Annotated in this window: 56 protein-coding genes and 2 tRNA genes (2 of these 58 cut by a window edge); 30 read left to right on the top strand and 28 right to left on the bottom strand. The window is 61.9% G+C overall.

The annotated features are described in order from the left end of the window. From CXQ81_RS08885 to dinG, 4 genes are all read right to left on the bottom strand, one after another. Nucleotides 1-993: the 5' portion of an OmpA family protein gene (locus tag CXQ81_RS08885; protein ID WP_101337022.1), read on the bottom strand. 186 nt of this gene lie to the left of the window's left edge; the window shows 993 of its 1179 coding nt (coding positions 1-993); the start codon lies at nt 991-993; the stop codon falls past the left edge of the window. A gap of 140 nt (nt 994-1133) precedes the next feature. Continuing rightward, nucleotides 1134-2279, bottom strand: coding sequence for an EstA family serine hydrolase (locus CXQ81_RS08880; protein WP_009042473.1), 1146 nt, complete (start codon nt 2277-2279; stop codon nt 1134-1136). Nucleotides 2280-2498: 219 nt separating this feature from the next. Further along, nucleotides 2499-4922, bottom strand: coding sequence for a beta-galactosidase (locus CXQ81_RS08875; RefSeq protein ID WP_101337021.1), 2424 nt, complete (start codon nt 4920-4922; stop codon nt 2499-2501). Between the two features lie 95 nt (nt 4923-5017). Then, nucleotides 5018-7162, bottom strand: coding sequence for an ATP-dependent DNA helicase DinG (dinG, locus tag CXQ81_RS08870; RefSeq protein ID WP_007923064.1), 2145 nt, complete (start codon nt 7160-7162; stop codon nt 5018-5020). Nucleotides 7163-7261: 99 nt separating this feature from the next. Here dinG and CXQ81_RS08865 point away from each other — a divergent pair, with 99 nt between their 5' ends. Continuing rightward, nucleotides 7262-7726: a CopD family protein gene (locus CXQ81_RS08865; RefSeq protein WP_007923061.1), complete on the top strand. Its 465-nt coding sequence runs from the start codon at nt 7262-7264 to the stop codon at nt 7724-7726. A 117-nt stretch (nt 7727-7843) separates the two neighbouring features. Here the strand turns inward: CXQ81_RS08865 and CXQ81_RS08860 are convergent, their stop codons facing one another. The 4 genes from CXQ81_RS08860 to CXQ81_RS08845 all read right to left on the bottom strand — a co-directional run bounded on the left by CXQ81_RS08860 (nt 7844) and on the right by CXQ81_RS08845 (nt 10506). After that, nucleotides 7844-8602, bottom strand: a complete 759-nt coding sequence (locus tag CXQ81_RS08860) for a hypothetical protein (RefSeq protein ID WP_101337020.1) — start codon at nt 8600-8602, stop codon at nt 7844-7846. Beyond that, nucleotides 8595-8873, bottom strand: a complete 279-nt coding sequence (locus CXQ81_RS08855; protein WP_101337019.1) for a DUF1145 domain-containing protein — start codon at nt 8871-8873, stop codon at nt 8595-8597. The genes CXQ81_RS08860 and CXQ81_RS08855 overlap by 8 nt, the downstream gene beginning before the upstream one ends. Before the next feature lie 118 nt (nt 8874-8991). Then, complete coding sequence (locus CXQ81_RS08850) at nt 8992-9711, bottom strand: OmpA family protein (RefSeq protein WP_101337018.1); 720 nt, start codon at nt 9709-9711, stop codon at nt 8992-8994. Between the two features lie 102 nt (nt 9712-9813). Next, nucleotides 9814-10506: an OmpA family protein gene (locus CXQ81_RS08845; RefSeq protein WP_101337017.1), complete on the bottom strand. Its 693-nt coding sequence runs from the start codon at nt 10504-10506 to the stop codon at nt 9814-9816. Nucleotides 10507-10701: 195 nt separating this feature from the next. Here CXQ81_RS08845 and CXQ81_RS08840 point away from each other — a divergent pair, with 195 nt between their 5' ends. From CXQ81_RS08840 to CXQ81_RS08825, 4 genes are all read left to right on the top strand, one after another. Further along, a complete protein-coding gene (locus CXQ81_RS08840) occupies nt 10702-11199 on the top strand; it encodes a DUF6231 family protein (RefSeq protein ID WP_007923053.1) in 498 nt (165 codons plus the stop codon). 4 nt (nt 11200-11203) lie between these two features. Next, a complete protein-coding gene (locus tag CXQ81_RS08835; RefSeq protein WP_101337016.1) occupies nt 11204-11680 on the top strand; it encodes a YchJ family protein in 477 nt (158 codons plus the stop codon). A gap of 72 nt (nt 11681-11752) precedes the next feature. After that, entirely contained in the window at nt 11753-12247 is a 495-nt protein-coding gene (locus CXQ81_RS08830; RefSeq protein ID WP_101337015.1) for an LEA type 2 family protein, read from the top strand. Further along, the gene (locus CXQ81_RS08825; RefSeq protein ID WP_007923047.1) at nt 12244-12444 is read left to right on the top strand and encodes an SEC-C metal-binding domain-containing protein; all 201 of its coding nucleotides are present in this window, start codon (nt 12244-12246) and stop codon (nt 12442-12444) included. The genes CXQ81_RS08830 and CXQ81_RS08825 overlap by 4 nt, the downstream gene beginning before the upstream one ends. A 107-nt stretch (nt 12445-12551) precedes the next feature. Here CXQ81_RS08825 and CXQ81_RS08820 read toward each other — a convergent pair whose 3' ends face one another. Beyond that, on the bottom strand, nt 12552-13112 hold the full coding sequence (locus tag CXQ81_RS08820; protein WP_101337014.1) for a cysteine hydrolase family protein: 561 nt from the start codon (nt 13110-13112) through the stop codon (nt 12552-12554). 147 nt (nt 13113-13259) lie between these two features. Between CXQ81_RS08820 and CXQ81_RS08815 the strand changes: the two genes are divergently transcribed. From CXQ81_RS08815 to CXQ81_RS08785, 7 genes are all read left to right on the top strand, one after another. Beyond that, the gene (locus CXQ81_RS08815) at nt 13260-13904 is read left to right on the top strand and encodes a glutathione binding-like protein (RefSeq protein WP_053259846.1); all 645 of its coding nucleotides are present in this window, start codon (nt 13260-13262) and stop codon (nt 13902-13904) included. A 184-nt stretch (nt 13905-14088) separates the two neighbouring features. After that, nucleotides 14089-16512 (top strand): penicillin acylase family protein, encoded by a 2424-nt coding sequence (locus CXQ81_RS08810; RefSeq protein ID WP_101337013.1) that lies wholly within the window; start codon nt 14089-14091, stop codon nt 16510-16512. A gap of 319 nt (nt 16513-16831) precedes the next feature. Next, nucleotides 16832-17614 carry a transporter substrate-binding domain-containing protein gene (locus tag CXQ81_RS08805; protein ID WP_007923900.1) on the top strand — a complete coding sequence of 261 codons (783 nt, stop codon included), beginning with the start codon at nt 16832-16834 and terminating at the stop codon, nt 17612-17614. A gap of 56 nt (nt 17615-17670) precedes the next feature. Beyond that, a complete protein-coding gene (locus tag CXQ81_RS08800; protein ID WP_009042461.1) occupies nt 17671-18399 on the top strand; it encodes an ABC transporter permease in 729 nt (242 codons plus the stop codon). After that, nucleotides 18396-19106 carry an ABC transporter permease gene (locus CXQ81_RS08795; protein ID WP_101337012.1) on the top strand — a complete coding sequence of 237 codons (711 nt, stop codon included), beginning with the start codon at nt 18396-18398 and terminating at the stop codon, nt 19104-19106. The genes CXQ81_RS08800 and CXQ81_RS08795 overlap by 4 nt, the downstream gene beginning before the upstream one ends. 20 nt (nt 19107-19126) lie before the next feature. After that, nucleotides 19127-20245 (top strand): succinylglutamate desuccinylase/aspartoacylase family protein, encoded by a 1119-nt coding sequence (locus tag CXQ81_RS08790; RefSeq protein WP_101337011.1) that lies wholly within the window; start codon nt 19127-19129, stop codon nt 20243-20245. A 13-nt stretch (nt 20246-20258) separates the two neighbouring features. Next, a complete protein-coding gene (locus CXQ81_RS08785; protein WP_101337010.1) occupies nt 20259-21023 on the top strand; it encodes an ABC transporter ATP-binding protein in 765 nt (254 codons plus the stop codon). A gap of 77 nt (nt 21024-21100) precedes the next feature. Here the strand turns inward: CXQ81_RS08785 and CXQ81_RS08780 are convergent, their stop codons facing one another. Both CXQ81_RS08780 and dcd read right to left on the bottom strand, forming a co-directional pair. Continuing rightward, nucleotides 21101-21307: a hypothetical protein gene (locus CXQ81_RS08780; RefSeq protein ID WP_007923905.1), complete on the bottom strand. Its 207-nt coding sequence runs from the start codon at nt 21305-21307 to the stop codon at nt 21101-21103. Between the two features lie 106 nt (nt 21308-21413). Beyond that, a complete protein-coding gene (gene dcd / locus CXQ81_RS08775; RefSeq protein WP_007923906.1) occupies nt 21414-21980 on the bottom strand; it encodes a dCTP deaminase in 567 nt (188 codons plus the stop codon). Nucleotides 21981-22332: 352 nt separating this feature from the next. Between dcd and CXQ81_RS08770 the strand changes: the two genes are divergently transcribed. Both CXQ81_RS08770 and CXQ81_RS08765 read left to right on the top strand, forming a co-directional pair. Next, nucleotides 22333-22542, top strand: a complete 210-nt coding sequence (locus tag CXQ81_RS08770; protein WP_002554837.1) for a cold-shock protein — start codon at nt 22333-22335, stop codon at nt 22540-22542. Nucleotides 22543-22702: 160 nt separating this feature from the next. Then, nucleotides 22703-24085 carry a toxin-antitoxin system YwqK family antitoxin gene (locus tag CXQ81_RS08765; protein ID WP_256593465.1) on the top strand — a complete coding sequence of 461 codons (1383 nt, stop codon included), beginning with the start codon at nt 22703-22705 and terminating at the stop codon, nt 24083-24085. A 104-nt stretch (nt 24086-24189) separates the two neighbouring features. Here CXQ81_RS08765 and CXQ81_RS08760 read toward each other — a convergent pair whose 3' ends face one another. Then, nucleotides 24190-25197, bottom strand: a complete 1008-nt coding sequence (locus CXQ81_RS08760) for a DUF481 domain-containing protein (protein WP_101337008.1) — start codon at nt 25195-25197, stop codon at nt 24190-24192. Nucleotides 25198-25361: 164 nt separating this feature from the next. On the opposite strand from CXQ81_RS08760, the gene CXQ81_RS08755 reads away from it, so the two are divergent. The 4 genes from CXQ81_RS08755 (at nt 25362) to CXQ81_RS08740 (ending at nt 30153) form a co-directional block, all read left to right on the top strand. Further along, nucleotides 25362-25715: an MGMT family protein gene (locus CXQ81_RS08755; protein WP_101337007.1), complete on the top strand. Its 354-nt coding sequence runs from the start codon at nt 25362-25364 to the stop codon at nt 25713-25715. Between the two features lie 44 nt (nt 25716-25759). Next, nucleotides 25760-27337 carry an AmpG family muropeptide MFS transporter gene (locus CXQ81_RS08750; RefSeq protein WP_007923912.1) on the top strand — a complete coding sequence of 526 codons (1578 nt, stop codon included), beginning with the start codon at nt 25760-25762 and terminating at the stop codon, nt 27335-27337. A 129-nt stretch (nt 27338-27466) separates the two neighbouring features. After that, the gene (locus CXQ81_RS08745) at nt 27467-29182 is read left to right on the top strand and encodes a proline--tRNA ligase (protein WP_007923915.1); all 1716 of its coding nucleotides are present in this window, start codon (nt 27467-27469) and stop codon (nt 29180-29182) included. A 17-nt stretch (nt 29183-29199) separates the two neighbouring features. Beyond that, complete coding sequence (locus CXQ81_RS08740; protein WP_007923917.1) at nt 29200-30153, top strand: hypothetical protein; 954 nt, start codon at nt 29200-29202, stop codon at nt 30151-30153. Between the two features lie 65 nt (nt 30154-30218). On the opposite strand, the gene dinB is transcribed toward CXQ81_RS08740, so the two are convergent. Beyond that, a complete protein-coding gene (gene dinB, locus CXQ81_RS08735; RefSeq protein WP_009042451.1) occupies nt 30219-31283 on the bottom strand; it encodes a DNA polymerase IV in 1065 nt (354 codons plus the stop codon). Between the two features lie 299 nt (nt 31284-31582). On the opposite strand from dinB, the gene CXQ81_RS08730 reads away from it, so the two are divergent. From CXQ81_RS08730 to CXQ81_RS08715, 4 genes are all read left to right on the top strand, one after another. Then, nucleotides 31583-31659 (top strand) — tRNA-Met (locus CXQ81_RS08730). Between the two features lie 187 nt (nt 31660-31846). Continuing rightward, nucleotides 31847-31923 (top strand) — tRNA-Met (locus CXQ81_RS08725). A 279-nt stretch (nt 31924-32202) separates the two neighbouring features. Then, a complete protein-coding gene (gene mprF, locus CXQ81_RS08720; RefSeq protein ID WP_101337006.1) occupies nt 32203-34851 on the top strand; it encodes a bifunctional lysylphosphatidylglycerol flippase/synthetase MprF in 2649 nt (882 codons plus the stop codon). Continuing rightward, entirely contained in the window at nt 34851-36146 is a 1296-nt protein-coding gene (locus CXQ81_RS08715) for a virulence factor family protein (protein WP_101337005.1), read from the top strand. The genes mprF and CXQ81_RS08715 overlap by 1 nt, the downstream gene beginning before the upstream one ends. Before the next feature lie 221 nt (nt 36147-36367). On the opposite strand, the gene CXQ81_RS08710 is transcribed toward CXQ81_RS08715, so the two are convergent. Beyond that, entirely contained in the window at nt 36368-38209 is a 1842-nt protein-coding gene (locus CXQ81_RS08710) for a potassium transporter Kup (RefSeq protein ID WP_371860898.1), read from the bottom strand. 392 nt (nt 38210-38601) lie between these two features. Between CXQ81_RS08710 and rimO the strand changes: the two genes are divergently transcribed. The 5 genes from rimO (at nt 38602) to tsaA (ending at nt 42618) form a co-directional block, all read left to right on the top strand. Beyond that, nucleotides 38602-39939 (top strand): 30S ribosomal protein S12 methylthiotransferase RimO, encoded by a 1338-nt coding sequence (rimO, locus tag CXQ81_RS08700; protein WP_007923924.1) that lies wholly within the window; start codon nt 38602-38604, stop codon nt 39937-39939. A gap of 106 nt (nt 39940-40045) precedes the next feature. After that, nucleotides 40046-40519 carry a GNAT family N-acetyltransferase gene (locus CXQ81_RS08695; RefSeq protein ID WP_085529982.1) on the top strand — a complete coding sequence of 158 codons (474 nt, stop codon included), beginning with the start codon at nt 40046-40048 and terminating at the stop codon, nt 40517-40519. A gap of 82 nt (nt 40520-40601) precedes the next feature. Then, the gene (locus CXQ81_RS08690; RefSeq protein WP_101337002.1) at nt 40602-41312 is read left to right on the top strand and encodes an rRNA pseudouridine synthase; all 711 of its coding nucleotides are present in this window, start codon (nt 40602-40604) and stop codon (nt 41310-41312) included. Between the two features lie 66 nt (nt 41313-41378). Further along, entirely contained in the window at nt 41379-41840 is a 462-nt protein-coding gene (locus CXQ81_RS08685) for a DUF1456 family protein (protein ID WP_007923927.1), read from the top strand. A gap of 82 nt (nt 41841-41922) precedes the next feature. Then, entirely contained in the window at nt 41923-42618 is a 696-nt protein-coding gene (gene tsaA, locus CXQ81_RS08680) for a tRNA (N6-threonylcarbamoyladenosine(37)-N6)-methyltransferase TrmO (protein ID WP_101337001.1), read from the top strand. Between the two features lie 73 nt (nt 42619-42691). On the opposite strand, the gene fpr is transcribed toward tsaA, so the two are convergent. Next, nucleotides 42692-43471 carry a ferredoxin-NADP reductase gene (fpr, locus tag CXQ81_RS08675; RefSeq protein WP_007923929.1) on the bottom strand — a complete coding sequence of 260 codons (780 nt, stop codon included), beginning with the start codon at nt 43469-43471 and terminating at the stop codon, nt 42692-42694. 135 nt (nt 43472-43606) lie between these two features. Here fpr and CXQ81_RS08670 point away from each other — a divergent pair, with 135 nt between their 5' ends. After that, entirely contained in the window at nt 43607-44533 is a 927-nt protein-coding gene (locus tag CXQ81_RS08670; protein ID WP_007923931.1) for a LysR family transcriptional regulator, read from the top strand. On the opposite strand, the gene CXQ81_RS08665 is transcribed toward CXQ81_RS08670, so the two are convergent. The 3 genes from CXQ81_RS08665 to CXQ81_RS08655 form a co-directional block, all read right to left on the bottom strand. Beyond that, nucleotides 44530-44892, bottom strand: a complete 363-nt coding sequence (locus CXQ81_RS08665; protein WP_007923932.1) for a diacylglycerol kinase — start codon at nt 44890-44892, stop codon at nt 44530-44532. The two genes, CXQ81_RS08670 and CXQ81_RS08665, sit on opposite strands and share 4 nt — an antisense overlap. A gap of 75 nt (nt 44893-44967) precedes the next feature. Beyond that, a complete protein-coding gene (gene erdR, locus CXQ81_RS08660; RefSeq protein ID WP_101337000.1) occupies nt 44968-45618 on the bottom strand; it encodes a response regulator transcription factor ErdR in 651 nt (216 codons plus the stop codon). Between the two features lie 333 nt (nt 45619-45951). Further along, the gene (locus tag CXQ81_RS08655; RefSeq protein WP_009042442.1) at nt 45952-46662 is read right to left on the bottom strand and encodes a tRNA-uridine aminocarboxypropyltransferase; all 711 of its coding nucleotides are present in this window, start codon (nt 46660-46662) and stop codon (nt 45952-45954) included. 189 nt (nt 46663-46851) lie between these two features. On the opposite strand from CXQ81_RS08655, the gene CXQ81_RS08650 reads away from it, so the two are divergent. Then, entirely contained in the window at nt 46852-47274 is a 423-nt protein-coding gene (locus CXQ81_RS08650) for a PA3611 family quorum-sensing-regulated virulence factor (RefSeq protein ID WP_009042441.1), read from the top strand. Between the two features lies 1 nt (nt 47275). Here CXQ81_RS08650 and CXQ81_RS08645 read toward each other — a convergent pair whose 3' ends face one another. After that, complete coding sequence (locus tag CXQ81_RS08645) at nt 47276-47470, bottom strand: hypothetical protein (RefSeq protein ID WP_007923939.1); 195 nt, start codon at nt 47468-47470, stop codon at nt 47276-47278. Nucleotides 47471-47952: 482 nt separating this feature from the next. On the opposite strand from CXQ81_RS08645, the gene CXQ81_RS08640 reads away from it, so the two are divergent. Beyond that, nucleotides 47953-49068, top strand: a complete 1116-nt coding sequence (locus CXQ81_RS08640) for a TIGR00730 family Rossman fold protein (protein ID WP_101336999.1) — start codon at nt 47953-47955, stop codon at nt 49066-49068. Between the two features lie 45 nt (nt 49069-49113). Here CXQ81_RS08640 and recX read toward each other — a convergent pair whose 3' ends face one another. The 9 genes from recX to CXQ81_RS08595 form a co-directional block, all read right to left on the bottom strand. Next, a complete protein-coding gene (gene recX, locus CXQ81_RS08635) occupies nt 49114-49581 on the bottom strand; it encodes a recombination regulator RecX (RefSeq protein ID WP_101336998.1) in 468 nt (155 codons plus the stop codon). Nucleotides 49582-49589: 8 nt separating this feature from the next. Beyond that, nucleotides 49590-50642 (bottom strand): recombinase RecA, encoded by a 1053-nt coding sequence (gene recA, locus CXQ81_RS08630; RefSeq protein WP_007923942.1) that lies wholly within the window; start codon nt 50640-50642, stop codon nt 49590-49592. Between the two features lie 83 nt (nt 50643-50725). Then, nucleotides 50726-51226: a CinA family protein gene (locus tag CXQ81_RS08625; RefSeq protein ID WP_101336997.1), complete on the bottom strand. Its 501-nt coding sequence runs from the start codon at nt 51224-51226 to the stop codon at nt 50726-50728. A gap of 82 nt (nt 51227-51308) precedes the next feature. After that, nucleotides 51309-51845 (bottom strand): lysis system i-spanin subunit Rz, encoded by a 537-nt coding sequence (locus tag CXQ81_RS08620; RefSeq protein ID WP_101336996.1) that lies wholly within the window; start codon nt 51843-51845, stop codon nt 51309-51311. Continuing rightward, entirely contained in the window at nt 51827-52390 is a 564-nt protein-coding gene (locus CXQ81_RS08615; protein WP_101336995.1) for a glycoside hydrolase family 19 protein, read from the bottom strand. Before CXQ81_RS08615 ends, CXQ81_RS08620 begins: the two co-directional genes overlap by 19 nt. A gap of 21 nt (nt 52391-52411) precedes the next feature. Further along, complete coding sequence (locus tag CXQ81_RS08610) at nt 52412-53014, bottom strand: tail fiber assembly protein (protein ID WP_101336994.1); 603 nt, start codon at nt 53012-53014, stop codon at nt 52412-52414. A gap of 6 nt (nt 53015-53020) precedes the next feature. Further along, entirely contained in the window at nt 53021-54085 is a 1065-nt protein-coding gene (locus CXQ81_RS08605; RefSeq protein ID WP_101336993.1) for a phage tail protein, read from the bottom strand. Between the two features lie 396 nt (nt 54086-54481). Next, a complete protein-coding gene (locus tag CXQ81_RS08600; protein ID WP_256593464.1) occupies nt 54482-54952 on the bottom strand; it encodes a tail fiber assembly protein in 471 nt (156 codons plus the stop codon). A gap of 336 nt (nt 54953-55288) precedes the next feature. Then, nucleotides 55289-55901, bottom strand: the 3' portion of a protein-coding gene (locus CXQ81_RS08595) for a phage tail protein (protein WP_256593463.1). 602 nt of this gene lie beyond the right edge of the window; 613 of the gene's 1215 nt are visible here — the last part of the coding sequence; its start codon lies beyond the right edge, outside the window; it ends in the stop codon at nt 55289-55291.

Here is a 55901-nt window from a genome sequence, read left to right as displayed (position 1 = left end):
CAGTTCAGCCTCGGATGGAGTCGGCTGGTTGTACTTGCTCAGCAGGGCCAGCATGGTGCTGCGCTGGGTGACGATGATTTCCACGCGACGGTTCAGCGCACGCCCTTCGGCGCTGTCGTTGGCCGCACGAGGCATCACCGAACCCATGCCACGCAGCATCAGGCGATCGCGCTTCAGGCCAGTGAGGCTGAAAATCGCGGCGACGGACTGCGCACGGTCACGACTCAGCTTCTGGTTGGCCGCCGCGGCACCGGTGGTGTCGGCATGGCCCAGTACCAGCACGGAAGTCTTGGCGTCGGTACCCACGGCCTTGGCCACGCGGGTGAACGGGCTCAGGGTGACCGGCAGCAACATGGCCGGGCGATCCGGGTTGAACGAACCGTCGACCGGGGCGGTCACCACCAGGGTGTTCTCGCGACGCTCCAGTTGCAGGCGGCTGTCCTTGATGGCTTCACGCAGGCGCGGCTCGTAGTCGTCCAGCCAGGCCTGGGTGATTTTTGGATCCGGCATCGGGATGTCTTTAACATCTGCCTTGGTCGGAGACGTGGGCTGCTGATTGAAAGGCCACCACCAGTTGCCGGTCTCGGTCTTGGCGACCTTCGGGGCCGCTGTCGCGGCGTCCGCCTTGGCCTTGGCGTCGGCTACTGGCTCTTTGACTGCTTCTTTGCTCGTGTCCTTGGAAGGGAACGGCCACCACCAGTTGGTGGTTTCGGCCTTGGCGGCCGGAGCAGCGGCGGAAGCGGTTGCGGTTGCGTTTTCGACCTTGGCCGCTGCAGGAGCGGTCGCGGACTTGGCGGTGGATGTGGCGGCGGACTTGGCCGCGGAAACTTCGTTGGCAGCTGCTTTTGCTACCGGTTGCACCGCTTCCTTGCTGGCGGCCTTATCGGAACCGAAAGACCACCAGTGCCCTCCTTCTGCGTCATTTTGTGGAGTTTGTGCACAACCGGTGACAGTGAGGCAAAGAGCCAAGGCTAAAGACTTGTTCGACGACATGGGATATCCACAAAATGAGATCAAAAATTACGGTCTCTACGAACCGTACAAACAGACGCTTTGAAAGTATAAAAGCCACAGGGTTCCTTGCTGATGCTTTTACTCATGTTTAGGCAAAAAAATTCCTGACAGCAACTTTTTTACAGACAATCCGACAGAACCCTCACCAACTTCTGCGCCCTTGGATCCATTAGCACGTACGGACCCAGGGTATTGGTGACAAAACCGAAGGCCACATCGTACTCAGGATCGGCAAAGCCGATGGAGCCACCCGCTCCCGGATGGCCGAAGGCGCGTGGGCCGAGACCGAAGGTCGCGTTGGCCACCTGCGGCTGGTCAAGCATGCAACCCAGGCCGAAACGGGTCTGGGTCAACAGGGTCTTGTCCATGCCGACGCTGTGTTCGCGCGTCAGCTCTTCGAGCATGTCCGCTTCCAGCAGGCTGCCATCGAGCAGACCGCTGTAGAACCCGGCCAGGCTGCGGGCATTGCCATGGCCATTGGCCGCTGGCTGTTGCATGCGCCGCCATTCCGGCTTGTTGGTACTGGTCATGATCGACGGCGGGTTGGTGAACGCCCGGGTGGTCATGGCCGTGGGTTCGCGCATGGTCACTTGCAGCAGGCGCTGCGCGGCCGCATCGCCGACATTGCCCTTGCCCCGGGCGATGTGTGCCACGCGGTAAAACTCCTCGTCCGCCAGGCCGACATGGAAATCCAGCCCCAGCGGCCTGGCGACCCGTGCCACGATGGACTCGCCGGGACCGCGCCCGTCAGCCCGACGCAGCAGCTCACCCACCAGCCAGCCGTAGGTAATGGCCGCATAACCATGACCTTCACCCGGTGTCCACCAAGGAGCCTCCGCCGCGAGGGCATCGACCATGGTTTGCCAGTCGTAGAGCGCCTCCGGCGCCAGCAGCTCACGCAAGGCCGGAAGCCCGGCCTGATGGCAGAGCAACTGCCGCAGGGTGATCGCTTCCTTGCCGGCCGCGGCGAACTCAGGCCAATACCGGGCAACTGGCGCGTCCAGCTGCAACTTGCCTTCGGCCACCAGTTGCAGGGCGGTGACCGCGGTAAAGGTCTTGGTGCAGGAAAACAGGTTGGCGATGGTATCGCTGTGCCAGGCCTCGCTGCCGTCCTTGTCGGCGGTGCCGGCCCAGAGGTCGAGCACGGTTTCCCCGCCGATCTGAATACACAACGCCGCGCCGCGCTCCTGGGGATCCTCGAAGAGTGCCGCGAAGGCTTCGCGCACCGCCTCGAACTTAAGCTCGTAATGACCCTGAATCTGCACCCGTGACTCCCCCAGACCATGCTCTACAAAGTGGTGCGCATTGTTCCAGCCCTTGAGGGTTTTGGGAACAGAAGCGAGCCCGGTGGCGATCCACCGGAAGAATTGTTCAGAAATCGACAGACATTGAACGCATCGCGGGCCGGTCAGCCCCTACGGGTGACAGCAGAGGCGGACCGGCCCGCGTGAGGGAAGCCGTACCCTAAAGGCCTGGCTCAGCGATCAATGGCCATTGCCCGAATGACCACCCGCATGGCCGCCGCCCTGCCCTGCGCCCTTGCCATCATGGCCCGGCTTGCCACCATCGGCATGACCAGCGGTCTTGTCGGCCTCTGCCTTGGCCTTCCCGGCTTCCTTGCCCAACTGCTCAAGGGCCTGCAGGTTGCTCTTGCGCACGCTGTCGACAAACCCCTGGAACGGCACATCGGTAATGCCCACCAGGCCGAAATGGCCGTTCTCGCCGTCCAGCAGACGGCCGGTGACCGGTTGATCAAGGTACTGGAACCAGTGCACACCGACAATCGACGGCTCGTTCAGCGCCTGCTTGAGGAATTGGGTATAGGCCGGGCCGCGATCCTCCTCCCGCACCAGCTCGGTCACACCACCCCAGAATGGGCCGCGATCCCGGGAGCCGAAGTTGAACTCGGTGATCAGGACCGGCTTGTCCAGCGTGTTCAGCCGGGCAAAGTCGTAACCGTCCTGTGGCTTGAGGGTGTACATGTTGAAACTCAACACATCGCAATACTGGGCGCAGGACGCCACAGCCTCGGGGGTGCTGATGGCGAAGCGTCCACCCAGCAGCAGATGATTCGGCGCGTGCCATTTCAGCGAATCGGAAATGGTCTTGAAGTAGGTGTCGGCAAAGACCTTCTGGAAGTACTTGAAGTCGGCTTCGATCTCCGGATGCTCAGGGCTAGGCAAAGGCGGCTCGAACCCCGGGTCTTCCATCAGCTCCCAGGCGGTCAGGTTGATGCCCCAGGCCTTCGACAGGCCCTCCTGGTTACGGTACTTGTCGCGCAGTTGCTTGAGGAACGCACGCTTGGCCGGCACGTCGGTGGTCATGCGCAACGTGCCGTATGCCAGGGCATAACGCGACTTGGGGTCGTCGCCGGGGCCGGCCCAGGCCAGTTCGTTGTCGGCGAAGTAGCCGATCAGCCAGGGATCGTCGCGGTGATCGCGGGCGGCAATGGCCACGGCGCGCTCGGTGGCCATGGCGAAACGCGGATCGAACGGATCGGGCATGCCGCCCCACCAGTCGGTGCCGGTGCTGATGCTTGCATAGTCGCCGACGATCGACAGCGGCAAGGTGTAGGGCACGCGATCGTTCAGGCCCAGCGCCGGCGCGCTCCAGTTGCCGATGGTGTTGAAACCCCAGGCTTGCAGGCGATCCAGGGTGTGGCTGGCCCAGCGTTTCTGGTCCAGGGCTGCGGCAGGGCAAGCTGGCGCGGCTGGCGGCTCGGTGCCCGGCCCGGCCTGTGCCTCCTGGGCGTCGGCCTTGGCGGCATCCGCCACACCGGCCTTGGTTTCACTGCCCGGGGTGCAAGGCACACCGTAGGTGCGTTGCAGGTTGGCGCCATAGAAGTCGTACCAGCGACCGGCGTTGTAGGCACGGCCCTGGTCGGCGCCATTGCCGCCGCGGTTGTCGCCTTCGCCGTAATAACCGGCCAGCGGCTCGCCGACGTTGGGCAGTGTCGCGAACATCCACTCACGACCGGCAACGTAGGTCTGGCTATTGTCCGCCGCGACCGCATTGACCCCCAGGGAATAGAACGGATGCCCCTGGGGCGTCACCAGATACCAGCGGCCATCGCGCTTCTCGGTACGGAAGAAACCACTGGCCTTGAAGGCCGGCCCGTTGCTCCAGCCACCGAAGGTGTCCAGGGAGGCGCGCTCACGTTCGGCCAGCCAGGTTTTCAGTTGCTGTTGTTCCTTGCTCGCGGCGGCCTTGAGCTGCTCGTCGCTGGCGATCTTTTCCGGCCACTTGGCCCGGGTCGACTGGCCATAGGCATCCACCAGACCACCGTAGGCCGCCTTGGCCACCGCCTCGCCGTCCTGCACGCCGAAACGTTCGAGCAGGATGCTCTGGGCGGCTTTCGGTTGATCCATGGACAAGGTCACCGAGACCACCTGGCTACGGTCCAGCTCGCCTTCGCTGCTGGCCAGCAGTACGCGCTGGCCTTCGAAGGTCATCGGCATCGGCGGACCGGCCTTCATGCCCTGGCTCAGCGGCGAACTGGCAACCAGCGGCACCAGCAGGGTCTGCGCCGGGCCGGCCGGCAGGTCGATGCGACTGACCAGGGTCTTGCCGTCATTGCTCTGGATCTTCACGTACAGGGTCAGGGCCCAGTTCATCGCGCTCTGGATCCGCAGGCTCATGACCCCGGACTGCGACCAGTCCCAGGCACCGGTCTGCGGGGTCAGGCGCAGGCTGGGTTGAATCGCCGGATTGAAGGTCACCCGGCGCAGCACTTCGCCCTCGGCTGTCTGCTCCGCGTTGGCTTGCGGCAGGCTGGCATCCACTGTTGCCACCTGTACCACATCGGCAGGCCGGACAAAGTTGAACAGCGTCTGTTGCCCCGCGGGCGCGGCGAGCAGCGGCGTGGCGAACAGCAGAGCAAAGACAGCGGGTAACGAACGGCAAATCATAGGGACCTGGTGCTCCTTAACGGCCGATGAGCGGCCTGTGTGCAATCAGCGTGATATGCAATGGACAACGCGACCGGCCCACAGGCCGGCCGCGCTCAGGAAATTTCCCGGCGGAACGGCGGCAACGCATTGAGAATAGCCTTGCCATAACGCTGGGTGACCAGGCGCCGGTCCAGCAGGGTGATGGTGCCGCGGTCCTGTTCGGTACGCAGCAGGCGACCGCAGGCCTGGACCAGCTTGAGCGAGGCGTCCGGCACCGAGATTTCCATGAACGGATTGCCGCCCCTGGCTTCGATCCACTCGGCCAGCGCGGCCTCCACCGGATCGTCCGGCACCGAGAACGGGATCTTGGCGATCACCACGTGCTCGCAGTAAGCGCCGGGCAGGTCCACACCCTCGGCAAAGCTGGCCAGGCCGAACAGCACGCTGGAATCGCCGCCATCGACCCGCGCCTTGTGCTTGTTCAAAGTTTCCTGTTTCGACAGGTTGCCTTGAATGAACACCTGCTTGCGCCAGTCGCGGTCGAGGCCGTCGAACACGTCTTGCATCTGCTTGCGCGACGAGAACAGCACCAGGGTGCCCCGCGAGCCTTCCACCAGCTCCGGCAGGTCGCGGATGATCGCCGCGGTGTGGGCCGGCGCATCCCGTGGGTCGGCGCGCAGGTCGGGGACCCGCAGCACCCCGGCGTCAGCGTGATGGAAGGGGCTGGGCACCACCGCCGTCACGGCCTTTTTCGGCAGCCCGGCACGCATGCGGAAACGATCGAAGGAGCCCAGGGCAGTCAGGGTGGCGGAGGTCACGAGCGCGCCATAGGCCACGTTCCACAGGTTGCGACGGAGCATTTCCGCGGCGAGGATCGGGCTGGCGTTGACCTCGATGTCGAACAGCGAGCCGCTTTCCGCCAGGGTCAGCCAGCGTGCCATCGGCGGATTGTCTTCCGGGTCTTCGGTGGTGAAGGCGGTCCACAGCTCCCAGTTGCCCGAAGCGCGGGACAGCAGGCTGCCGAACAGCGGGTACCACTCTTCGGCCTGGTTGCTGGCGATGCCAATATTGACCTCGCCGTCCATGCCTTCCTTGAGCAGGTCGGTCAGGCGGGTGAACAGGTCGGTCAGGCGCGAGAAGCCTTTTTTCAGCTCGATGCCCATTTCACGCATATGGTCGGGGATCAGCCCGCCGACAAAACGATGGCGCGGCCGCTCGCGGCCTTCCATGTCTTCGCCGGTCTTGAAGTCGGCCAGTTGTTCGCAGGCGGTGAACATGAACTGCTGCTGGGTCTTGATCTCCCGCGCCAGCTCCGGCACCTGCTCGATCAGCTTGCCCAGATCGCCCGGCAACGGGTGCTGGGCCAGCAGCTTGGTGAGGTTCTTGGCGGTCTGCTCCAGCCAGTCGGCGGTGGAGCGCAGGCGAGTGTAATGGGCGAAGTGGCCGATGGCCTTGTCCGGCAGGTGATGGCCTTCGTCGAACACATAGAGGGTGTCGCGCGGGTCCGGCAACACCGCGCCGCCACCCAGGGCCAGGTCGGCCAGGACCATGTCGTGGTTGGTGACGATCACGTCGACCTTGCCCATGCCTTCGCGGGCCTTGTAGAAGGCGCACTGGCCGAAGTTCGGGCAATGGCGGTTGGTGCACTGGCTGTGATCGGTGGTCAGGCGCGCCCAGTCAGAGTCCTCCAGGGCGGTGGGCCAGCTGTCGCGGTCACCGTCCCATTTATTGCCGGCGAGCTTCTCGATCATGCTGGTGAACAGCTTCTGGCTGGCCTCGTCGACCTCGATCTTGAAGCCTTCTTCTTCGAACAGCTGGGCGGTGGCGGTTTGCGCGTGGCCTTCCTGCAGCAGCATGTCGAGCTTGGACAGGCACATGTAGCGGCCACGGCCCTTGGCCAGGGAGAAGGTGAAGTTCAGCCCGCTGTTGCGCATCAGGTCGGGCAGATCCTTGTAGACGATCTGCTCCTGCAGGGCGACGGTGGCGGTGGCGATCACCAGGCGCTTGCCGGCGGCCTTGGCGGTCGGGATCGCGGCCAGGCTGTAGGCCACGGTCTTGCCGGTACCGGTGCCCGCTTCCACGGCCACCACGGCCGGGTCGCCGGAGCGCCGGCCTTCGTCATCGGTGTCGACATCGCCCAGGACCTTGGCCACTTCGGCGATCATCAGGCGCTGGCCGTAACGCGGTTTCAGGCTCTTGGCTTCGAGAAAACGCGAGTAGGCGCCCTGGATCGTGGTTTTGAGTTCGTTGCTGATCATGGTTCTTCGGGCGCGAGAAACGCTGGATAAATTTTCAGTGGTTCGGATCGGCCGCTATCATACCCCGCTAATTCATCCCGCGCAGAACGGAGTACCCGAATGACAGCCTTTGCCCTTGCCTACACCCTGCATGTCCTGGCCGCCCTGGTCTGGGTCGGCGGCATGTTTTTCGCCTGGATGGTGCTGCGCCCCGCGGCGGTGGTGGCCCTTGAGGGGCCGGCGCGGTTGAAGCTGTGGGCAGAAGTGTTCCCACGGTTTTTCGTCTGGGTCTGGGTCGCGGTGGTGCTGTTGCCGATCAGCGGCGTCGGCCTGATCCACCTGCGTTTCAGCGGCTTCGAGACCGCACCGCGTTATGTGCAGGTGATGATGGGCCTGTATGTGGTGATGACCGCGCTGTTTATCCGGATCCAGTCGTTGCAGCTGCCAGCGCTGCGTCAGGCGGTGGCGGCCGAGGACTGGCCGACGGGGGCCACGACCTTGGGCAATATTCGGAAATTGGTAGGGATCAATCTGATCATCGGCCTGTTGCTGGTGGCCGTGGCGGCGGCCCGGCCGATGTTCTAAAAGCCGATACCGGAAAAAGCATCGCGGGCAGCCTCGCGCCTACAGACAGCACAATCGTGTAGGAGCGAGGCTTGCCCGCGATAGCGTCAGAGTCAGCAGCGCCTGTTCGAAGGCCGCCTACAGGCGTTGCACGGTTATCGAACCCGCGGGGCCTGCCGGCCCTGCATGGCCTTCGGCGCCAGGACGGCCACTCTTGCCACCGTCGGCGCGATAGACGAAGCAGCCTTTGGCCTTGCCACCGGCCCCGGGTTTGCCGCCCGCACCGGCCACACCGCCGGCCCCACCATCGACTAAGACCTTGATCTGCTCCGCCGGATAATCCCGCGGCAGCTCGACCCGCACCTGGGCGCCCGCCGCCCCCGGCTGGCCATCACCGCCGTTGTCGCCATCGGCGCCACGCCCGGCCTGGCCCCAGGTGCAACCCGGCTCCTCGCCGTTGGCGCCATCGAGGCCGACATAACCCGGCGCGCCGGTGCCACCGCGCGCATCCACCGAAAGCTCCCCGGCCTGCAGCGAGGTGATGCGCAGCGTCAGGTTACGTCCGGGCTTGGCCGCCTTCTCATAGGTCCCCGGAGCCCCGCGGGAGGTGATCTGGCTGCCGGCCTCCAGATCGGCATGGTCGATGTCCAGTTGCAGGCTTTGTTCAGCTGGAACGATAGCGATCCGCGCTTCGCGCCCCAGGCGCAACTCGCCGACCTTGACCTCGGTGACCGTGGACGGAATCAGCAAGGTGCCGTAGTCGGCCACTTCCAGGCGTTCCAGTTGCAGGCTGCTGGTGGTGTTGGGAAGGCGCATCAGGGAGTGGGTCTCGACCGTCACCACCTGGGCCTGGACCAGTGGGCTGCACAATGCCGCGAGCAGGCAGAGCTTACGCATGAGCGGCCTCCACAGGCTTCGCCGCCTTGAAGGTTTGCAAGTGGAAAATACCGGTCAGGAGAATCTGCAGGCGATCGCGCCAAGGGTGGGCACGGCCTTTGAGGCTGCCGTTGAACAGCAGCAACTCCATCAGGTGGGTCAGTAGCAACAGGCTGCCTGCCAGATTGAGCAACAGATGAATCGGATTGATCAGCGGGCTGACCAGATTAAATAGCACCAGCAACCAGAACAGCAGCGTCAACAACTTGCCCAGCCCCCAAAACACCTTCATATGCCCCCCTTTGCGAGTTTTTCTTTGCGCGCACAGTAACGACTTCGGCGAGGCATAAGCCAGAGGGCGGCGAAAATTCTCCCGCCGCCGCCTGCCAAGCCGCCCTGGCGCCTGGTGATCAACGCTGAATATGCAGCTCCACCCGACGGTTCTGCGCCCGCCCTTCTTCGGTGGCGTTGTCGGCGACCGGCTCGCTCTCGCCCTTGCCCTGGCTGGTCAGTTTGTCCGGTGCCAGGCCTTGGCTCAGGAGGAATGCGACGACGCTGCTGGCGCGGCGTTCGGAGAGTTTCTGGTTGTATTCATCCGTCCCTTGGCTGTCGGTGTGGCCGACCACCTTGATGCTCTGCACGTCGGCGCCCTGAAGCTTGGCCAGCAGCCCCAGCAGCTGGTTTTGCGCTTCGGGGGTCAGCTGCGCCGAGTCGAAGGCAAACAGCACATCGCCCTGATCGCTGAGGGTGATCACCTCGGATTGCGCCGCCGGCTCGGCTGCCGGTGCGGCCGGGTATTGCGGCAGCGGGCAGCCGCGGTTGTCGACCGGGGTATTGGCCGGGGTATCCGGGCAACGGTCACGGCGGTCGAACACGCCGTCATCGTCCTTGTCGCCATCCTGGGCGTAGCAGATCAAGCCACCGGTCACCAGGCCGAGCGCCGCTCCGCCCGCGGCCCAGCCACCGCTTTCAATGGCGCCCAGGCCGCCGCCCACCAGGCCGCCAAGCAGGCTGCAGACCGGCCACGTACGCTGGTTGAGGGGGGCAGTGCCGTCGCTGTGGGTAGCACAGCCTGTGAGCAGGCTGCCGAGCAGTAGAACCGGCAAGGCGGCTCGCGAGAGAAGACTCATCATGAATGCTCCTGTGTCACCGGCCCATACCGGTCACACAGGAGTAAAGACCCGCATGGGCGGCTGCACAAGCCGCCCATGCCAGGCAATCACGCCGGGCAATCAGCGGTTGATTTTGATTTCCGTGCGACGGTTCATCGCCCGGCCATCGGCGGTCTTGTTATCCGCAACCGGTTGGCTTTCGCCAGCACCGACGACCGAAACGAAACTGCTGCGGGGTACGCCCGCGCTGATCAGGTACTCGGTCACCGAGCGCGCGCGCTTTTCCGAGAGGCGCTGGTTGTAGGCATCGCTGCCCACGCTGTCGGTGTGCCCGGTCACGCGCAGCTGCGCACTCGGGGCTTCCTGTTTCAGGCGTGTGGCGATGGTGTCGAGCTTGGTTTTGTCAGCGGTCGTCAATTTGGCCGAGTCGAATTCGAAGTGCACGTCACGGATGACAATGGTCTCTTCCTTGACCACCACCACTTCCTCGACCACTGCTACAGGCTCTGGCGGGCAACCGTTGGCGTCCACTTGCACGCCTTTAGGCGTGCCAGGGCACTTGTCGCGGCTGTCCGGCACGCCATCGCCGTCTTCGTCGCCATCTCCATGCACCCAGCAATAACCGGCCGCGACGCCGGCGCCCAGCAAGGCGCCGTATCCCGCCCAGGACGAGCTTTCAATCGCGCCCAACGCAGCCCCACCGACACCCCCGACAGCAGCGCAGGTCGGCCAATCGGTTTTCTGCAAACCTGCGCAACCAGTCAACACACTGGTTAGCAGAACCAAGGGTAATGCTGTCCGAACTATGCTCATCTAGTTATCTCCTGAGGGAATCGGCTTAGAACCGATTGGGGGAGTAAAGACCTGGCTTTAAATCTCCGCCAGCATCAGGCCGGCGGGCTTTGCCCCTGGATTTACCCAGGATCGGCTGTCATTTCAGACAAAACGGCTCTAGGCCCGCGGGTCCGGGCAGGCTAGTCTTTGCCACTCAAAGAGTGAGGAACTTCGATGACCGCAGGTATTTCTTCGCGCACGCCCCAGCAGGCCCTGGCCGCCCTGCTCGATCGCTACGCCCCGCAACAGCTGCTGCTGATCGGTGCCAGCGGGTTTCCGGCCCTGGAGGCGTTTCGCCAGGCACACCCCGAGACCGTCATTGCCCAGACAGCGCCCGGCCCATTGCCGGCGGAACTGGCGGCGCGCCGTTTCGACCTGGCGCTGGCGGTCGACTGCCTGGAGCATCTGCCCAAACGCGACGGCCTGAACCTGCTCGGCGGCATCCGCAACCTCAACGCCAGCCGCATCGCGGTACTGGCCGACCTGAACGCCTGCGGCTGGCAGGAGACCGACTTTTTCTCCCTGGCCCTGCAGGCCAGCGAACGTTTCCAGCGCGACGAACAGGTCCTGACCCTGTTCACCTACGATCTGCTTGAATACAAACAAGTGCCCGACTGGCTCAATTCCAGGTTCTGGGCGAACCCGGAAAACTTCGGAAAGTACTGGTGGTAATGCAATGAGTACCTCTATTTGTCCCTGCGGCAGCGGCAACCTGCTGGATGCCTGCTGCGGCCACTACCACGCCGGCCACCCCGCGCCCTGCGCCGAGGCCCTGATGCGCTCGCGCTACAGCGCCTACGTGCTGGGCCTGGTGGATTATCTGGTGGCCACCACGCTGCCGGCGCAACAGAGCGGCCTGGATCGCCAGTCCATCGGCGACTGGAGCGCGCAAAGCACCTGGCTGGGCCTGGAAGTCGAAAGCTCGGAAGTCTTCGGCGGCCAGCCGGAGCACGCCTTTGTCACCTTCACCGCGCGCTGGCACGACAGCCACGGCGAACACAGCCATCGCGAACGCTCATCCTTCGTGCAGAACAGCGGGCACTGGTATTTCATCGACCCGACCGTGCAACTCAAGGCCGGCCGCAACGACGCCTGCCCCTGCGCCAGCGGGCAGAAATTCAAGAAGTGCTGCGCCGGCTACTTCACCAGCTGAATACCCGCCCCTGAGCCTGTCCTCGCGTGCGCTCCATGGTTGCTAGACTGGGAGTTCAAACGGAGTAACGCCATGGTCGTTCAGCTGCGCGCACTACGGACCCTCGGACTGCTCACGGTGCTGGCGCTTTCAGGCTGCGCCTCGTGGTTCGTCGACGACACCCTCGACCCGCAGGTGCACCTGGTCAAGGTCGAGGTGATCAAGGCGAATTTGCAGGAGCAGCGCCTGCTCCTGCACTTTCGGGTCGACAACCCCAACGATGCCGACCTGACCGTCCGCGCCCTGGAATACCGGGTTCATCTTGGCGACGTGTTGCTGGCGGAGGGTGAGCATGAACACTGGTTCACCATCGGCCCCAAACACAGCGCCTACTTCCAGGTCCCCGTGCGCACCAACCTGTGGCCGCAGATTCGCCAGGTGGTGAAATGGCTGAAGGAACCGCAGCAACCGATCCCCTATCGTCTGGACGGTTTGCTGGAAACCGGATTATTCATCGGCCATGACGTGCACCTGGCGCGCAAAGGCGAGATAATTCCCGCCGATTTTATTCCGGAGCAACCTCGATGACCCAGCAACCCCATGTCCATGGCCCTGACTGCAACCACGATCATGACCACCACGATCACGACCACGGCCATGTTCACGGTCCGCATTGCAACCACGCTCACCAGGAGCCGGTGCGCAACGCCTTGAAAGATGTCGGCCGCAATGACCCTTGCCCATGTGGCAGCAGCAAGAAATTCAAGAAGTGCCACGGCGCCTGATGGCGTAACGCCCGGCCTTTATCTTCTGTAGGAGCGAAGCTTGCTCGCGATGCAGGCGCCTCGGACCTTACGGTGCCAAGACGTTCTGATCGCGAGCAAGCTCGCGCCTACAAGGGCGAGTGAAGAATCTGCTGGGTCGTGGTCACCGTCGCATACTCGCCATGCAGATTGCCCAGCGACATGGCATGCACCTCCTCGGCGCTGTGGGCCTGGCCGAAAAAGTCGGCCTTGTCGAAGGTGTAGCAGGCGTCTTCCACCACCCAGGTATCGAACCCCAGGTTGCCGGCGGTCCGCGCTGTCGACTCCACCGAGTTGTGGGTCGCCACGCCGACGATCACCAGCTGGCCGATCCCGGCCTTGCGTAAATCGGCCTCCAGGGTCGTGGCGCAGAAGGCATCCGGCACTTGCTTCTGGATCACCGCCTCAGCGCCCAGCGGCATGAACCGCTGCTGAAACTCCACTCCCGACTGCCCCGGCCAGAACACCGACTGCTCGCTGCGGGACAGGTGCTGCACATGGATCAACGGCCGCGCCGTCTGGCGCCAGTAAGCCAGCAACTCGACGATGCGTTCCTCGGCCTCGGGGTTGTTACGCCGCCCGAGCCGGGGATGCAGGATGCCCTGTTGCTGATCGATCAGGATCAGCGCCGCATTGGTCTGAAGCTCCATGCTGACTTTTCTCACCTTGGGTCATTGAATTCCACGCACTTCAACATCACCTCTCCCGACAGGCAAGCCGTCGAACGTAGACCGGACCACCGAATACCGCTGTTTGCTGTCCGTAGCAGAATGTCCTTCGTTTACCTGGAGAGTTCCATGATCGATCTGTATTACTGGACCACCCCCAACGGCCACAAGATTTCCCTGTTCCTCGAGGAAACCGGCCTGCCCTACAGCGTGCACCCGGTCAACATTGGCCAGGGCGAACAGTTCAAGCCCGAGTTCCTGAAGATCGCGCCGAACAACCGGATCCCCGCCATCGTCGACCATCAGCCGGCCGACGGCGGCGCGCCGCTGTCGCTGTTCGAGTCCGGGGCGATTCTGCTGTACCTGGCGGAAAAGACCGGGCAGTTCCTGCCCAAGGACCTGCGTGGCCGCCAGGAAGCCCTGCAGTGGCTGTTCTGGCAGATGGGCGGCCTGGGGCCGATGGCCGGGCAGAACCACCATTTCAGCCAGTTCGCCCCGCAGAAGATCCCCTACGCGATCAAACGCTACGTCGATGAAACCGCGCGGTTGTACGGGGTGCTGGACCGACGCCTGGCGGACCGGGATTTCGTCGCCGGCAGCGAATACAGCATTGCCGACATGGCGATCTATCCATGGGTCGTTTCCCACAAGTGGCAAAGCCAGAACCTGGAAGACTTCCCCAACCTGCACCGCTGGTTCAACCGCATCCTCGATCGCCCGGCGACCGCGCGCGCCTACGCCATCGCCGCACGGATCAACCCACCCAAATCCTGAGGCCCGATAGCCCATCGCCGGCCCGCCAGCTGCGGTAGTTGCTCCGTTTCGAGCAACCACCGGGCGGGCGGTGCGGGCTATTTACCCGGCAACGCAGAAATACTCTCGGCCCCCGCTTGCGCGGCACTCGCCTGCTCACTAACGTAGCGCCTTTATCGACGCTACCCCCCGCAGGAGCTTTGCCATGGCCTCGCCAGCCTTCTCACATTTTCTTCCCCGGTTCGGCGTTGCCGCGGCAGTGGCCGGCGTTCTCAGCCTGGCCGGTTGCCAGTCATGGAACACCCAGGACAGCCTGCCGCCGACCTCCGGCGTGCAGCCGCTCAAGGGCCTGGCCCAGAACGTTTCGGTGCGGCGCAATGCCATGGGCATGCCGCTGATCGAAAGCAACACCTTTCACGATGCGTTGTTCGCCCTGGGTTACGTGCACGCCAGCGACCGGATCAACCAGATGGTGACCCTGCGCCTGCTGGCCCAGGGCCGGCTGGCCGAGATGTCCGGCGCCGATGCACTGGACATCGACCGCTACATGCGCGCGGTCAACCTGAAGAACAGTGCCGGCGAGCTGTACAAAGCCTCGTCCCCGCGGATCAAGCGCTTCTTCGAGGTTTACGCCCGCGGAGTCAACGCCTACCTGTTCCGCTATCGCGACAAGCTGCCGCCGGACCTGGCCGCCACCGGCTACAAGCCCGAATACTGGAAGCCGGAAGATTCGGCGCTGATTTTCTGCCTGTTGAACTTCAGCCAGTCGGCCAACCTGCCGGAAGAAATCAACGCCCTGGTGCTGGCGCAGAAAGTCGGCGCCGACAAGCTCGCCTGGCTGACCCCAAGCTACCCGGACGAAGCGCTGCCGCTGGCCGAGAGCGACAAGCTCAAGGGTCTCAACCTGAATGTCCCGGGCCTGAGCGAAATCAGCAGCGCCGCCGGCAAGCTCGGCGAACTCAACCCGCTGAGCGTGGCCGGCGCCAGCAACTGGGCCATCGCGCCACAGCGCAGCCGCAGCGGCAGAAGCCTGCTGGCCGCCGACAGCCACTCGCCGGCGTGGAACCTGGTGCAGATCCGCGCGCCCAAGTACCAGGCCGCGGGCGCTTCGATCGCCGGCCTGCCGATGATCGTCCAGGGCTTCAACGGCCAGGTGGCCTGGAGCATGACCTCGGTCGCCGGCGACAACCAGGACCTGTTCCTGGAGAAACTCAAGCGCCAGGGCAATGCGCTGTATTACGAAGCCAACGGCAAATGGCTGCCGGCCGTGGTGCGTAACGAAACCTACTTCGTCAAAGGCCAGCGGCCGATTCGCGAGGCGGTCTATGAAACCCGTCACGGCGCCCTGCTCAACAGCGCCAGCAACCTGAGCGCCGGCTACGGCCTGGCCCTGCAACAGCCGGACCTTGCGGACGACAAGAGCCTGGATGCGTTCTTCGACCTGACGCGGGCGCAAAACGTGGAACGGGCCTCCGACGCCAGCCGCGAGATCCGCGCCATCGGCCTGAATATGCTGTTCGCCGATGCCAGCCATATCGGCTGGCAGGTCACCGGCCGCTTCCCCAACCGCCGTGAAGGCGAAGGCCTGCTGCCATCGCCGGGCTGGGAAGGCCGCTACGACTGGGACGGTTATGCCGACCCGATGCTCCACCCCTATGACCAGGACCCGGCACAAGGCTGGCTGGGCACCGCCAACCAGCGGATCATCCCCCACGGCTACGGCATGCAGCTGTCCAACTCCTGGTACTACCCCGAGCGTGGCGAACGCCTGGCCGAGCTGGCCGGCAGCGGCAAGCACGACGGGCGCAGCATGATCGCCATGCAGTACGACCAGACCACCACTTTCGCCGCCAAGCTGAAGAAAATGTTCGAAGCCCCCGGCATGGCGCAGCCCCTGAAGAAAGCCATCGACGCCCTGCCCGAAGCAGACCGCAGCAAGGCCCGCGAGGCCTACAGCCGCCTGATGGCGTTCGACGGCAAACTCAGCCCGGTGTCGGCCGATGCGGCGATCTATGAGCTGTTCCTGCAGGAAAGCGCCCGGCAGATCTTCCTCGACAAACTGGGCCCGGAGTCCAGCCCCGCCTGGAAAGCCCTGGTGGCCAACGGCGCGCTGTCCTACTCGGCCCAGGCCGACCACCTGCTGGGCCAGGAAGACAGCCCGTTCTGGGATGACAGCCGCACCCCGCAGAAAGAAGACAAGCCGGCGATCCTCGCCCGCAGCCTGGCCGCCGCCATCAGCGCCGGTGAAAGCCAGCTGGGTGGCGACCGCCGGGCCTGGCAATGGGGCAAGCTGCACAGCTACAACTGGAAGAACGCCAGTGGCCAGGTGATTCGCGGGCCGCTGCAGGCCGGTGGCGATCACAGCACCCTGAACAGTTCGCCGTACCGCTGGGGCCAGGACTTCAATGTGACCCAGGCTCCGGCACTACGGCTGGTCGTCGATTTCGGCCAGAGCGAACCGCTGAGCGTGATGAACAGCAGCGGCCAGTCCGGCAACCCGGCCAGCCCGAACTACCTGAACGGCATCGACGCCTGGCTCAAGGGCCAGTACCTGAGCCTGCCGCTGCAACCGCAGAACTTCGACCGCCTCTATGGCAAGACCCGCCTGACCCTGGCGCCAGGCAAGTAACACCGGCCAGCCCGTCCCTCTGCACAAGGGGCGGGCTTGCGCCCGGTAACGCTTCAATCCCCTCACCGATCCGGCCCTGCCACGCTCTCGGCAGCCGCGCCCTTTCCTGCGCGAAATCTCCCACGCGCCCTATTGATGCAAGGCTTCCCACACGCTCTTTTTTGGGGCGCAGCCGACCCACGGCAGGCTCTCGCACCACCTTTTAAAACAGTTGTTCGGGACTCTGGTTCGGAAATTGCTACTTTCATTAAGTCTGACGCTTTGCAGTAACAGTACTAATGCGCCACAAGCGCTCATATTGGTTTTTAGGGATTGAATAATGAAAAAAGCATTGCTGACCCTTTCTGCACTGGCTCTCTGCATGGCCGCCGGCTCCGCGCTGGCCAAGGAATACAAGGAACTGCGCTTCGGCGTTGACCCGTCCTACGCACCTTTTGAATCCAAGGCCGCCGACGGCAGCCTGGTCGGCTTCGACATCGATCTGGGCAATGCCATCTGTGCCGAACTGAAGGTCAAGTGCAAATGGGTCGAAAGCGACTTCGACGGCATGATCCCGGGCCTTAAAGCCAATAAATTCGACGGCGTGATCTCATCCATGACCGTCACCCCGGCCCGCGAGAAAGTCATCGATTTCTCCAACGAACTGTTCTCCGGCCCGACTTCCTTCGTGTTCAAGAAAGGTTCCGGCCTGACCGAAGACACCGCCTCGCTCAAGGGCAAGACTGTCGGCTACGAGCAGGGCACCATCCAGGAAGCCTACGCCAAGGCCGTGCTGGACAAGGCTGGGGTGAAAACCCAGGCCTACCAGAACCAGGACCAGGTGTATGCCGACCTGATTTCCGGACGCCTCGATGCCTCGATCCAGGACATGCTGCAAGCCGAGCTGGGCTTCCTGAAGTCGCCACAAGGCGCCGACTACGAGGTGAGCAAGCCAGTGGACAGCCCGCTGCTGCCGGCCAAGACAGCTATCGGTATCTCCAAAGGTAACAAAGAGCTCAAGGCGCTTCTGGATAAAGGTATCAAAGCGTTACACGACGATGGCACCTACGCCACCATTCAGAAAAAGCACTTTGGCGATCTGAATCTCTACAGCGGTAAATAAGCTCCTGGCGCCCATCCTCGATGGGCGCCTTTTTTATCGCCACAGGTCTCTGATTTATGTTCGAAGAACTTCTGCAAACCCTCGGGCTTTCCGCCTTCAGCCTCAAGGGGTTCGGTCCGTTGTTGCTGGAAGGCACCTGGATGACCATCAAACTCTCGGTATTGTCGCTGTTACTCAGTGTCCTGCTCGGCCTGCTCGGCGCCAGCGCCAAACTCTCGCGGCTGGGCCTGCTGCGCCTGCCCGCCCAGCTCTACACCACGCTGATCCGCGGCGTACCGGACCTGGTGCTGATGCTGCTGATTTTCTACAGCCTGCAAACCTGGCTGACCACCTTCACCAACTTCATGGAATGGGAATACATCGAGATCGACCCGTTCAGCGCCGGGGTCATCACCCTGGGCTTCATTTATGGGGCGTACTTCACCGAAACCTTCCGTGGCGCCATCCTCGCCGTGCCGCGCGGGCAGATAGAAGCCGCCACCGCCTACGGCCTCAAGCGCGGCCAGCGTTTTCGCTTCGTGGTGTTTCCGCAGATGATGCGTTTTGCCCTGCCGGGTATCGGCAATAACTGGATGGTGATGCTCAAGGCCACCGCGCTGGTGTCGATCATCGGCCTGGCCGACCTGGTCAAGGCGGCCCAGGATGCCGGCAAGAGCACCTATCAGTTGTTCTACTTCCTGGTGCTGGCGGCGTTGATCTACCTGGTCATCACCAGCGCCTCCAATATTGTCCTGCGCTGGCTCGAACGCCGTTATGCCGCGGGCTCGCGGGAGGCGGTGCGATGATCGAGCTCCTGCAGGAATACTGGAGACCTTTCCTCTACAGCGACGGCTACAACGTCACCGGCCTGGCCATGACCATGTGGTTGCTCAGCGCCTCGATCTTCATCGGTTTCCTGGTGTCGATCCCGCTGTCCATCACCCGGGTCTCGCCCAAGCTCTACCTACGCTGGCCGGTGCAGTTCTACACCTACCTGTTTCGCGGCACGCCGCTCTATATCCAGCTGCTGATCTGCTACACCGGGATCTACAGCATCGCCGCGATCCGCGCCCAGCCCGTGCTCGATGCGTTCTTTCGCGACGCGATGAACTGCACCATCCTCGCCTTCGCCCTGAATACCTGTGCCTACACCACGGAGATTTTCGCCGGGGCGATCCGCAGCATGGCCCACGGCGAGGTCGAGGCGGCCAAGGCCTACGGCCTCAGCGGCTGGAAGCTGTACGCCTACGTGATCATGCCGTCGGCCCTGCGCCGCTCGCTGCCCTACTACAGCAACGAAGTGATCCTGATGCTGCACTCGACCACCGTGGCCTTCACCGCGACCATCCCGGATGTGCTGAAAGTCGCCCGCGACGCCAACTCGGCCACCTTCATGACCTTCGAGTCCTTCGGCATCGCCGCACTGATCTACCTCACCGTGACCTTCGCCCTGGTCGGCCTGTTCCGCCTCGCCGAACGCCGCTGGCTGGCCTTCCTCGGGCCGACTCACTAGAACAAGGCAAATCATCATCCATGCGCCAACAGACTCATGATCTGCTCGCCCCGCTACCGGGGACCTCGCGCCAGATCCACAGCTTTCACTTCGGCCCCGAGCGGGCCGAAGGCAAGGTCTACATCCAGTCGTCGCTGCACGCCGATGAACTGCCGGGCATGCTCGTGGCCTGGCACCTCAAGGCACGCCTGGCGGAACTGGAGGCTCAGGGCCGCCTGCGCAACGAAATCGTCCTGGTGCCGGTGGCCAACCCGGCCGGCCTGGAACAGGTGCTGATGGACGTGCCGCTGGGCCGCTACGAGCTGGAAAGCGGGCAGAACTTCAATCGCTGGTTCCTCGACCTCGGCGAAGAGGTCGGCAACGACATCGAAGGCCAACTGGGCGACGATCCGCGGCATAACCGTGAAATCATCCGCGCCAGCCTGCGCAACGCCCTGGCGCGGCAGACCGCCGGCACCCAGTTGCAGTCCCAGCGCCTGGCCCTGCAGCGCCTGGCCTGCGACGCGGACATGGTGCTGGACCTGCATTGCGATTTCGAAGCCGTGGCCCATCTGTACACCACGCCCGAGGCCTGGCCGCAGGTCGAACCGCTGGCCCGCTATATCGGCTCGCAAGCTTGCCTGCTGGCCACCGATTCCGGCGGCCAGTCGTTCGACGAGTGCTTCACCCTGCTCTGGTGGCAATTGCAGCAGCGTTTCGGCGAGCGCTTCGCCATTCCCCACGGCAGCTTCTCGGTCACCGTCGAGCTGCGCGGCCAGGGCGACGTCAACCACGACCTGGCCAGCCGGGATTGCCAGGCCATACTGGATTATCTGAGCCATTTCGGCGCTATCGCCGGCGAGGCTCCGCCCATGCCCGAGTTGCCCTACCCGGCCACCCCGCTGGCCGGCGTGGAACCTGTGGCCACGCCTGTGGGCGGCCTGCTGGTGTTCACCGCCCTGCCCGGGGAGTACCTGGAAGCCGGGCAACAGGTGGCCGAAGTCATCGACCCGATCAACGATCGCGTCACCCCCATTCATTGCAGCTGCGCCGGCCTGCTCTACGCCCGCTCGCTGCGCCGCATGGCCACGGCCGGCATGGTGATCGCCCATGTCGCCGGCCGCGAAGCCTATCGCAGCGGCTACCTACTTTCGCCTTGAGGATGCATGCCCCATGTACAAACTGACCATTGAAGGCCTGCATAAATGCTACGGCGACAATGAAGTGCTCAAAGGCGTTTCGCTCAAGGCGAAGACCGGCGACGTCATCAGCCTGATCGGCGCCAGCGGCTCGGGCAAAAGTACCTTTCTGCGCTGCATCAACTTCCTGGAAACCCCGGACGACGGCGCCATGAGCCTGGACGGCCAGCCGATCCGCATGGTCAAGGACCGCCATGGCATGCACGTGGCCGACGCCGACGAGCTGCAACGGATTCGCACCCGTCTGGCCATGGTGTTCCAGCATTTCAACCTGTGGAGCCACATGACGGTGCTGGAGAACATCACCATGGCGCCGCGCCGGGTGCTGGGGATCAGCAAGAGGGACGCCGAAGACCGCGCCCGGCGCTACCTGGACAAGGTCGGCCTGCCCGCCCGCGTGGCCGGCCAGTACCCGGCCTTTCTCTCCGGTGGCCAGCAACAGCGGGTGGCAATTGCCCGAGCCCTGGCGATGGAGCCGGAAGTGATGCTGTTCGACGAACCCACCTCGGCCCTCGACCCGGAGCTGGTGGGCGAAGTGCTCAAGGTGATCCAGGGCCTGGCCGAGGAAGGCCGGACCATGATCATGGTCACCCATGAAATGAGCTTCGCCCGCAAGGTGTCGAGCCAGGTGCTGTTCCTGCACAAGGGCCTGGTGGAAGAGGAAGGCGCGCCGGAAGAGGTGCTGGGCAACCCGAAGAGCGAGCGCTTGCAGCAGTTCCTCAGCGGTAACCTGAAGTAAGCCAGGCGCCGCTATGGACAAAGGCCAGCCCGCCGGTGGAGTCCGGCGGGCTGGCCTTTTTTATGAATTGGCGTCAATCAGGCGACAGGAGCGGGAGGCGGTTCGTCCGGCAAGGTCGGTTCGCCAGGTTCGGTCGGCTCGGCGGGTTGCGGGGTGTCCGGGTCGGGTTGACCGGGAATGCCGCCTGCCGCGCTGGGGTGTGCCAGCAATGACCAGGCCAGGACGCCGACCTGATTGGGCTCAAGTCTGGCAAGTGTGGCGCTTATAAGCGGATCGATCTTCATGAGGCACTCCTGAGCTAAGCACGGTCCGCTGTGCGCAAACCGGGGCAGTCCCCTGATTAGAGTATCTGCCCGCTGAGGAATTCCCGCTATTCGTCAGACGACGAACTCAGGTACGCGGCAGGGTCACGCCACGCTGGCCCTGGTATTTGCCGCCACGGTCCTTGTAGGACACTTCGCACTCTTCGTCGGACTCCAGGAACAGCATCTGCGCCACGCCTTCGTTGGCGTAGATCTTCGCCGGCAAGGTGGTGGTGTTGGAGAATTCCAGGGTCACGTGACCTTCCCACTCAGGCTCGAGGGGGGTGACGTTGACGATGATGCCGCAACGGGCGTAGGTGCTTTTACCCAGGCAGATGGTCAGCACGTTGCGCGGAATGCGGAAGTACTCGACGGTGCGGGCCAGGGCGAAGGAGTTCGGCGGAATGATGCACACGTCGCTCTTGATATCGACGAAGCTGCCGGCGTCGAAGTTTTTCGGATCGACGGTGGCCGAATTGATATTGGTGAACACCTTGAACTCATCGGCGCAACGCACATCGTAGCCGTAGCTCGACACACCGAAGGAAATCAGCCGCTCCGCGCCTTCGCCGCGCATCTGGCGCTCCACGAAAGGCTCGATCATGCCGTGCTCTTGCGCCATGCGGCGAATCCACTTGTCCGATTTGATGCTCATGGCGGGTGTCCTGAAATAGCGAGGTGGAAAAATTCTGTCCGGCATCTTACCGGGGTGCGCCTGCGGGTTCAAAGTCTGGGCCGCTTTTCTCGCTGAAAGCCGCAATACTTGCGGGCTGGAAGGTATGTACGGCACCGCCAGTCACTAAAAGCGCGAATCCTTGGCAAAGAACATTGGCAGGTTCCGGAAAAAGGGTTAAGGTGGCGCCACTGTGCTGCTTGTGTCACTGAGAATCTCTACACGATGTTGAATTTCGATCCAACCATCTCCAAGAATTTTTCCTGCTCTTTGCACTCAGTCTCGGCCAGGGCTTTTCCTGAGTCGCAGTTAACTTTGTCCAAGGAGATACACCATGTCTAATCGCCAAACCGGTACCGTTAAGTGGTTCAACGATGAAAAAGGCTTCGGCTTCATCACTCCACAATCCGGTGACGACCTGTTCGTACACTTCAAAGCTATCCAATCCGACGGCTTCAAAAGCCTGAAAGAAGGCCAACAGGTTTCTTTCATCGCTACCCGCGGTCAGAAAGGCATGCAAGCTGAAGAAGTTCAAGTTATCTAACTTGTACTGAAACAGTAAAAAGCCCCGCCCTCAAAGCGGGGCTTTTTTGTGCCCGGATGTTTTTGCTTAATGGCACCCAGGCTATATGATCCGCCCCCTCGGACAATCATATGGAAACTGCAGGATGCCGTTCAGACACCGGAAGTTGTTGAGCGCAGCGGTGCTCACACTCGCCCTCCCTCTCGCACTCAACGCCACACCTCGCCCCGACCATCCAACGATCATCGTCGGCATGGACAGCGGCGCCAGCTACATTGCCAAGGACTCGCAGCAACAACCCGAGTTGCGACGCGCGGTACTGCTGGAGCTTTCCAGCGCCCATCGTTGCGGCAGCAACGAGGTTTACCTCACCCCCGAATCCTCAGGCATCCCCGCGGAGTCGTTCGGCCAGGTCCTGGAAGAAATCCAGCAACTGATCGATGACCAGACCCCACTCCTGCTGACCCTCTCGGACTGCGACGGGAAACGAGCCTTTTTCGAAAAGGTCCGGCCCTGCACCGCCCAGGAATGCGGCGAGCTGACCGCATCCCAGGTCGACGGCAAGCTCTACCTCGACGAGCGCTATGCGCCGACGGGCCAAGGCCAGGCCTCGTACTTCCTGACGATGCCGATGAGCTACGACAAGCGGCAAAAAGCCTGGAACGCGAGAATCTTCTACGTCGAATCAGGCACCCTGCGCCGGGACTATTTCGTCAGCGCCGAGGACTTCGTTTCGGGCAAGGCCGTTCATGCCTCGAAAACCTACTATCCGGACGGCCAGGTCCGCCACAGCGCTGGCTATGACCTCAATGGCAAACGCCAGGGAGAGGCGCTGACCTACTCCGAGAGCGGTGTCGTGGTTAAACGCTCGAACTATCGGGATGGCCTCCTCGAGGGCTGGCAGAGCACCTACCACGACAATGGAAAAGTCGCCGAATCCTACAACTGGCGCCAGGGCAAACGCGTCGACGGCGAATACCTGGAATACGACGAGAACGGCAAGCGGGTCGGGCGCATCACCTACCGGGCGAATCTGCCGGACGGACCGATCACCAGCTATTACCCGGATGGCAAGCTCAAAGACAGCGGACAGTTCGTTGCCGGCAAGAAAGTCGGCCCCAGCCCGTCCTATTACCCTGACGGCACACTGGAAAGCACCGTCGATTACGTGGACAACCAGCCCGTGGGGTGGCAAATCCAGTACCACCCCAACGGCAAGGTAAAGCAGAAGCAATTCAACGACGAACACGGCACCCAGCGCAGTTATGCCCTCTGGAACGAACAGGGCGTGCAAACCCTCCAGTGGCAATGGGATGAACAGCACCGCGAGCAGGGCGACTTCAAGGCCTGGTACGACAACGGCCAGCTCAAGGAGCACAAGGTCTACAAGGACGCGAAACTCGAAGGCCCCGCCGTCACCTGGTACGACAGCGGTCAGATGGAATCATCTACCGATTACCTGGATGGCAAAGAGCATGGCTGGATGCGCCTCTGGAACGAGGACGGCAGCCTGCAGAGCGAATGCCAGTACCAGACGGGCACCCGTCAAGGTGCATGCAGTTGAGGCTGACATAACGCAGCGCTATTGAGACAGCACTCTTGCGCTGCCAAACAAAAAAGTCCCGCGGGTGCAAACCGCGGGACTTTTTCATTTCCAGGCCTGCGAGCTTACCAGGCGACGCCAAAACCCGCGGTGTAGCGGGTCTTGTTGAGATCGCTGTCCTTGGTGCCACTGATGATGTCCCGTTCGGCCTTGAGGTTGAGCGACGCCCATTCCGTGACCTTGTAGCGCAGGCCGATCTCGGCATCCAGGGCGTAATCGGCAATATTGGACAGCGGCCGCCCCACCTCGCCATTGGTAAACAACTCGACCCGCTTGCCAATCAGGTAACGGTTGTAGTCCCACTTCATGGCCAGGGAATAGAAGTTGTCTTTGCCACCATCCTTGTACTCGTAGTCGGTGCGGTTGAGCAGCGAACCCAGGGAGAACGCACCCAATTCGTTATCCCAGAACTGGTAACCCGGACCGGTACCCACCACGCGCTGGCGCGCCAGCTCCTCGACCTTGTCACGCTTGTAATTCAACCGCCCTTGCCAGAACCATTTATCGGTGAGGAAGCGGTCCAGTGCGTATTCGCCGCGCCAGTTGTCGGTGGTGACCACTTCGTTCTGGAATTCGCGGTTGTACTCGCCTTCCGCCGTGTGCCGCCATTTGCCGTGGCGCGCCGAGGTCTTGAAGTCGATGTCGTAGTCGTCGGTGTCCTTTTCCGCCCGCTGATAATCCAGCGCCATGTCGACATTGCCCTTCCATACCAGGTCCTCGACCACCGGCTTGGGCTTCATGATCTGCTGGATGCTCGCCAGCTCGACAGTCTTCGGCGCCTCGCCATTGGCCAGGGTGACCTTGCCGTCTTCCGCCGCGTGCAGGGACTTGGCCTTCTCGCCGGTGTAGGCATCCTGCTTGACCAGCAGTTCCTGATCGCTCTCCAGCGTCTTGACCTGCTTCCAGTCGATCGGGATGGCCCCGGCATACTCGGTCTGGATCAATAACTTGCCACCGTCGAACACCTTGATCTTGCCACTCAGACGGTCACCGTTCTTCAACCAGACGGTATCGGCGAGCAAAGGCGTGGCGGTACTGAAAACGGCAAGGCACAGCAGGGTTCTGGACAACATAAACAGATACAAGGCTCGAGTTCGCGAAAAAAACCGGCATTATCCACATGAATAAAACCTCAGGTAGGGACTGACTCGACTATCTATAGTGAGTTCAATTCTCAATTGTTAATAAACCCTTTGTCCTACAGACGGTTTACAGGCCTGCATCAGGAAACCCGAACGTGATCGAACCGCTCGACGCCGACCAAAGCCCCGCCGAAATCCGACGCACGGCGCTCTACCTGACCCTGGCCCAGGTCCCGGAAGGCAAGGTAGTCAGCTATGGGCAACTGGCGGAAATGGCGGGCCTGGGTCGCGCGGCGCGCTGGGTGGGACGCACCCTCAGCCAGTTGCCCGCCGACACCACCCTGCCCTGGCACCGCGTACTGGGCGCGGGCGGGCGCCTCAGCCTGCCCGTGGGCAGCGCTTCGGGCGACGAACAGCGCGCGCGACTGCGTATGGAAGGTGTCTCGATCCTGAACAATCGTGTGGATATTCAGCGCCATGGCTGGCGTCCGGTAGAGCACAGCGGTTAGAGTGCGCGCTTTGTTTCCGTAATTCTTGAGGCAGACTCCAGCCCATGCCCCGTAAAACCTGGCGCGCCGCGCTCGCCGCCTATGCCAGCCCCTCGACGCTCGTGCTGTTGCTGCTTGGTTTCGCCGCCGGCCTGCCTTACATGCTGGTGTTTTCGACACTTTCAGTCTGGTTGCGCGAAGCCGGTGTGGCTCGCGAAACCATTGGCTACGCCAGCCTGATCGGTCTGGCCTACGCCTTCAAATGGGTCTGGTCGCCCTTGCTCGACCAATGGCGCCTCCCCTTGCTGGGCAAACTCGGACGACGCCGCTCCTGGCTGGTCCTGTCGCAATCGCTGGTGCTGCTCGGGCTGATCGGCATGGGGTTCTGCGATCCGCAAAAGCACCTGTCCTGGCTGATCGCCATTGCGGTTATCGTCGCCTTCGCCTCTGCCACCCAGGACATCGCGGTGGACGCCTACCGCCTGGAAATCGCCGAAGACAGCCGCCAGGCCGCCCTGGCCGCCGCCTATATGTCCGGCTACCGCGTCGCCGCCCTGCTGGCCACCGCTGGCGCCCTGTTCTTCGCCGAAGGTTTCGGCTCCACCGGTTTCAGCTATAAACACGCGGCCTGGACCGGCACCTACGTGCTGTTCGGCGTGCTGATGATCCCGGCCCTGCTGACCACCCTGTTCATGCGCGAACCGCCGGTGCCGCTGCGCACCCAGCTGTCGGCCGGGCGCTACAGTTTCGTGCACCAGCTGGTGTCGGTGTTCGTGCTGATCGTGCTGCTGGTGTCCGTGCCGGCGATGTTCACCCAGCTCTACAACACCGACTTCGCCAGCGTGCTGTTCGAAGGCGCCAGCCTGCTGGACCTGTTGCTGGAAGACCGGGCGTTCCTGCGCGCCATTCTCTATATCATCCTGACCTCGCTGTGCCTGTCGGCCATGGGCCGCCGCGGCCTGGCCCCGGTGCTGACGCCGGTCAACGACTTCATCCTGCGCTACCGCTGGCAAGCCTTGCTGCTGCTGGGCCTGATCGCCACCTATCGGATGTCGGACACCGTGATGGGCGTGATGGCCAACGTGTTCTACATCGACCAGGGCTTCACCAAGGACCAGATCGCCAGCGTCAGCAAGATTTTCGGCCTGATCATGACCCTGGTCGGCGCCGGCATGGGCGGCCTGCTGATCGTGCGCTTCGGCATCCTGCCGATCCTGTTCATCGGCGGCGCCGCCTCGGCCGCGACCAACCTGCTGTTCCTGATGCTGGCCGACATGGGCCCCAACCTGCAGATGCTGGTGGTGACCATTTCCCTGGACAACTTCAGCTCGGGCCTGGCCACCTCGGCCTTCGTCGCCTACCTGTCGAGCCTGACCAACCTGAAGTTCTCGGCGACCCAGTACGCCCTGCTCAGCTCGATCATGCTGCTGTTGCCGCGCCTGATCGGCGGTTATTCGGGGGTCATGGTGGAGAAGTTCGGCTATCACGACTTCTTCCTGATCACCGCCCTGCTCGGCGTGCCGACCCTGGTCCTGATCGCCCTGCACTGGTTCCAGGAAAACCGTCGCGCCGAACCGCCGCAAGCGCCCGAAGCCACACCGCCGGCCACGCCACCCGCTACAGCTGTCAGCGAAGAACCCTAGGAAACCCCGGGGCATACCGGCATTCACCCGGCGCCCCGACCTCCCCCGGCCGCAATCCTGTACGCCAACGGTTCTCGCCCGTACAATGCTTCGTCATTTCTAGTCTTCAGCAACCGACAACGGCCTACCATGCGCACCAGTCAATTTTTGCTCGCCACACAGAAAGAAACGCCTTCCGATGCGGTCGTGATCAGCCATCAGCTGATGCTGCGCGCCGGCATGATCCGCAAACTGGCCTCGGGCCTGTACACCTGGCTCCCGATGGGCCTGCGGGTGATGCGCAAGGTCGAAGCCATCGTTCGTGAAGAAATGAACGCCGCCGGCTCGCTTGAAGTGTTGATGCCGAGCACGCAGCCGGCTGAACTGTGGCAGGAATCCGGGCGCTGGGAGGAGTACGGCCCTGAACTGCTGCGCTTCAAGGATCGCCACGGTCGCGACTTCTGCGCCGGTCCGACCCACGAAGAAGTGATCACCGATCTGGCCCGCAACGAGCTGAGCAGCTACAAGCAGCTGCCGATCAACCTGTACCAGATCCAGACCAAATTCCGCGATGAAATCCGCCCACGCTTCGGCCTGATGCGCGGTCGCGAGTTCATCATGAAGGACGCCTATTCCTTCCACGCCGACCAGGCATCGCTGCAGGTCACCTATGACCGCATGCACCAGGCCTACTGCAACGTGTTCACCCGCCTGGGCCTGAAGTTCCGTCCGGTCGAAGCCGACAACGGCTCCATCGGCGGCGCCGGCTCCCACGAATTCCACGTACTGGCCGAGTCCGGCGAAGACGACATCGTTTTCAGCAACGGCTCCGACTACGCGGCGAACATCGAGAAAGCCGAAGCCGTGCCACGGGAAACCTCGCGCCCGGCGCCGAGCGAAGAACTGCGCCTGGTCGACACCCCTGACGCGAAAACCATCGCGCAGCTGGTGGAAGGCTACAACCTGCCGATCGAAAAGACCGTCAAGACCCTGGTGGTGCACGCCGAGGAAGCCGGCAAGCTGATCGCCCTGATCATCCGTGGCGACCACGAGCTGAACGAAATCAAGGCCGCCAACCAGCCTGGCGTCGCCAGCCCGCTGGTGATGGCTTCGGAAACCGAACTGCGTGACGCCATCGGCGCCGGCGCCGGCTCCCTGGGCCCGCTGAACCTGCCGCTGCCAATCATCGTCGACCGCTCGGTGGCCCTGATGAGCGACTTCGGTATCGGCGCGAACGTCGACGACAAGCACTATTTCGGCTTCAACTGGGAACGTGACATGCCGGTCCCGACCGTGGCCGACCTGCGCAATGTCGTCAGCGGCGACCCAAGCCCGGACGGCAAGGGCACCCTGGAAATCAAGCGCGGCATCGAAGTCGGGCACATCTTCCAGCTGGGCAACAAGTACAGCAAGGCGATGAAGTGCGAAGTGCTGGGCGAGAACGGCAAGCCGGTCACCCTGGAAATGGGCTGCTACGGCATCGGCGTGTCCCGCGTGGTGGCCGCGGCCATCGAGCAGAACAACGACGAGAACGGCATCATCTGGAGCGACACCCTGGCCCCGTTCCAGATCGCCCTGGTACCGCTGCGCTATGAAACCGAGCAGGTTCGCGAAGCCACCGACAAGCTGTACGCGCAACTCACCGCCGCCGGCTTCGAAGTGCTGCTGGACGACCGCGACAAGAAGACCAGCCCGGGCATCAAGTTCGCGGACATGGAGCTGATCGGCATTCCACACCGGATCGTGGTCAGCGACCGCGGCCTCGCCGAAGGCAACCTGGAATACAAGAGCCGTACCGAAGCCGAGGCGCAAGCGCTGCCGGTGGCTGACGTGCTGTCCTTCCTCCAAGCCCGTATCCGTCGCTGAAACCAGATAGAGAAGTCATGTTCAAGCGAAACACCTTAAGCCTCGGTGGCGCCGCCTTGTGCGGCGCCCTGTTGCTCAGCGGCTGTGCCAACCAGATGTCGCAACGCAGCGAGCACGAGGAACGTGTCGAGCGCAAATTGCTCGATCACAGCCTGCAGATCGATGTCGGTGAGCCTAAGGTGCTTGAGCTGCCGCAACGCCGGGTACGCATCCACGAGCAGAAGACCTTCGAAGTCACCGAGTTCGAAGTCACACGTCGCTACGATCGCTACACGCCCTATCAACCCTGGCGGGAGCTCTACGAGATCCCATTGGGTGCGGTAGCCGTGGTCGCGGGTGTCGGCGCCAACGTGGTCAATGTGTTTGCCCTGGGCAACCTGCCGGACAGCGTCACCAAGGACTGGATCAGCTACGGCGTGGCCGGGCTCAACCCGTTCATGAACGTGCAGTCCCACGGTCGGGCGCAGCAGAACCTGGCGGGGATCGATGAAGTCCAGCGCGACAAGCGCGTGGAGTATTCGAGCCTGCCCTGGAGCGAGCGTCCGGTGCAGGTCAAGGCCGGCAAGGAAACCCATGAGCTGAGCACCGACCGCAACGGCGTACTGCGCCTGAACCTGTTGGACAGCCCGTTTTCCGAACAGGACCTGAACCACATCGGCAAGCTGCAGATCAGCGTCGCGGATGCCCAGGACGACGTGCACTCCGACTCGTCGCTGGCCATCAGCAACACCCTGCGCGGCAAGCTGCTGGAAGCGCACAACCTGATCTACGACGACCTCGAAGATGACGAAGTGAGCCAGTGGGTGCACCGGGTCAAGCGTCTCTCCGAATTGGGTCTGGAAGAAGAAGCCAGCGAGCTGGAACAGAGCCTGATCGAGCTGACCCGCAACGATCCGGAACTGCAAAGCGAATTTCTCAAGTCGCTGACCAAGAACGCCGGCCGCCTGGTCGCCGATCCCGGCGCCCACTGACCGGATAACCATCGCGAGCCAGCCTGTTTCCGCACTGCGGGGGTGGGCTGGCTCGCGATGCTGTATCAGGAACGGCTGAACAACTCCAACTGCTCATGCCCGCCACGCAGATCCTGCAAACGTACACCAATCCCCAATAGCCGCACCGGCCTGTCCCCGCGCTTGAACGCCTGGGTCAAAAGCTGCCGGTAACTCTCCAGGTCCCGCCCTGCCCCCGCCTGTTCGAGCGTGGTCTGGGTGAAATCGTGAAACTTCACTTTGACGAAGGGCTTGCCCGGACGATAGCTGCTGTCGATTCGCTCGATCCGGCCGGCCAGGGTCTGCATCAGCTCCGGGAGTTTATCCAGGCAGCTCTGCAGATCGGGCAAATCGACGTCGTAGGTGTTTTCCACGCTGATGGACTGCCGGCGACTGTCGTTCTGCACCGGCCGCTCATCGATACCCCGGGCGAGGTTCCACAACCGCTCGCCAAAACTGCCGAACTCGCGCACCAGCGCCAGCTTGCTCCATTCGCGCAATGCCTCGCAGCTGACGATGCCCAGGCGTCCCAGCTTGTCAGCTGTGACCTTGCCCACGCCATGCAGCTTGTTGACCGGCAAGGCCGAAACGAAGTCCTCGACCTGGTCCGGGGTGATCACGAACAGGCCGTTGGGCTTTTTCCAGTCGCTGGCGATCTTGGCCAGGAACTTGTTCGGCGCCACCCCGGCCGACACCGTGATATGCAGCTGGTTGGAGACCCGGCGACGAATGTCCTGGGCGATGCGCGTGGCGCTGCCGGCGAAGTTGGGGCTGTCGGAAACGTCCAGGTAGGCCTCATCCAGGGATAAAGGCTCGATCAGGTCGGTGTAGTCGCGAAAGATCGTATGGATCTCTTTCGACGCTTCCCGGTAGGCCTCCATGCGCGGCTTGACGATCAGCAGGTCGGGGCACAGCGTCAGCGCATGCCGCGAGGACATGGCCGAACGTACGCCAAAAGCGCGGGCCTCATAGTTGCAGGTGGCGATCACCCCGCGTCGCTCCGCCGAGCCGCCCACCGCCATCGGCCTGCCGGCCAATTGCGGGTCGTCGCGCATTTCGATGGCGGCGTAGAAGCAATCGCAGTCGATGTGGATGATTTTGCGCTGCGTCATATAAAGGCAGAGTTCATGGAAGCAAGAGGTCGATCACAAGACAGGGCGACAGTATCTCACCGAGAACTGTATATAGCACCAGTAGTTTGATTTCTCCCGCCTGCCGCCAGAAAAATCGGAAGATGAATTTATTTTCTCAATCGGTCAAAGCCCCTCAATAGAGCTGAAAGCCTTATGCAGCATGCCTTCAGGGCCGATCCAGGGGCTGCATTTTCACGCTAAGCAATTGAACGAAAACAGTTTTTTTCGGTTAATCGGTTGACAGGCCGGCGATCCTCTGTAGAATGCCGCCACACAGACGCGGGATGGAGCAGTCTGGTAGCTCGTCGGGCTCATAACCCGAAGGTCGTCGGTTCAAATCCGGCTCCCGCAACCAAACATCAAAAAAGGCTACTCGAAAGAGTGGCCTTTTTTGTGCGCGCTCGTTTTGTTGTCGCGCAAAACAAAACCCTTTGCAGTACCGGGACTTAACCCGCCTTGCGAGTCATTCAACACTTATTTGACTCAATGGACCATTAACGGTTGACACTCCAGCATTCGTCTGTAGAATGCCGCCACACAGACGCGGGATGGAGCAGCCTGGTAGCTCGTCGGGCTCATAACCCGAAGGTCGTCGGTTCAAATCCGGCTCCCGCAACCAAACAACAAAAAAGGCTACTCGAAAGAGTGGCCTTTTTTGTATCTGTCGAAAAAATCTTTTCGCAACAATGACCTGGCAACCTCCTGTGAACCGTCAGTCACCTCCCCCACCCTTTCCAACCCGCTATGCTCATTGCCAGGCAGCCGCTTGAAAACGCTGGCCGTCCGGGCTCGCAGGGCCATGGTGAGACGCGTTAATATTTGAAACTATTTTTTCTGCAGGGATTGGTAACTTGGCTGGATACCCCCATCCTGTCGCGCACAATCCACGAGGTGATTGATGCGCGCCAACTCGTCTGACTCACAAGACACCGATACCGTTACAGCGAACCAACCGGTTGCTGCCACCCGCTTGCGCTGGCTGGAGCTACTGAGCAAATACCGCCAGCCCATCGGCATGGTCGTGACCCTGCTGCTGTTCGGCATCGCCCTGATTGCCTGTCGTCACCTACTCAGCGAGCTGGATCTGTATGCCCTGCATGATTCGATCCTCGACGTGCCCAAGCCGGCCCTGCTCGGCGCCCTGGCCGCGACCGTGGTCGGTTTCGTCATCCTGCTCGGCTACGAATGGTCCGCCAGCCGCTACGCCGGGGTGAACCTGCCGCTGCGCACCCTGGCCCTCGGGGGCTTCACCGCCTTTGCCATCGGCAACGCCATCGGTCTGTCGCTGCTCTCCGGTGGTTCGGTGCGTTACCGCCTCTATGCCCGGCATGGCGTGGGTGCCGGCGACGTCGCCCATATGACGCTGTTCGCCAGCCTGTCCCTGGGTTGCGCCCTGCCACCGCTCGCCGCCCTGGCGACCCTGAGCAACCTGCCCGCCGCCTCCGCCGCCCTGCGCCTCTCCGAAGGCCTGCTGGCCAGCATTGCCGGCGCCGTACTGCTGCTCTGCGCGATCCTGGTCATCGGTATCTACCGGCGCCGCCTGCCTGAACAGCCATTGCCGGACAACCTGTTGGTCAAGGCCGGGCGCCGTACCCTGCGCCTGCCTGGACGCCGCCTGACGCTCCTGCAACTGCTGATCACCGCCCTCGACGTCGCCGCCGCAGCCACCGTGCTGTATCTGCTGCTGCCCGAGGCACCGCCCTTCGGCGCCTTCCTGCTGGTCTACCTGCTGGCCCTGGCGGCCGGCGTGCTCAGCCATGTACCCGGCGGCGTTGGGGTGTTCGAAGCGATTCTGCTGGCCGCCTTCGCCGACAAGCTCGGCGCGGCGCCACTGGCCGCCGCCCTGCTGCTGTACCGGCTGATCTACGTGATCCTGCCGATGCTGGTGGCCTGCGTCCTGCTGCTGATCAATGAGGCCCAGCGCCTGTTCCAGACCCGTCAATCGCTGCGGGTGGCCTCGGGCCTGGCCGCACCGATCCTCGCGGTGCTGGTGTTCCTGTCCGGCGTGGTGCTGCTGTTTTCCGGCGTGACCCCGGAAATCGACACCCGCCTGCAACACATCGGTTTTCTGATCCCGCACCGCCTGGTGGATGCCTCGCACTTCGGCGCCAGCCTGGTCGGGGTGCTTTGCCTGCTGCTGGCCCAGGGCCTGCGCCGGCGCCTGTCCGCAGCCTGGATATTGACCACCATCCTGCTGCTGGTCGGTGCCGTGCTCTCGCTACTCAAGGGTTTCGACTGGGAAGAAGCCAGCCTGATGACCCTGACCGCCAGCCTGCTGGCGGTCTTCCGGCGCTCCTTCTACCGGCCGAGCCGCCTCACCGAACTGCCGTTCTCGCCGCTGTACCTGGTGGCCAGCGTCTGTGTGCTGGGCGCATCGATCTGGCTGCTGCTGTTCGCCTATCAGGACGTGCCCTACAGCCATCAGCTGTGGTGGCAGTTCACCCTCGACGCCGATGCCCCACGGGGCCTGCGCTCGCTGCTGGGGGCCGCGGTGCTGCTGGTGGTGGTGTCCCTGACCTGGCTGCTGCGCACCGCGCGCCCGGTGATTCACCTGCCCAATGGCGAGGAGCTGGACCGCGCGGCGAAGATCCTCATGGCCTCTTCCCAGCCCGACGGCGGCCTGTCCCTGACCGGCGACAAGGCCCTGCTGTTCCATCCCAACGACGACGCCTTCCTCATGTATGCCCGGCGCGGCCGCAGCCTGGTGGCGCTGTACGACCCGATCGGGCCGACCCAGCAACGGGCCGAGATGATCTGGCAGTTCCGCGACCTGTGCGACGTCCACCATGCGCGTCCGGTGTTCTACCAAGTGCGCGCGGAAAACCTGCCGTACTACATGGACATCGGCCTGACCGCGATCAAGCTTGGCGAAGAAGCCCGGGTCGACCTGAACCGCTTTGACCTCGAAGCCAAGGGCAAGGAGATGAAGGACCTGCGCTACACCTGGAACCGCGGTACCCGCGACGGTCTGGCGCTGGAAATCCATGAGGCCGGGCAGGCGCCGATGGACGAGCTGAAAGTCATTTCCGATGCCTGGCTGACCGGTAAGAATGTCCGCGAGAAAGGCTTCTCCCTCGGGCGTTTCAGCGAGGACTACCTCAAGCATTTCCGTATCGCGATCATCCGTTTTGAAGGACGTCCGGTGGCCTTCGCCAACCTGCTCGAGACCTACAGCCATGACCTGGCCAGCCTCGACCTGATGCGCGCCCACCCGGAGGCTCCCAAGCTGACCATGGAATTCATGATGGTCGGCCTGATCCAGCATTATAAAAACCATGGGTATGCCCGCTTCAGTCTGGGCATGGTGCCGTTGTCGGGTCTGCAACCCCGGCGTGGCGCGCCACTGACCCAGCGCCTTGGATCGATGGTTTTCCGTCGGGGTGAGCAGTTGTACAACTTCCAAGGGTTGCGCCGTTTCAAAGATAAATTCCAGCCTGACTGGGAACCTCGTTACATGGCCGTGCCCGCCGGACTGGATCCGCTGGTGGCACTGGCCGATACCGCCGCCCTGATTGCGGGCGGCCTGACTGGATTGGTGAAACGCTGATGATTCAACGCTCCTGGCGGTATGTATTAGCCACTCTGGTGGTGCTTGCCCTGATAGCAGGAGGCGGCTACTGGTACTGGAATCGTCCGGCACCACAACCGACCCTGGAACACCTGGCCCAGACCGATGGCTCGACCCTGACCCGTGTCACCCCGGCCGCCCAGGCCAAGGCCCGGGTCGCCGTGGCCGTCCTCGCCGACGAAGCCCTGACCGATACCCAACTCCTGGCCCTGAGCCGCGGCGGCGCGGCGCAGATCGTCCAGGTGATCCTGCCCAAGGACGACTGCAAGCTGCAGGAACAAGCCCTGCAGACCGCCCTTGGCCAACTCGCGGGCCCGGCGACCCTGGTCAGCGGCATCGGCCCTGGTGCCGCCCTGGCCTGGCGCTGGATCGCCACCCAGAACGACGACAAGGCCCAGGCCGTGTCGGTGGGCTTTACCATCAACCCGGCCCCAGGCTGCACCGACCCGTTGCCCAAGACCCTGGCCCACGGCCACTGGCTGGTGGCCTGGAACGACAACCCGGATGACGAAAGCGCCGGCTTCGTGCGTGACACCCCCAATGCCAGCACCAGCATCAGCGACTACGACATTCACCTGCCTCAGGTGCTGAACAACGAGCTGCGCAAGCTGCTGGTAGGTTCGGACAACGGCGGCCTGAACATCCCGGTGGTCGAAGTGCCGGCCGGCCAGGCCAAGGACACCGTGACCCTGTTCCTCTCCGGTGACGGCGGCTGGCGCGACCTGGACCGTGACGTGGCCGGCGAGATGGCCAAGATCGGCTACCCGGTGGTCGGCATCGACACCCTGCGCTACTACTGGCAGCACAAGACCCCGGAACAGAGCGCCACCGACCTGACCGAACTGATGCAGCACTACCGGCAGAAATGGGGCACCAAGCGCTTCGTGCTGACCGGCTACTCGTTCGGCGCCGACGTGTTGCCAGCCATCTACAACCGCCTGCCGGAAGCCGAGCAGCAGCGGGTCGACGCCATTATCCTGCTGGCCTTCGCCCGCACCGGCAGCTTCGAGATCGAAGTCGAAGGCTGGCTGGGCAACGCCGGCAAGGAAGCCGCCACCGGCCCGGAAATGGCCAAGCTGCCAGCAGCCAAGGTGGTGTGCATCTACGGCGAGGAAGAAGTCGACGAAAGCGGTTGCACCGACAAGACCGCTGTCGGCGAAGCCATGAAACTGCCGGGCGGCCACCACTTCGACGAGAACTACCCGGCCCTGGCCCAGCGCCTGGTCAGCGTCATCGAGAAACGCCAGGGCAAGGACAAGGTCGTCGAAGAGTGATCTGAGCGGCCCAGACAAGGCCCCCGCTGCCCACCGGCACCGGGGGCTTTTTCATCCTTGAAATCCCCCTCTGCGGGAGCGGAGCTAGCTCGCGATCAGCCCGGGCTGTCAGGTAGAGCGCCATCGCGAGCAAGCTCGCTCCTGCAGGGGAAAGCGCCCTCCTCCAACAAAAAAGCCCCCGTCACCACAGCGGTGACGGGGGCTTCTGCTGTCGCGCCAGCTTACATCTCGATCTGGGTCCCCAGCTCGATCACGCGGTTCACCGGCAGCTTGAAGAAGCGCAGGTTGCCGTTGGCGTTCTTGAGCATGAAGGCGAACAGCGTCTCGCGCCAGCGCGCCATGCCGACGATCTTGGAGGTGATGACTGTCTCGCGGCTGAGGAAGTAGGTGGTGCGCATCGGGCTGAAGTCCAGCTCGTCCAGATGGCACAGCTTCAGCGCTTCAGGCACGTCCGGCTCGTCGGTGAAACCGAAGTGCAGGATCACCCGGAAGAAGCCTTCGCCATAGGAATCCACCTCGAAGCGCCGTTGCGTCGGCACCCGCGGGATATCTTCATAGACCACGGTCAGCAGCACCACTTGCTCGTGCAGCACCTGGTTATGCAGCAGGTTGTGCAACAGCGCATGGGGCACGGCGTCGGAGCGCGCAGTGAGGAACACCGCGGTGCCCTGGACCCGATGCGGTGGCTGCACACGGATGCTGTTGATAAAGATCGGCAGCGGCAACGCACCCTCGCCGAGGCGGTCCATCAACAGTTCCTTGCCGCGCTTCCAGGTGGTCATCAGGGCGAACAGCACAATCCCCGCCAATACCGGGAAAGCACCGCCCTGGAAGATCTTCGGTACGTTGGCGGCGAAGAACAGCCCGTCCACCAGCAGGAAGCCCACCAGGATCGGCACCGTCAGCACCGGCGACCACTTCCACAGCAACAGCATCACCGCCGACACCAGGATGCTGGTGATCAGCATGGTCCCGGTCACCGCCACGCCGTAGGCCGAAGCCAGTGCGCCGGAAGACTCGAAGCCCAGCACCAGGAGGATCACCCCGACCATCAGCGCCCAGTTCACCGCGCCAATGTAGATCTGCCCCTGCTCCGCGCTGGAGGTGTGCTGGATGTACATGCGCGGGATATAACCCAGCTGGATCGCCTGGCGGGTCAGGGAGAACGCGCCGGAGATCACCGCCTGGGAGGCGATCACGGTAGCCAGGGTCGCCAGGACCACCAGCGGGATCAGGGCCCAGCTCGGCGCCAGCAGATAGAACGGATTACGTGCCGCTTCCGGGTTCTCCAGGAGCAAGGCGCCCTGGCCGAAATAGTTGAGCACCAGCGCCGGCAGCACCAGGGCGAACCAGGCGCGAGCGATCGGCTTGCGCCCGAAGTGGCCCATGTCGGCGTACAGCGCTTCGGCACCCGTCAATGCCAGCACTACCGCGCCGAGAATGGCCACGCCCATGCCCGGATGCACGATGAAGAACCGCACGCCCCAGACCGGGTTCAGCGCCTGCAGCACTTCCGGATGCTGGGCGATGCCGTAGATCCCCAGCCCGCCCAGGGTCACGAACCACAGGACCATCACCGGCCCGAACAGCTTGCCGATGCGATCGGTACCGTGTTTCTGGATCAGAAACAGCGCCACCAGCACGATCAGCGCCATAGGTACGACCCAGTGCTCGAGCCCGTCGAAGGCAATCTCCAGCCCCTCCACCGCCGACAATACGGAAATCGCCGGGGTGATCATGCTGTCGCCGTAGAACAAGGCCGCGCCGATCAGGCCCAGGATGACCAGGACCACCCGCAGCCTCGGATAGGGCGTCGACGCCCGCCGGGCCAGGGCGGTCAAGGCCATGATGCCGCCCTCGCCCTGGTTGTCGGCCCGCAGGATGAACAACACGTATTTGATCGAGACTACCCAGATCAGCGACCAGAAGATCAATGCAAGAATGCCGAATACACCGTCGTGGTTGACCGGGACCCCGTAATGCCCCGCGAATACCTCCTTCAAGGTATAAAGCGGGCTGGTCCCGATGTCGCCATAAACCACCCCGACCGCCGCCACCAGCATCCCCAGGGGCCTGGCCCTGGAATGCTCGCTGCCTACCGCCTGACTACTTGCCTGACCCATCCACCACTCCTACTACCCAGATCGGGGCTTCTTATAAAAGGCATGACATTCAAGACAACGCCAAGCTTGCAAGACTCTCGTGAATGCCAATGCAGCATGCGCCCTTTTACTTACAGTTACAGACGTTCTGTTGACTAGTAAGAATTCACCCGGGCGCAACGGCGCGAAGCATAGCGCAGCACTCGTCGTATTTCCCTGCAAAAAGCTGGTCAAGTGCGTCGGCCATCGCTAGAATTGCGCACTTTTTGATCAGAGGCGCCCCTAGCGCCCATCCGTCGCCAGCGGTTTTATCCAGATTGCCGAGCGGCCCGACACCTATACCGAGGTTAGACATGTCCACCCCTACCGCGCCAGCCAACCCCAAGGTCGGCTTCGTTTCCCTGGGTTGCCCGAAAGCGCTGGTCGACTCCGAGCGCATCCTCACGCAACTGCGTATGGAAGGTTATGACGTGGTGTCCACCTACCAGGACGCCGACGTCGTGGTGGTCAACACCTGCGGTTTCATCGACTCGGCCAAGGCCGAATCCCTGGAAGTGATCGGCGAAGCCATCAAGGAAAACGGCAAGGTCATCGTCACCGGCTGCATGGGCGTGGAAGAAGGCAATATCCGCGACGTGCATCCGAGCGTGCTGGCCGTGACCGGCCCGCAGCAGTACGAGCAAGTGGTCAGCGCGGTGCACGAAGTGGTGCCGCCAAAACAGGACCACAACCCGCTGATCGACCTGGTGCCGCCACAAGGCATCAAGCTGACTCCGCGCCACTACGCGTACCTGAAGATTTCCGAAGGCTGCAACCACAGCTGCAGCTTCTGCATCATCCCGTCGATGCGCGGCAAGCTGGTCAGCCGCCCGGTGGGCGATGTGCTGGACGAAGCCCAGCGCCTGGTCAAGTCCGGGGTCAAGGAGCTGCTGGTGATCTCCCAGGACACCAGCGCCTATGGCGTCGACGTCAAGTACCGCACCGGCTTCTGGAACGGCGCGCCGGTGAAAACCCGCATGACCGAGCTCTGCGAAGCCCTCAGCACCCTGGGCGTCTGGGTCCGCCTGCACTACGTCTATCCGTACCCGCACGTCGACGAGCTGATCCCACTGATGGCCGCCGGCAAGATCCTGCCGTACCTGGACATCCCGTTCCAGCACGCCAGCCCGAAAGTGCTCAAGGCCATGAAACGCCCGGCCTTCGAAGACAAGACCCTGGCCCGGATCAAGAACTGGCGCCAGATCTGCCCCGAGCTGATCATCCGCTCGACCTTCATCGTCGGCTTCCCCGGCGAAACCGAAGAAGACTTCCAATACCTGCTCGACTGGCTGACCGAAGCCCAGCTCGACCGCGTCGGCTGCTTCCAGTACTCGCCGGTGGAAGGCGCGCCGGCCAACGACCTGGACCTGGAAGTGGTCCCGGACGAGGTCAAGCAGGACCGTTGGGAGCGCTTCATGGCGCACCAGCAGGCAATCAGCTCGGCGCGCCTGCAACAGCGCATCGGCAAGGAAATCGAAGTGCTGATCGATGAAGTCGACGAACAGGGGGCCGTGGGTCGCTGCTTCTTCGACGCCCCGGAGATCGACGGCAACGTGTTCATCGACGGTGCCGGCGACCTCAAACCAGGCGACAAGGTCTGGTGCCGGGTCACCGACGCCGACGAATACGACCTCTGGGCCGAAGTCCTGTAAGGCGTAAAAAACCGCAAAGCCCCGCTCTCTTCGCGAGATGCGGGGCTTTTTTACGTCTATCGTTTGCTCAGGACCACGGATGCGTCACCACAAAGGAGCAGGCGGCATGCGCCATCATTCGGTCATCCATACCCCGAAACACAGCGACTACCCGGAACTGACCCGGGTCTGGGAGGCCTCGGTGCGCGCCACCCACGACTTCCTGCCGGACAGCTACATCGAACTGCTGAGAAACCTGGTGCTGAACCGTTATCTGGATGCAGTGATGCTGATCTGCACCCGGGACCAGCGCCAGCACATCACCGGCTTCGCCGGGGTCGCCGCCGGCAAGATCGAGATGCTGTTCATCGATCCCGCCCATCGCGGCCAGGGCCTGGGCAAGCAACTGCTCAGGTACGCCATCGAACACCTGAACGCCGACGAACTCGACGTCAACGAGCAGAATCCGCAAGCCCTGGGCTTCTACTTCAAGCAGGGCTTCGAGGTCATCGGTCGCTCCGAGCACGACGGCATGGGCCAGCCCTATCCGCTGCTGCACATGCGTTTGAAACAGCCCCAGCAGCAAGCGCTGCGCGGCTAAAAGCCACAGCGGGCAAATGGACCCGCGATTAACCGGCGCCGGGCAGGTACAATGCCTGCCCCCTTTTGCTACGGCCCCTGTCATGACTGACCCGATTCGTCTCTCCAAACGCCTCATCGAACTCGTCGGCTGCTCCCGCCGGGAGGCTGAGCTGTTCATCGAGGGCGGCTGGGTCACCGTGGATGGCGAGGTCATCGACGAGCCGCAGTTCAAGGTCGACACCCAGAAAGTCGAGCTCGACCCGCAGGCCAAGGCCACCGCGCCGGAGCCGGTGACCCTGCTGCTGAACGTACCGGCCGGCCAGGACGTCGACAGCGCCATGCAGTCGCTGAGCGCCGCCAGCCTGTCCGAGGAACACCGCTTCGGCAAACGGCCGCTCAAGGGCCACTTCCTGCGCCTGACCGCCAGCGCCGATCTGCAAGCCAATGCCAGCGGCCTGCTGGTGTTCACCCAGGACTGGAAGATCCTGCGCAAGCTGACCGCCGATGCGGCCAAGATCGAGCAGGAATACGTGGTCGAGGTGGAAGGCAAGATGGTCGCCCACGGCCTCAACCGCTTGAACCATGGCCTGACTTACAAGGGCCGCGAACTGCCGCCGGTCAAGGCCAGCTGGCAGAACGAAAACCGCCTGCGCTTCGCCATGAAGAACCCGCAACCGGGCGTGATCGCCCAGCTCTGCGAAGCGGTAGGCCTGAAGGTGGTCGCCATTCGCCGCATCCGTATCGGTGGGGTTTCCATCGGCAAGGTGCCGGTCGGGCAATGGCGCTACCTGTCCGCCAAAGAAAAATTCTAGGCCGACACCCATTCAGACGCCGCGCGTGCATGCGGCGCTCAACGTGAACAGACCAGGACTGTAGACATGATTCATAACGATGTACTGCGCAGCGTGCGCTACATGCTCGACATCAGCGACAAGAAGGTCGTCGAGATCATCAAGCTCACCGGCTTTGACGTGAGCCTGGACGATATAGTCGGCTACCTGAAAAAGGACGAGGAAGAAGGTTTCGTGCATTGCCCGGACGAGGTCATGGCGCACTTTCTCGACGGACTGGTGATCTTCAAGCGTGGCAAGGACGAAAGCCGTCCGCCGTTGCCGATCGAACTGCCGGTGACCAACAACATCATCCTGAAGAAGCTGCGGGTCGCTTTCGAGCTGAAGGAAGACGACATGCACGCCATCCTCAAGGCCGCCGACTTCCCGGTGTCCAAGCCAGAGCTGAGCGCGCTGTTCCGCAAGTTCGGCCACACCAACTACCGCCCGTGCGGCGACCAGTTGCTGCGCAACTTCCTCAAGGGCCTGACCCTGCGCGTCAGAGCGTAAGGCAGCTATAAGCTGCAAGCCTCAAGCTGCAAGCTGAAGTCCAAAGCTTGTCGCTTGTAGCTTGCAGCTTGAGGCTTACAAAATGACCTACAGCGTTTCCCCCATCGGCTTCGTGCGCTCCTGCTTCAAGGAAAAGTTCGCCATCCCGCGCCAGCCGCAACTGGCCCCGGCGGCCCGTGGCGTGCTGGAGCTGGTGGCACCCTTCGACCAGGGCGACGCGGTGCAGGGCCTGGAACAGGTCAGCCACATCTGGCTGCTGTTCCTGTTTCACCAGGCGCTGGAAGACAAACCGCGGCTCAAGGTCCGCCCGCCGCGCCTGGGCGGCAACAAGTCCATGGGGGTCTTCGCCACCCGCGCCACCCACCGGCCCAACGGCATTGGCCAGTCGGTGGTCAAGCTGGACAAGGTCGAGGCCAATCGCCTGTGGATCTCCGGCATCGACCTGCTGGACGGCACGCCGATTCTCGATATCAAGCCCTACGTGCCTTACGCCGACATCATCGACAGCGCGAGCAACAGCATCGCCAGCGCGGCGCCGCAGTTGATACCGGTGCAGTGGAGCGACAACGCCCTGCAACAGGCCCATACGCACGCTCAACGCCTGCAGGAGCCGCTGGTGGAGCTGATCGAGCAATGTTTGGCCCAGGACCCACGCCCGGCCTACCAGACGCCCACCCCGGAACGCGAATACGGCGCGCAGTTCTGGGATCTGGACGTGCGCTGGCACTACCCGCAGCCGGGCGTGATCCAGGTCCTGGAAGTGGTCCCCGCGCGCTGACCGGCAACCGGAAACGAAAAAGCCCGCGCTGCCTTCTCAGGCAACGCGGGCTTTTTTCTGTGCTGCGAGTCGCTTACTTCTCGACGAAGGCGCGCTCGATCAGGTAGTCACCCGGCTCGCGCATGCGTGGCGAAACGGTCAGGCCGAAGCTGTTGAGCACTTCGCTGGTCTCGTCGAGCATGCTCGGGCTGCCGCACAGCATGGCGCGGTCGTCCTGCGGGTTGATTGGCGGCAGGCCGATGTCGCTGAACAGCTTGCCGCTGCGCATCAGGTCGGTCAGGCGGCCTTCGTTCTCGAATGGCTCGCGGGTCACGGTCGGGTAGTAGATCAGTTTTTCACGCAGCGCTTCACCGAAGAACTCATTCTGCGGCAGGTGCTCGGTGATGAATTCGCGGTAGGCGACTTCGTTGACGTAACGCACGCCGTGGCACAGGATCACTTTCTCGAAACGCTCGTAGGTTTCCGGATCCTGGATGACGCTCATGAACGGCGCCAGGCCGGTACCGGTGCTGAGCAGGTACAGGTGCTTGCCAGGCTTCAGGTCGTCCAGTACCAGGGTACCGGTAGGCTTCTTGCTGATGATGATCTCGTCGCCTTCCTTCAAATGCTGCAGCTGGGAAGTCAGCGGACCATCGGGAACCTTGATGCTGAAGAACTCAAGATGCTCTTCCCAGTTCGGGCTGGCAATCGAGTAAGCGCGCATAAGCGGGCGGCCATTGGGCTGTTGCAGGCCGATCATCACGAACTGACCGTTCTCGAAGCGCAGGCCCGGATCGCGGGTGCACTTGAAGCTGAACAGAGTGTCGTTCCAGTGATGAACACTGAGGACACGCTCGTGGTTCATGTTGCTCATGTACGGGGGACTCCTGGAAAGTTGTCGGCGCCTGCTCTGCGACAAGCGAGCCGAGCGCAATTGCACAGCATTCTAATGGCGGCGACAATATCTGTTAACTGGATTATTAAGATAAGGGTTATCGGTTATATCGATATGCGATTTACTCTCCGTCAACTGCAAGTATTCGTCGCCGTCGCCCAGCAAGAGAGCGTTTCTCGTGCTGCCGGCCTGCTGGCCCTTTCCCAATCCGCGGCAAGCACTTCAATCACCGAACTGGAACGGCAATCCAGTTGCCAGTTGTTCGATCGCGCCGGCAAGCGCCTGAGCCTCAACGCCCTGGGCAAACAGCTGCTGCCCCAGGCGGTGGCGTTGCTGGACCAGGCCAAGGAAATCGAAGACCTGCTCAACGGCAAATCCGGCTTCGGCTCGTTGTCGGTGGGCGCGACCCTGACCATCGGCAACTACCTGGCGACCCTGTTGATCGGCAGCTTCATGCAGGTCCACCCGGAGAGCCAGGTCAAACTGCACGTGCAGAACACTGCGCATATCGTGCAACAGGTCGCCCACTACGAAATTGACCTGGGTCTAATCGAAGGCGACTGCAGCCATCCGGACATCGAAGTGCAAACCTGGGTCGAGGATGAGCTGGTGGTGTTCTGCGCCCCGCAGCACCCCTTGGCCAAACGCGGCCATGCGAGCATGGAGGAACTGACCCACGAAGCCTGGATTCTGCGGGAACAGGGCTCGGGCACGCGCCTGACCTTCGACCAGGCCATGCGTCATCATCGCAGCGCGCTGAATATCCGGCTCGAACTGGAACACACCGAAGCGATCAAGCGCGCGGTGGAGTCGGGGTTGGGGATTGGCTGCATTTCCAGGCTGGCGCTGCGCGACGCTTTCCGGCGTGGCAGCCTGGTGCCGGTAGAGACGCCGGACCTGGACCTGGCCCGGCAGTTCTATTTCATCTGGCACAAACAGAAATATCAGACCTCGGCGATGCGCGAATTCCTCGAACTCTGCCGCGCCTTTACCGCCGGGGTGCAGCGCAGCGACGAGATCGTGCTGCCGAGCATTCCTTAGATAAGGATCACGGCCCAGACCACGGTAATCATGCTCAAGGCCACGAGTTGCGCGGCGCTGCCCATGTCCTTGGCATTTTTCGACAGTGGATGGCGATCCAGGGAGATGCGGTCGATCGCCGCCTCGACCGCCGAATTGAGCAGTTCGACAATCAGCGCCAGCAAGCAGACAGCAATCAGCAACGCCCGCTCGACCCGGCTGACATTCAGCAGGAAAGACACGGGGATCAGAATCGCGTTGAGCAGCACCAGCTGACGAAACGCAGCTTCGCCGGTGAAGGCGGCCCGCAGGCCATCGAAGGAGTATCCCGAGGCATTGAGGATGCGTTTAAGACCGGTTTGACCTTTGAAAGGCGACATAAATAGGCAACTAGAACAATAAGGAATGGGCAAGCTAGTTCAACAAAAGTCAAAAAAGCGTGAAGAAAGAGCCAGTTACTGGCTGGAAATTGACTCAAGTTGTTGCAGGAACAGCGCCGCCTGAGTGCGGGTCCGCACCCCCAGCTTACGAAAGATTGCCGTCACATGGGCCTTGATGGTGGCTTCCGAAACGCTCAGCTCATAAGCGATCTGTTTGTTCAGCAACCCCTCGCAGACCATGGTCAGCACACGGAACTGTTGTGGCGTCAGGCTCGCCAGGCCTTCGCTGGCCGCCTTGGCCTCGGCGGAGACGCTGACCTCTTCGAAGGCCTGTGGCGGCCACCAGACATCGCCGTCGAGCACACTGCGCACGGCTTGTTGAATGACTTCGAGAGAACTGGACTTGGGAATAAAACCGCTGGCGCCAAATTCGCGTGAACGCACCATCACTGATGCTTCTTCCTGTGCCGACACCATCACCACCGGAATCTGCGGGTACTGACCGCGCAACAGCACCAGGCCGGAAAAACCGTAAGCACCAGGCATGTTCAGGTCCAGCAGCACCAGGTCCCAATCGGCCTTTTCGGTCAGGCGGGCTTCCAGTTCGGCAATGCTCGCCACTTCCACCAGACGGACATCCGGGCCGAGGCCCAAGGTCACCGCTTGATGCAGTGCGCTACGAAAGAGGGGGTGGTCATCGGCAATCAGGATTTCGTATGTGGCCATTTTTCAAATGATCCTGTTTTTTATGGGAGCACCGATGCATTCGGTCCTCGCCAAGGCAACACAGGTGCCAGCCAGAATGCTGCACCCAAAGAGCACGATCAACGCCAAGAGCCCGGAAATGCGGCGTTTCAAAGATCGGTCGCGCCCTAATCGGCGCCAAGCATGCCCAGCGAAGCCGGGGTGGTCAAGCTTCGAGCTGTGCGGCATCTTAGCTTGCTAACTAATAACAGTGCCATCATGCAAAGCCACGCCCGCGCGGCTGCGCCTCGATGCTGAGCGGGATGCTGGTGGCGCAGCTCTGGCCGAAAAAATTCCAGTCCCTTGCCTCAGGTCTTACAGAAAAGGCTTGAGGCGCGTGTGCGTCTCGTCGTCAGGGTCGATCTCAAGCTGGAACTTGGCCGACAGATAATGGGTGCTGAACACATCCAGATAAGCATCCAGCACTTCGCCGGCCTGCCGGTCCGCGGCCAACTCCAGGCACAGCGCCGCAACCTCCGCGGTACAGAAATGGTCATCGCGCTTGGAACGCCGCAGCTTGTAGCGCGACAACTGCTCGGGCTCCAGGCTCAATACCGGCAAGTGTTCAAGATAAGGGCTTTTGCGAAACATCTTGCGCGCTTCGCTCCAGGTTGCATCCAGCAGGATAAACAGCGGGCGCTTGCCCGCCTCCAGGCGGACTTCGTTCACCACCCGCTGTGGCGCGACGAACTCTCCGGGGAACACCACATAAGGCTGCCACTGGGGATCGGCCAGCAAGGCCAGCAATTGTGGGTCGACTTCTGTTCGCGACCAGGGGAACGCCATGGTGTCTTCTATGACATCGGCGATCAGCCAGCCGGTATTGCTCGGCTTCATGGGTTCGACGTCATGCATGATCAAGCACATCGCCGACTGCGCGGAAACCTTGGGGCGCCAGGCGCACATGCAGTGGCTGGGAATCACCCGACAGCCCGCACAGCGCTCCGCCCGGGAGCCCCGGGCGGTAAAAGGCCTGACGGCACGCGCAAGACGTTGAGCACGCAGGCGGGATACGGCATGACTCATTAGAAGCCGCCCTGGCAGAAAGAAGGAATCGACACGAAAAGAACTCGGAAAGCTGAAAATTCGCACAAGTTTATCAGAGCTCTCTGCTCAAACCTGTACCGCCTACCCTCGCTCCCCTATAATTCGCCGCCACTGAACGCACAGTCGCGTGGCTGGTCGAAGCATCAGTCACTGAACCAGGAGAGTTTCATGTTGCGCTTTATCGTTCCCACCGCCGCCCTTCTGCTGGCCTTGCCGTTCAGTGCCCAGGCTGCATCGCTGCAAGACTTCGAACTGAACAAGACTCTGCAGAAAACCGCCGAGGAAAGTAACGTCGGCACGCCTCGGGAAGTCAACGAGAACATCCTCGACCAGGGTTATACCGTCGAAGGCAAGGAGCTGATCAACCACCTCAGCGTCCAGGCCGAACACGCGGAAAAAATGCGCGCCAACCCCAAGGCGGTCTACCTGCAACTGGGTGCCAGCGTTTGTCGTGACCCGAACTACCGCAAGCTGATGGCCAAGGGCGCGATCATGCGCTACGAATTCACCGAGAACCGCACCAACCGCCCGGTCGCCTCGGCACGCTTCCAGGAGTCGGACTGCCCGGCCCCGACGAAGAAGAAAAAGTAATTCAGTGCCCCGCTGCGTGCCGCTGTTGATCATCGGCCCGCAGCTCCGCCAACAGGGCCTGCAAATAGCTCGAACGGCGCTCCCCACCTTCAAGCCGGCGTCGGCATTCCTCTTCAAGAGTCAGATGATTGGCGTCTGCCGCTGACTTCAGCAGTTGATACAGTTGCGCATCTATTTCCAGTACGACTTTGTGCATGACCAGCCTCCGTGCCCCACTCGCCATTACCTGCGCGACAACCCCGACCTGTGCATCCTGCCCTTTGACGCCAAGCTGTCTTGCTAGCGCTGTAACTTAGTAAATCAGAGCCTCCACCGGTCGGCATGCGTTCAGACAGGCGGTGAAAACGCCGCACGTCACCGCTAATAAGTGATTGCCAGCCCCGACTTTCAAGGCCCATGATCAAGTCAGCGCGAATCATCATGAAGGTCTAGATTTCAAAGTGTTCATGCTGAATTTTCCTGGGTGGATCCGGAGGCCGCCCAAGCGCGTCTTGCAGTGCACATGCTTTCTAAATCAAGGAATAGCAGAACCTGTATGGATGGCCCGCTGGCCACGTCAGGGTTTTTCCACCCTGGCGAATCAGCCGCCAAAGCCGGGCTGACAGCGACACATGCAGTGTCGTGATACCAACGAATGCTTCGTTCGTGTCAAAGGTTCTGTGCAGAAGGAGAAGTTGAATGCCTTACGAACCGAATGACCTCCTCAGTCGTCATTTTCAGAGCAACGGTATCGACCTCAGCAAGGTCGAAGAACAACTCAACCTGATCGCCCCCAACAGCCCCAACATTCCTCTTTATCGCGACATGATTCTCACCGTCCTGCGCATGGCCCAGGACGATCTCAACCGCTGGAACGCGAAAATCACCCTGCAGGCCCTGCGCGAACTGGAACATGCTTTTCGCGTGCTGGAGCAGTTCAAGGGCCGACGCAAGGTGACGGTATTCGGCTCCGCGCGCACCCCGATCGAACACCCGCTGTATGGCCTGGCGCGAGAACTCGGTGCAGCCCTGGCCCGCTCCGACCTGATGGTCATCACCGGCGCCGGAGGCGGCATCATGGCCGCGGCCCACGAAGGTGCGGGTCGCGATCACAGCCTGGGGTTCAATATCACCCTGCCCTTCGAGCAGCATGCCAACCCGACGGTGGACGGCACGGAGAACCTGCTGTCCTTCCACTTCTTCTTTACCCGCAAGCTGTTCTTCGTCAAGGAAGCCGATGCCCTGGTGTTATGCCCGGGTGGCTTTGGCACGCTTGATGAGGCGCTGGAAGTACTGACCCTGATCCAGACCGGCAAGAGCCCGTTGGTACCGGTGGTGCTGCTGGATGTCCCGGGAGGAACCTTCTGGCAAGGGGCGCTGGACTTTATCCACAACCAGCTCGAGAACAACCGCTACATCCTGCCAACCGACATGAAGCTGATGCGCCTGGCGCACAACACCGAGGAGGCGGTCGAAGAAATCAACCAGTTCTACAGCAACTTCCACTCCAGTCGCTGGCTGAAACATCAGTTTGTCATTCGCATGAATCACAAGCTCAGCGAACCGGCGCTCAAGCAGATGCAGACGGCTTTCGCCGACCTGTGCCTGAGCGATCGCTTCCATCAACATGCCTACAATGTCGAGGAGCACAACGAACCGGAGTTCAGCCATCTGGCACGCCTGTCGTTCACCTTCAACGCCCGCGACAATGGTCGCCTGCGCGAACTGATCGACTTCATCAACCTGCCGGAAAACTGGGCGATGAATCAGGCCAGGACGCCACAACGCAATAGAGAACCGATCAAGGTCACTTGAGCGGAGAAGCAGCGGCCCGCGCATTCGACTCGCGGGCCCTACAGGTCAATCGCCCACCCTTCGGCCGCTCAACAAGCGGCCGATCATGTCCATCGAATATCCCCGATACCCCAGAAAGCGGCCTTGTTTGGCACGCTCCTTGGCATCTATCGGGAAATGCCCGGCAAACTTGCGCCGCCAGACATCCTCCAGTTGTGCTTGCCAGTCGATGCCGCTCTCACGCAAGGCGAGTTCGATATCGGCACGCTGCAAACCGCGCTGGCTGAGTTCTTCGCGAATACGCATGGGGCCGTAGCCGGAACGGGCACGATAGGAAACGAAACTTTCGAGGTAGCGGGATTCGGATAGCAGCCCCTCTTCCGTCAAACGGTCAAGGGCTGTTTCGATCATCTCGGGAGAGGCGCCGCGCTGACGCAGTTTACGCGTCAGCTCGACTCGACCGTGCTCGCGTCGCGCGAGCAGGTCCATTGCGGTTCGCCGCACCGCGACGAGGGTATCGAGTACGGCGGTCATCGGATCGATCAGATATCCGCGTCGGCCATGTCATCGATGGTCTCGTTGACAGGCGAAGCTTTGACATCAGCGGTCGGAGCCAGCAGCTTGTCGCGAATCTGCTTCTCGAGGGCGTTACCGATTTCCGGGTTGTCCTGCAGGAACTTGGCCGAGTTGGCCTTGCCCTGACCGATCTTGTTGCCCTGGTAGCTGTACCAGGCACCGGACTTCTCGAGGAAACCGTGCAGCACGCCCAGATCGATGATCTCGCCGTTCAGGTAGATACCCTTGCCGTACAGGATCTGGAATTCAGCCTGGCGGAACGGTGGAGCCACCTTGTTCTTGACGATCTTGACCCGGGTTTCGCTACCGACGACTTCGTCACCTTCCTTCACCGCACCAGTACGACGGATATCCAGACGAACCGAAGCGTAGAACTTCAGCGCGTTACCACCGGTGGTGGTTTCCGGGCTGCCGAACATCACGCCGATTTTCATACGGATCTGGTTGATGAAGATCACCAGGCAGTTGGCGTTCTTGATGTTGCCGGTGATCTTGCGCAGCGCCTGGGACATCAGGCGGGCCTGCAGGCCCACGTGCATGTCGCCCATCTCGCCTTCGATCTCGGCCTTGGGCACCAGTGCCGCCACGGAGTCGATCACGATCACGTCGATGGCATTGGAGCGCACCAGCATGTCGGTGATTTCCAGCGCCTGTTCACCGGTATCCGGCTGGGAAACCAGCAGGTCGTCAACGTTGACCCCCAGCTTGCCGGCGTATTCCGGGTCCAGTGCGTGCTCGGCGTCGACGAAGGCGCAAGTGGCGCCCATCTTCTGTGCCTGGGCAATCACGGACAGGGTCAGGGTGGTTTTACCGGACGATTCCGGACCGTAGATTTCAACAATACGGCCCTTTGGCAGGCCGCCGATGCCGAGTGCGATGTCCAGACCCAGAGAGCCAGTGGAAATGGCCGGGATCGCCTGGCGGTCGTGATCGCCCATACGCATTACGGCACCCTTGCCGAATTGACGTTCGATCTGACCCAGGGCCGCAGCCAAGGCTTTCTTCTTGTTGTCGTCCATTAAAGTCCTCACGTAATCAATAAGGCCTGACGGCCAACACCTGTATAAGTAGCCAGTATTATTCCACAGCGTTCGTGGATCGCCTACCCCTGTTTTGAGATTTCTGCCGCGGCATGTTGCAGCAAGCCCTCTAGCGCGGCCCTCACCGTTTGTCGGCGGACGTCGTCCCGATTCCCGGCAAAGTGTCGGCACTCGGCCGTTACCGCCTCTCCCACGCCCCAGGCCAGCCATACGGTGCCCACCGGCTTCTGTGACGAACCGCCGTCCGGGCCGGCCACGCCGCTGACCGCCACGGCAAAACGCGCCCTGCTTTTGCCCTGCGCGCCCCGCACCATCGCCTCGACCACCTCGCGGCTGACCGCGCCGACGGAAGCGAACAGCGCTTCCGGCACCCCTAGCTGTTGGGTCTTCTGCCGATTGGAGTAGGTCACATAACCCGCTTCGAACCAGGCCGAACTCCCGGGAATGCGGGTGATGGCCTCGGCAATCCCGCCACCGGTGCAGGATTCGGCGGTGGTGACGTGGGTATTCAGAATCTGCAGGCGCCTGCCAAGTTCAGCGGCAAGCTGGGTGATTTCGTTCACGGTCCTCTCCTGATCGGGTTGGCGGAGGTCTTACCGTACACGAGCGATACGCGCTTGCAAGGCACGGAGCGGATCAAAATGTTTAGCGGTTCAACGCCCTGACGTAGGCCTGGCACGCCTGCAGGGCGATCAGTCCCTGGTCGCCGGCATCGGTGATGCCGATAATTCGTTGAGCATGCGCCGGGTCAAGTCGGGCTCGCGGGGCTCCATGAACCACGCCGCCGGTGGCGGGGGTGGCAGGCACCGGGCAGCCGCCGGCGCTGTCATCGGCGGCGAGGAGGACTGACAGGCGCAGATCAGCAGTGGCAAGACGGTCGCGCAGGCGACCTTGATCACGTTGTGCATCGTTCAAGGCTCGGTAATGGGTTTGGTCGCTGGCTTGCAGCTGTTGCTCCAGGGCCAGGCGTTTATCCTGCTCGTCCCGCTGCCGGGCAGCGGCCGCCAGGTTCAACTGATTCAGCGCTTCGCCGTGCAGCCTGGCCTGCTCCGCCAGTTGCCGGCCAAAACGCCACTCCTGAACCTGCCAGGCCAGCGTCCCCGCGACGCCGGCCACCACGGCCAGCAGCACGACGACAGCCATTGCCCGGGAAGACAGGGGCATCAGGCCGAAGGCTGGCATAACACCTCCCGCGCCCGCGCCCAGAGTTGCAGGCGGTCCTCCAGGCCGTTCAAGCCGCCGTTGATACGCCGGGTGATGCTGTTGAACTGGTCGCGGTCGGCCAGTTCGTTAAGACCGTTCTGCTGCCAGAACCAGGCGGCCGACTCAGCGGCCCACTGTGGCTGTTCCAGCAATTGCGGCAACGCCAGCAAACGCTCGTCACCGAACAGCCCGAGGCTGCATTGCCGGTAATTGTCGCGACCGGTGACCTGGATCAGACCGCGGCCACGGTATTTCTGGCCGTCGCCATCGGCCTCCGGGGTATTGCCCAGACGGGCCGCCAGGCTGCCGGTGTCGTATTTGCTCAGGTACTGGTCATTGCCCAGCTCCCGCACATAACGCAACTGCCCCGACTCATGACCGACCTGCGCGAGGAAGGCGGCCATGCGTTTGGGCGTGTTGATATGGCGGTTCAACATGGCGGTGTTAAGCGCAGAAACAAAAACGCCCGCTTGGGAGCGGGCGTTGGGCATGATCTTGAGGAGTTGTCCCTCGGTCACAGACATCAGTGTCTCCCTGACTTGGGTTCATTTGGCACGGAAGAAAGATCGCAAGGCATTCAACCGGCCACGGGGGGCATCCAGAGTTAGCACTGGCCACTCAATTTCAAGCGGATAACCCGGCTGCTGCTCGATACGGTTCAAGGCAACGCAATAGCGCTTCCACTCCAGTAAGGCAGATTGCTCCTCGGATGAGGCTTCTCCCAGTTCAAGGGCGTATTGAAGTGACGCCATGCGCAACGTCGCCTCAGCCAATTGTTTGTCCCGCTCACCTTGAGCGGCGAGTGTTGCCGCTGCCTGTTGTGCTTTTACATCAAGCTGCCAGGAACCCTCGCGCCAACTAAAGTACGGTCCCGGAGGCGCCGTTTTCGTAAATCCTTCTGGCAGGTCACCCACCTCGGACCACTCCACGGATTCACCCGTATCGGTGCTGTAGACCACACCACGCAAATCAAGAACTTGTTGAGGCCAGCCTCCGATAAGGGCCCATACATGACCAGACATTGGCTCATCGAGCTGCTGGTCCAGAGTTACAGCATTATTTGGCAACTGAATGCCCAAGCCAGGAATAAGGGGAAACTCAACAGGGCCGATCAGAGCCCCCGATGCATCAATCAGGTAGTTCATCATTTCGTCTCAGATCAGTTTCAACCGGCCAGGATAGGCAACGTTATGGGGACGCGCCTCTGCGCCTCCTTCGTTGGATAAACCGGTCCCCACAGGTGTGGTCCCAACCAACTGGTAGGGCAGCGTGTATCTCAGAGACCAGACCGACGTCTGGAAGACCGCTCCATTCGCAGCCCCTTCTCCCACTGCCACGGCCGTCGGCGTATGGATGTGCGCCCGATTCTGGTCTCGCTGGACAACGCCAGGATTACGACCCGGATCGATTCCGCGCCCTTCGTCCAGAACCCGCAGGAACTCACCCCGCCCTTCGGGGCCCCGAAACGTCAGTGTTCCATCACCGCTGCTCCAGCCACCTTCTGCACCGACTCGCGTCGCCTCGGTCCACATCATTCCCGACACCTTGGCGTGATCCCACAGCCATGGCCATTCGGCCCGGCTGAGAATCGCCCCGTTCAAGGCGCCATAACCACCGGGGCTGAAAGCGGTCGTCGTTTCAAAGACCGGACGCCCCAGAGGCGTGCCATCAAACCGACCTACCGGCCACCAACTTCCAGCACCATCACTGCGTAAATGCCACCAATCCCCTGCCCCCATAAGCACCAGGAAGGGATAACCAGCAGGACGCAAATGGGTGTGGAACTTGATGTTGTCAGTCCCCGAACATTGCACCACCAAGCGATTGCCACTGTTGTCCACGCGGCGCACAATAACGTCACGTACACCTAAACCTTCGTTGCTGGGAGGAAGCGTTATCGAAACTGTATCTGCCGCACCATTGATGAGTAGCAAACCCAGTTCGTCAGACTCCAGCAATCTGGAAACTGTAATATTTTTCACGACTGAAAGCATCGGGCTTGCTTTACCAACAATAACTTGCAAAGCCTTCAGCAACTGAGCGTTGTCGTTCTCATCCGGTGCTATTCCTGCGCTTTTTACTACCGCCAGTATCTCTTGAGTTACACCATTGCCCCATGCTGCAGGAATCAGTGATCCTGGAACACCAGAAATGGCATTTTCATCGATAAATCGGCCATCTACCAAGCCAACACTTGGAACACTATTCGGATAATCCATTACTTAAACCTTCTACCTCGAACACGACTGATCTTACCCAGACATCTTCCCTCCACCAGAACTGGCACACATGAAACATGCTTCAACCCAGCAATACCATCGGATAAAAACAAATCAACCCGTACATCTGGGTAGAAAGGCCAGAAATCATTTTTAATGAAAATACTAATATCCCGGCAATCACTCGGGTGGCGCTGGACGACTTTCTGGATTTGGAAAAACTGGGAATGGGGCCAGTCACGTAAAGACTGAATACAATTCAGAAACTCATAAAACTGAGCCTCGGAAAGCGTTGTATTTCGATTAATCAACTGCTCATCGAAATGGCGTTCGCAAAGCGGGTTCAGTAATCAGCATGGATGGAAATCCTCGAATGCAAACGTCTGCAAGCTGACCTCACTCACCGGGAGCCTCGGGCCACTCCACAGCCGTTGGAAACCCTTCTTGCTCCTGTACTCGCGACAGCAGTACCCGGTGCTTTTTCCAGGCACTCAGGGAGACCTTCTTGGTGGCCAAGGCCGCGATTTCCTTATCCGTGGCAATTTCAAGTTCCACGGAGTCCTGCAGGATATTCAGGTCAGCCTGCAACTTCTCTATTACGGAGTTGGCAACTGCGGTCAGCTCGGCGCGTTGCAACAGAACATTGCTCTTTATCATTTCCACCCCCGGCTCGGCGATATCACCAAATTCCAAAGCGACTGCACGTTCAAACAACTCCCGGCCATGAGGTTCCGGATCTTCAGGAGAGGCGGTGAATATGATTTCGCCAAGTGTGTCCTTGGTGTCTTCGAATATCACATGCAAGTTGAGCGTTGTATGAGCCTGGTCATTCCAGCAAGGTGTGCGAGCACTTAGTACTTTCATCATTTCAAGAAACCCTCAAGCATAGAGTTGTAGAGTCGGAGCTTGCGCCGTCCGTATTTCTGACGCCCCCCATAATTCGCCAGGTGCCAGCAGGCGCACCGCCCCAGTCATTGCCATCCGAAGCGGCGTACCTGCAATTCACACCCGCCACGAGAGAGCTAGGCCCGGTGCCGCCACCGCCGCCAAGAAGCAGGAGCGCATAGGAGCCAACCGCGCCCGTACCGGCCGTGGCCTGCGCAGCTACCGCCTTCCAGTTACCAATATGGTCGGTCCAGATAGCCCCAAGATCGGTAGCATCGACTTGCGCCTTGAGACCCGAGCCGTCGGACCAGCCCAGCATTACCACATTAGAAGTCTGACCATTCCCCCGCCCTGGCGTACAGGGGTGTAGCCGAGCTTAAGTTGAAGAGCATAAACACCATTATCGGAAGCCCTTCTGAAGTAGGGAGTGTTCGGGTCATTACTTGCAAAGCCGGCATAGGTAATCCCATCCCTCAGGACACGCTCCCCTAAAAAGGAATTAACCTGAGTCGCGGTATATGCGTCGGTAATGCCATAACCACCCAAAGTAGTCGCAGCCCTGGCTAGCCCCACATACTCGTTGTTGTTTTTATTGCGCATATACGGCGATGCCGAATTGCCGCTGGCAAAACCGGCAATAGAGCAGGCATCGGAACTGATCTTGGCATCCAGCAACCCATTGGTCGCCGTCTTGTTGTACACCTCGGAAACATCGGCCTTTTTCGCAGGGTCGAAGTTTCGCGAACACCACAGGCTGCCGAAGTTGGTGGCATCGACCTGGATAAGAACGTTCTGCCCATCCCAGCCGATATAGACCGAGTTGGTTAATTGGGTGCCGACCCCGCCCTGCTTGACGAAGGTATTGTTCGCCGCCGTTTTGCTGTAAGCATCAGTAATCGCATAACCATCCAGGGTCGTCGGGTTCGATCCC

This window comes from Pseudomonas sp. 09C 129 (assembly GCF_002843625.1).
In the GTDB taxonomy this organism is placed as follows: domain Bacteria; phylum Pseudomonadota; class Gammaproteobacteria; order Pseudomonadales; family Pseudomonadaceae; genus Aquipseudomonas; species Aquipseudomonas chlororaphis.
This window is presented reverse-complemented; position numbering and strand designations above follow the sequence as displayed.

Coding starts and splice junctions, on each gene's coding strand:
- CXQ81_RS08610 (WP_101336994.1), bottom strand. CDS start 53,014: ATGATGAACTACCTGATTGATGCATCGGGGGCTCTGATCGGCCCTGTT.
- rimO (WP_007923924.1), top strand. CDS start 38,602: ATGTCCACCCCTACCGCGCCAGCCAACCCCAAGGTCGGCTTCGTTTCC.
- CXQ81_RS08805 (WP_007923900.1), top strand. CDS start 16,832: ATGAAAAAAGCATTGCTGACCCTTTCTGCACTGGCTCTCTGCATGGCC.
- mprF (WP_101337006.1), top strand. CDS start 32,203: ATGCGCGCCAACTCGTCTGACTCACAAGACACCGATACCGTTACAGCG.
- recA (WP_007923942.1), bottom strand. CDS start 50,642: ATGGACGACAACAAGAAGAAAGCCTTGGCTGCGGCCCTGGGTCAGATC.
- CXQ81_RS08650 (WP_009042441.1), top strand. CDS start 46,852: ATGTTGCGCTTTATCGTTCCCACCGCCGCCCTTCTGCTGGCCTTGCCG.
- CXQ81_RS08750 (WP_007923912.1), top strand. CDS start 25,760: ATGCCCCGTAAAACCTGGCGCGCCGCGCTCGCCGCCTATGCCAGCCCC.
- CXQ81_RS08855 (WP_101337019.1), bottom strand. CDS start 8,873: ATGAAGGTGTTTTGGGGGCTGGGCAAGTTGTTGACGCTGCTGTTCTGG.
- CXQ81_RS08745 (WP_007923915.1), top strand. CDS start 27,467: ATGCGCACCAGTCAATTTTTGCTCGCCACACAGAAAGAAACGCCTTCC.
- CXQ81_RS08710 (WP_371860898.1), bottom strand. CDS start 38,209: ATGCTGGTGGCGGCGGTCGGGGTGGTTTATGGCGACATCGGGACCAGC.
- CXQ81_RS08825 (WP_007923047.1), top strand. CDS start 12,244: ATGACCCAGCAACCCCATGTCCATGGCCCTGACTGCAACCACGATCAT.
- CXQ81_RS08620 (WP_101336996.1), bottom strand. CDS start 51,845: ATGCCAGCCTTCGGCCTGATGCCCCTGTCTTCCCGGGCAATGGCTGTC.
- CXQ81_RS08670 (WP_007923931.1), top strand. CDS start 43,607: ATGCGATTTACTCTCCGTCAACTGCAAGTATTCGTCGCCGTCGCCCAG.
- fpr (WP_007923929.1), bottom strand. CDS start 43,471: ATGAGCAACATGAACCACGAGCGTGTCCTCAGTGTTCATCACTGGAAC.
- CXQ81_RS08665 (WP_007923932.1), bottom strand. CDS start 44,892: ATGTCGCCTTTCAAAGGTCAAACCGGTCTTAAACGCATCCTCAATGCC.
- recX (WP_101336998.1), bottom strand. CDS start 49,581: ATGACCGCCGTACTCGATACCCTCGTCGCGGTGCGGCGAACCGCAATG.
- CXQ81_RS08760 (WP_101337008.1), bottom strand. CDS start 25,197: ATGTTGTCCAGAACCCTGCTGTGCCTTGCCGTTTTCAGTACCGCCACG.
- CXQ81_RS08865 (WP_007923061.1), top strand. CDS start 7,262: ATGACAGCCTTTGCCCTTGCCTACACCCTGCATGTCCTGGCCGCCCTG.
- CXQ81_RS08645 (WP_007923939.1), bottom strand. CDS start 47,470: ATGCACAAAGTCGTACTGGAAATAGATGCGCAACTGTATCAACTGCTG.
- dinG (WP_007923064.1), bottom strand. CDS start 7,162: ATGATCAGCAACGAACTCAAAACCACGATCCAGGGCGCCTACTCGCGT.
- CXQ81_RS08790 (WP_101337011.1), top strand. CDS start 19,127: ATGCGCCAACAGACTCATGATCTGCTCGCCCCGCTACCGGGGACCTCG.
- dinB (WP_009042451.1), bottom strand. CDS start 31,283: ATGACGCAGCGCAAAATCATCCACATCGACTGCGATTGCTTCTACGCC.
- CXQ81_RS08845 (WP_101337017.1), bottom strand. CDS start 10,506: ATGAGCATAGTTCGGACAGCATTACCCTTGGTTCTGCTAACCAGTGTG.
- CXQ81_RS08835 (WP_101337016.1), top strand. CDS start 11,204: ATGAGTACCTCTATTTGTCCCTGCGGCAGCGGCAACCTGCTGGATGCC.
- CXQ81_RS08685 (WP_007923927.1), top strand. CDS start 41,379: ATGATTCATAACGATGTACTGCGCAGCGTGCGCTACATGCTCGACATC.
- CXQ81_RS08840 (WP_007923053.1), top strand. CDS start 10,702: ATGACCGCAGGTATTTCTTCGCGCACGCCCCAGCAGGCCCTGGCCGCC.
- CXQ81_RS08875 (WP_101337021.1), bottom strand. CDS start 4,922: ATGATTTGCCGTTCGTTACCCGCTGTCTTTGCTCTGCTGTTCGCCACG.
- CXQ81_RS08800 (WP_009042461.1), top strand. CDS start 17,671: ATGTTCGAAGAACTTCTGCAAACCCTCGGGCTTTCCGCCTTCAGCCTC.
- dcd (WP_007923906.1), bottom strand. CDS start 21,980: ATGAGCATCAAATCGGACAAGTGGATTCGCCGCATGGCGCAAGAGCAC.
- CXQ81_RS08810 (WP_101337013.1), top strand. CDS start 14,089: ATGGCCTCGCCAGCCTTCTCACATTTTCTTCCCCGGTTCGGCGTTGCC.
- CXQ81_RS08605 (WP_101336993.1), bottom strand. CDS start 54,085: ATGGATTATCCGAATAGTGTTCCAAGTGTTGGCTTGGTAGATGGCCGA.
- CXQ81_RS08655 (WP_009042442.1), bottom strand. CDS start 46,662: ATGAGTCATGCCGTATCCCGCCTGCGTGCTCAACGTCTTGCGCGTGCC.
- CXQ81_RS08820 (WP_101337014.1), bottom strand. CDS start 13,112: ATGGAGCTTCAGACCAATGCGGCGCTGATCCTGATCGATCAGCAACAG.
- CXQ81_RS08780 (WP_007923905.1), bottom strand. CDS start 21,307: ATGAAGATCGATCCGCTTATAAGCGCCACACTTGCCAGACTTGAGCCC.
- CXQ81_RS08850 (WP_101337018.1), bottom strand. CDS start 9,711: ATGAGTCTTCTCTCGCGAGCCGCCTTGCCGGTTCTACTGCTCGGCAGC.
- CXQ81_RS08715 (WP_101337005.1), top strand. CDS start 34,851: ATGATTCAACGCTCCTGGCGGTATGTATTAGCCACTCTGGTGGTGCTT.
- tsaA (WP_101337001.1), top strand. CDS start 41,923: ATGACCTACAGCGTTTCCCCCATCGGCTTCGTGCGCTCCTGCTTCAAG.
- CXQ81_RS08740 (WP_007923917.1), top strand. CDS start 29,200: ATGTTCAAGCGAAACACCTTAAGCCTCGGTGGCGCCGCCTTGTGCGGC.
- CXQ81_RS08770 (WP_002554837.1), top strand. CDS start 22,333: ATGTCTAATCGCCAAACCGGTACCGTTAAGTGGTTCAACGATGAAAAA.
- CXQ81_RS08600 (WP_256593464.1), bottom strand. CDS start 54,952: ATGATGAAAGTACTAAGTGCTCGCACACCTTGCTGGAATGACCAGGCT.
- erdR (WP_101337000.1), bottom strand. CDS start 45,618: ATGGCCACATACGAAATCCTGATTGCCGATGACCACCCCCTCTTTCGT.
- CXQ81_RS08860 (WP_101337020.1), bottom strand. CDS start 8,602: ATGCGTAAGCTCTGCCTGCTCGCGGCATTGTGCAGCCCACTGGTCCAG.
- CXQ81_RS08640 (WP_101336999.1), top strand. CDS start 47,953: ATGCCTTACGAACCGAATGACCTCCTCAGTCGTCATTTTCAGAGCAAC.
- CXQ81_RS08615 (WP_101336995.1), bottom strand. CDS start 52,390: ATGTCTGTGACCGAGGGACAACTCCTCAAGATCATGCCCAACGCCCGC.
- CXQ81_RS08795 (WP_101337012.1), top strand. CDS start 18,396: ATGATCGAGCTCCTGCAGGAATACTGGAGACCTTTCCTCTACAGCGAC.
- CXQ81_RS08695 (WP_085529982.1), top strand. CDS start 40,046: ATGCGCCATCATTCGGTCATCCATACCCCGAAACACAGCGACTACCCG.
- CXQ81_RS08785 (WP_101337010.1), top strand. CDS start 20,259: ATGTACAAACTGACCATTGAAGGCCTGCATAAATGCTACGGCGACAAT.
- CXQ81_RS08690 (WP_101337002.1), top strand. CDS start 40,602: ATGACTGACCCGATTCGTCTCTCCAAACGCCTCATCGAACTCGTCGGC.
- CXQ81_RS08815 (WP_053259846.1), top strand. CDS start 13,260: ATGATCGATCTGTATTACTGGACCACCCCCAACGGCCACAAGATTTCC.
- CXQ81_RS08830 (WP_101337015.1), top strand. CDS start 11,753: ATGGTCGTTCAGCTGCGCGCACTACGGACCCTCGGACTGCTCACGGTG.